Origin of the sequence: Prevotella sp. LMAG:51 (assembly GCF_008680225.1) — a bacterium.
Lineage (GTDB): Bacteria > Bacteroidota > Bacteroidia > Bacteroidales > Bacteroidaceae > Prevotella > Prevotella pectinovora.
Genome location: NZ_NALQ01000010.1, coordinates 1 through 53,359 on the forward strand (window position 1 = coordinate 1; position 53,359 = coordinate 53,359).

38 protein-coding genes, 1 tRNA gene, 2 pseudogenes and 1 riboswitch are annotated in these 53,359 nt (G+C 46.1%); of the genes and pseudogenes, 14 read left to right on the plus strand and 27 right to left on the minus strand.

The genetic code is table 11. The features are described from left to right. From CCC32_RS03610 to CCC32_RS03620, 3 genes and pseudogenes are all read right to left on the minus strand, one after another. Window positions 1–276, minus strand: a pseudogene (locus CCC32_RS03610) (hypothetical protein); the annotation flags it as partial. Further along, complete coding sequence (locus CCC32_RS03615; RefSeq protein WP_287072395.1) at window positions 273–821, minus strand: Panacea domain-containing protein; 549 nt, start codon at window positions 819–821, stop codon at window positions 273–275. The gene CCC32_RS03615 and the pseudogene CCC32_RS03610, both read right to left, overlap by 4 nt. A 118-nt stretch (window positions 822–939) precedes the next feature. After that, entirely contained in the window at window positions 940–1,908 is a 969-nt protein-coding gene (locus tag CCC32_RS03620; protein WP_502705600.1) for a restriction endonuclease subunit S, read from the minus strand. Between the two features lie 223 nt (window positions 1,909–2,131). Here CCC32_RS03620 and CCC32_RS03625 point away from each other — a divergent pair, with 223 nt between their 5' ends. Together CCC32_RS03625 and CCC32_RS03630 are read left to right on the plus strand one after the other, a co-directional pair. Next, on the plus strand, window positions 2,132–3,058 hold the full coding sequence (locus CCC32_RS03625) for a tyrosine-type recombinase/integrase (RefSeq protein ID WP_287072398.1): 927 nt from the start codon (window positions 2,132–2,134) through the stop codon (window positions 3,056–3,058). A 301-nt stretch (window positions 3,059–3,359) separates the two neighbouring features. Further along, complete coding sequence (locus tag CCC32_RS03630) at window positions 3,360–7,370, plus strand: AlbA family DNA-binding domain-containing protein (protein ID WP_287072401.1); 4,011 nt, start codon at window positions 3,360–3,362, stop codon at window positions 7,368–7,370. A 434-nt stretch (window positions 7,371–7,804) separates the two neighbouring features. Here CCC32_RS03630 and buk read toward each other — a convergent pair whose 3' ends face one another. After that, window positions 7,805–8,905, minus strand: a complete 1,101-nt coding sequence (buk, locus tag CCC32_RS03635; RefSeq protein WP_022316217.1) for a butyrate kinase — start codon at window positions 8,903–8,905, stop codon at window positions 7,805–7,807. A gap of 33 nt (window positions 8,906–8,938) precedes the next feature. Continuing rightward, window positions 8,939–9,859, minus strand: a complete 921-nt coding sequence (locus tag CCC32_RS03640; RefSeq protein ID WP_287072403.1) for a phosphate acyltransferase — start codon at window positions 9,857–9,859, stop codon at window positions 8,939–8,941. 414 nt (window positions 9,860–10,273) lie between these two features. Between CCC32_RS03640 and CCC32_RS03645 the strand changes: the two genes are divergently transcribed. The 6 genes from CCC32_RS03645 (at window position 10,274) to CCC32_RS03670 (ending at window position 17,721) form a co-directional block, all read left to right on the plus strand. Further along, window positions 10,274–10,930 carry an HAD family hydrolase gene (locus CCC32_RS03645; protein ID WP_287072404.1) on the plus strand — a complete coding sequence of 219 codons (657 nt, stop codon included), beginning with the start codon at window positions 10,274–10,276 and terminating at the stop codon, window positions 10,928–10,930. Window positions 10,931–10,985: 55 nt separating this feature from the next. Then, complete coding sequence (panB, locus tag CCC32_RS03650) at window positions 10,986–11,807, plus strand: 3-methyl-2-oxobutanoate hydroxymethyltransferase (RefSeq protein WP_287072406.1); 822 nt, start codon at window positions 10,986–10,988, stop codon at window positions 11,805–11,807. 21 nt (window positions 11,808–11,828) lie between these two features. Next, window positions 11,829–13,061: an MFS transporter gene (locus CCC32_RS03655; RefSeq protein WP_022316213.1), complete on the plus strand. Its 1,233-nt coding sequence runs from the start codon at window positions 11,829–11,831 to the stop codon at window positions 13,059–13,061. Between the two features lie 98 nt (window positions 13,062–13,159). Further along, window positions 13,160–13,233: transfer RNA gene (locus tag CCC32_RS03660), tRNA-Arg, on the plus strand. A 243-nt stretch (window positions 13,234–13,476) separates the two neighbouring features. Beyond that, window positions 13,477–14,535: an efflux RND transporter periplasmic adaptor subunit gene (locus CCC32_RS03665; RefSeq protein WP_044066244.1), complete on the plus strand. Its 1,059-nt coding sequence runs from the start codon at window positions 13,477–13,479 to the stop codon at window positions 14,533–14,535. Between the two features lie 18 nt (window positions 14,536–14,553). After that, complete coding sequence (locus CCC32_RS03670) at window positions 14,554–17,721, plus strand: efflux RND transporter permease subunit (protein ID WP_287072409.1); 3,168 nt, start codon at window positions 14,554–14,556, stop codon at window positions 17,719–17,721. 113 nt (window positions 17,722–17,834) lie between these two features. On the opposite strand, the gene CCC32_RS03675 is transcribed toward CCC32_RS03670, so the two are convergent. The 9 genes from CCC32_RS03675 to CCC32_RS03715 form a co-directional block, all read right to left on the minus strand. Then, complete coding sequence (locus CCC32_RS03675) at window positions 17,835–18,377, minus strand: 2-oxoacid:ferredoxin oxidoreductase subunit gamma family protein (protein WP_042517200.1); 543 nt, start codon at window positions 18,375–18,377, stop codon at window positions 17,835–17,837. After that, window positions 18,374–19,141 carry a thiamine pyrophosphate-dependent enzyme gene (locus tag CCC32_RS03680; RefSeq protein WP_022316209.1) on the minus strand — a complete coding sequence of 256 codons (768 nt, stop codon included), beginning with the start codon at window positions 19,139–19,141 and terminating at the stop codon, window positions 18,374–18,376. The genes CCC32_RS03675 and CCC32_RS03680 overlap by 4 nt, the downstream gene beginning before the upstream one ends. Before the next feature lie 19 nt (window positions 19,142–19,160). After that, a complete protein-coding gene (locus tag CCC32_RS03685; protein ID WP_042517202.1) occupies window positions 19,161–20,261 on the minus strand; it encodes a 3-methyl-2-oxobutanoate dehydrogenase subunit VorB in 1,101 nt (366 codons plus the stop codon). A gap of 3 nt (window positions 20,262–20,264) precedes the next feature. Beyond that, on the minus strand, window positions 20,265–20,498 hold the full coding sequence (locus tag CCC32_RS03690) for a 4Fe-4S dicluster domain-containing protein (protein ID WP_022316207.1): 234 nt from the start codon (window positions 20,496–20,498) through the stop codon (window positions 20,265–20,267). Window positions 20,499–20,647: 149 nt separating this feature from the next. Continuing rightward, window positions 20,648–20,827: a tetratricopeptide repeat protein gene (locus tag CCC32_RS03695; RefSeq protein ID WP_022316206.1), complete on the minus strand. Its 180-nt coding sequence runs from the start codon at window positions 20,825–20,827 to the stop codon at window positions 20,648–20,650. Between the two features lie 30 nt (window positions 20,828–20,857). Next, entirely contained in the window at window positions 20,858–21,736 is an 879-nt protein-coding gene (gene folD / locus CCC32_RS03700) for a bifunctional methylenetetrahydrofolate dehydrogenase/methenyltetrahydrofolate cyclohydrolase FolD (protein WP_022316205.1), read from the minus strand. Between the two features lie 48 nt (window positions 21,737–21,784). Continuing rightward, window positions 21,785–23,152 (minus strand): signal recognition particle protein, encoded by a 1,368-nt coding sequence (gene ffh, locus CCC32_RS03705; protein ID WP_287072413.1) that lies wholly within the window; start codon window positions 23,150–23,152, stop codon window positions 21,785–21,787. Between the two features lie 219 nt (window positions 23,153–23,371). Then, a complete protein-coding gene (locus CCC32_RS03710) occupies window positions 23,372–24,148 on the minus strand; it encodes a hypothetical protein (protein ID WP_287072415.1) in 777 nt (258 codons plus the stop codon). 184 nt (window positions 24,149–24,332) lie between these two features. Continuing rightward, a complete protein-coding gene (locus CCC32_RS03715) occupies window positions 24,333–24,971 on the minus strand; it encodes an HAD family hydrolase (RefSeq protein WP_022316202.1) in 639 nt (212 codons plus the stop codon). A 471-nt stretch (window positions 24,972–25,442) separates the two neighbouring features. On the opposite strand from CCC32_RS03715, the gene fabD reads away from it, so the two are divergent. Together fabD and CCC32_RS03725 are read left to right on the plus strand one after the other, a co-directional pair. Further along, complete coding sequence (fabD, locus tag CCC32_RS03720) at window positions 25,443–26,330, plus strand: ACP S-malonyltransferase (RefSeq protein WP_022316201.1); 888 nt, start codon at window positions 25,443–25,445, stop codon at window positions 26,328–26,330. 118 nt (window positions 26,331–26,448) lie between these two features. Then, a pseudogene (locus CCC32_RS03725) lies at window positions 26,449–28,611 on the plus strand (alpha-amylase family glycosyl hydrolase). Between the two features lie 39 nt (window positions 28,612–28,650). Here the strand turns inward: CCC32_RS03725 and CCC32_RS03730 are convergent. Both CCC32_RS03730 and CCC32_RS03735 read right to left on the minus strand, forming a co-directional pair. After that, window positions 28,651–29,214: an anthranilate synthase component II gene (locus tag CCC32_RS03730; RefSeq protein ID WP_287072417.1), complete on the minus strand. Its 564-nt coding sequence runs from the start codon at window positions 29,212–29,214 to the stop codon at window positions 28,651–28,653. A gap of 25 nt (window positions 29,215–29,239) precedes the next feature. Next, entirely contained in the window at window positions 29,240–29,908 is a 669-nt protein-coding gene (locus tag CCC32_RS03735; protein ID WP_287072418.1) for a phosphoribosylanthranilate isomerase, read from the minus strand. A 311-nt stretch (window positions 29,909–30,219) separates the two neighbouring features. Here CCC32_RS03735 and CCC32_RS03740 point away from each other — a divergent pair, with 311 nt between their 5' ends. Further along, a complete protein-coding gene (locus CCC32_RS03740) occupies window positions 30,220–30,978 on the plus strand; it encodes an SDR family NAD(P)-dependent oxidoreductase (protein WP_287072419.1) in 759 nt (252 codons plus the stop codon). Window positions 30,979–31,089: 111 nt separating this feature from the next. Here the strand turns inward: CCC32_RS03740 and CCC32_RS03745 are convergent, their stop codons facing one another. The 6 genes from CCC32_RS03745 to CCC32_RS03770 all read right to left on the minus strand — a co-directional run bounded on the left by CCC32_RS03745 (window position 31,090) and on the right by CCC32_RS03770 (window position 43,054). Then, the gene (locus tag CCC32_RS03745; RefSeq protein ID WP_287072420.1) at window positions 31,090–32,265 is read right to left on the minus strand and encodes a TolC family protein; all 1,176 of its coding nucleotides are present in this window, start codon (window positions 32,263–32,265) and stop codon (window positions 31,090–31,092) included. Further along, window positions 32,240–35,305 (minus strand): efflux RND transporter permease subunit, encoded by a 3,066-nt coding sequence (locus tag CCC32_RS03750; RefSeq protein ID WP_287072422.1) that lies wholly within the window; start codon window positions 35,303–35,305, stop codon window positions 32,240–32,242. The genes CCC32_RS03745 and CCC32_RS03750 overlap by 26 nt, the downstream gene beginning before the upstream one ends. A gap of 33 nt (window positions 35,306–35,338) precedes the next feature. Next, window positions 35,339–36,508, minus strand: coding sequence for an efflux RND transporter periplasmic adaptor subunit (locus CCC32_RS03755; RefSeq protein ID WP_407725787.1), 1,170 nt, complete (start codon window positions 36,506–36,508; stop codon window positions 35,339–35,341). 334 nt (window positions 36,509–36,842) lie between these two features. After that, window positions 36,843–38,195 carry a choice-of-anchor J domain-containing protein gene (locus CCC32_RS03760; protein WP_287072424.1) on the minus strand — a complete coding sequence of 451 codons (1,353 nt, stop codon included), beginning with the start codon at window positions 38,193–38,195 and terminating at the stop codon, window positions 36,843–36,845. Window positions 38,196–38,606: 411 nt separating this feature from the next. After that, the gene (locus CCC32_RS03765; RefSeq protein WP_287072425.1) at window positions 38,607–40,379 is read right to left on the minus strand and encodes a pectate lyase; all 1,773 of its coding nucleotides are present in this window, start codon (window positions 40,377–40,379) and stop codon (window positions 38,607–38,609) included. Between the two features lie 62 nt (window positions 40,380–40,441). Next, window positions 40,442–43,054, minus strand: a complete 2,613-nt coding sequence (locus tag CCC32_RS03770) for a glycoside hydrolase family 88 protein (protein WP_287072426.1) — start codon at window positions 43,052–43,054, stop codon at window positions 40,442–40,444. Window positions 43,055–43,526: 472 nt separating this feature from the next. Here CCC32_RS03770 and CCC32_RS03775 point away from each other — a divergent pair, with 472 nt between their 5' ends. Both CCC32_RS03775 and CCC32_RS03780 read left to right on the plus strand, forming a co-directional pair. Then, the gene (locus CCC32_RS03775) at window positions 43,527–44,066 is read left to right on the plus strand and encodes a DUF6359 domain-containing protein (RefSeq protein WP_044066258.1); all 540 of its coding nucleotides are present in this window, start codon (window positions 43,527–43,529) and stop codon (window positions 44,064–44,066) included. 346 nt (window positions 44,067–44,412) lie between these two features. Next, a riboswitch (cobalamin riboswitch) is annotated at window positions 44,413–44,622 on the minus strand. Window positions 44,623–44,825: 203 nt separating this feature from the next. Next, window positions 44,826–45,425, plus strand: coding sequence for an RNA polymerase sigma factor (locus tag CCC32_RS03780; protein WP_287072428.1), 600 nt, complete (start codon window positions 44,826–44,828; stop codon window positions 45,423–45,425). Window positions 45,426–45,680: 255 nt separating this feature from the next. Here CCC32_RS03780 and rpe read toward each other — a convergent pair whose 3' ends face one another. Beyond that, window positions 45,681–46,331: a ribulose-phosphate 3-epimerase gene (gene rpe / locus CCC32_RS03785; RefSeq protein WP_022316185.1), complete on the minus strand. Its 651-nt coding sequence runs from the start codon at window positions 46,329–46,331 to the stop codon at window positions 45,681–45,683. A gap of 29 nt (window positions 46,332–46,360) precedes the next feature. After that, window positions 46,361–46,486, minus strand: coding sequence for a hypothetical protein (locus CCC32_RS03790; protein ID WP_262503124.1), 126 nt, complete (start codon window positions 46,484–46,486; stop codon window positions 46,361–46,363). A gap of 1,035 nt (window positions 46,487–47,521) precedes the next feature. Between CCC32_RS03790 and CCC32_RS03795 the strand changes: the two genes are divergently transcribed. Beyond that, entirely contained in the window at window positions 47,522–48,448 is a 927-nt protein-coding gene (locus tag CCC32_RS03795) for a hydrogen peroxide-inducible genes activator (protein WP_022316183.1), read from the plus strand. 132 nt (window positions 48,449–48,580) lie between these two features. On the opposite strand, the gene CCC32_RS03800 is transcribed toward CCC32_RS03795, so the two are convergent. The 3 genes from CCC32_RS03800 to CCC32_RS03810 form a co-directional block, all read right to left on the minus strand. Then, entirely contained in the window at window positions 48,581–50,380 is a 1,800-nt protein-coding gene (locus CCC32_RS03800) for a pectate lyase family protein (protein ID WP_287072438.1), read from the minus strand. A 224-nt stretch (window positions 50,381–50,604) separates the two neighbouring features. Continuing rightward, window positions 50,605–51,663, minus strand: a complete 1,059-nt coding sequence (locus CCC32_RS03805; protein WP_287072433.1) for a hypothetical protein — start codon at window positions 51,661–51,663, stop codon at window positions 50,605–50,607. Window positions 51,664–52,000: 337 nt separating this feature from the next. Next, a partial coding sequence (locus CCC32_RS03810; protein WP_287072435.1) for a DUF5123 domain-containing protein occupies window positions 52,001–53,359 on the minus strand: 1,359 nt, incomplete at its 5' end.

Below are 53,359 nucleotides of genomic sequence, written 5' to 3' on the forward strand. Positions count from 1 at the left end.
AAAAGGACATTGTTTAACGGTTATAGGTAATTGGTAGTCGGTAACTGTTGACGGTAAATTATAGTTTATTTTAGAATTAATCACCAACCCACCTATCACATTACCTTCGTTATCAAATCCAAGAACGATGAAAAATTTATTGCGTGTGGCATCATTGTTCTTAGGCGTAATGCCATTAGAAGGGTCAAGATTTAGCAAATAGACATCACCAACATTAATGCTTGATTGTAAAAGTTCATTTGCAGCATTTCCAAGTAAATCGCCTATATTTGTCATGCCAAAGCCGCTTCTACTGCAAGGTTTTCCTTTATATATTCTATCATGTCTTCAGATGCCATACCATCTTTAGCCATGCCGACAATATCCATTACTTTACGTCCCTGCTGATTATAAGCACGACTCCATTCTTCGCCATGCGATTTTGCACGTAATTCTCCATAAGGAAGATTTCTGTTTTCTTCTATTGATTGGTCTAACGCTTCAATATCTGCTTTTGAAAGATAATCCAAGTCAGCATCACGCTTTGCTTCCAACATATAATAAGCGTCATCTGTACCTTTCGCTACTGTCTTATCAAGCATGTTTTTCAACTCTTTATCGCAATGAACGTCGTCTTTTATACAATTATACAATATTGAAGGAACAGGACCATCCGGCAACGCACAGAACTCGTCAGAAACCATAGAAAATCCGTATTTTGCCAAATGTGCAATATTAGCAAAATATATAATCTTGAACACGTGGTAATAGTCCAACCCCCTTGTCTTGTTCAATATGTAAAGAATAACCTCTGTAAGTTTCTGCTTGTCAAACTGTGTCATACTAAATCTCCTTCAGATTACAAAGATAATTCATATTCATTATACAACAATGTGTTAGCTTCCATTTAACTGATTTGACGTCCGAATTTAACATAATATTAACAATTACATTGTGTTATCATACAAACATCTGACGAAGCAAGTATTGCTTTTGAGAACAGTACAAATCAAGTATTAGCCCTTCATTCTTAATTTTATCTTCATAGGAATCTAAAATATAACAAATCTTATACTGTTGTACAATTGACGGAATTCTTACTTTGATATTCTCGATAGTTGATTTGGATAAACTTGGTACTCCAGTACCTTCATTATATAATTGCCAATTGATTTGTTTGAAAAGGTAATAGCAGAATTTAGGCAAAACATCTTTGAAACCATATGTATAGAATAAAGTATCCACTGTCCAAAATTTACCTGTTAAGAACAATGGTGTATCTATTGTTCCTTTTCTACCTATGCAAACGCTATCTCCATCATAAAGAAAATCATTAACAGAAAGCATTTTACCACCCGTACCATAGACTGGAATATCACCGAAGTCAAGATGCTTGTAATCTTTGCCATTACCAATACACAAAAACTCTCGTATTTTTGCCTTCCTCCAGTCCTTATCATTTTCAAATAGTTTATTTCTAATTCCCTTGATTAAGGACTGCAACTTGTCAATGATTTTGTTTTGGGTTGCGATGCGCTCATCTATTAGACGGAGCAAGTCCGCGATTTTTTGTTGTTCTTCCTTTGATGGTATACCAACATAGCACTCTGAGAAGTTTTTACTATTGATTGAATATATCTTGGTTCCTTGTGCAATACGTCTTATTTGATGGTGGAAAGACATTGATGAAAAAGCGTAGCCCTTATAGCCGACAACTGTTTTGTTTTTGTTGTCACGTCCATGAATTGTATGTAAGCCACAAACAACTTTCTTGCCATTCAAATTATAGTACTCAACAGCTTTTGCCACTTCGTTTGTATCTTCTGAAGCGTCGGCAAAAACAACATCACCCTCTTTGCACAACTCATAATTCTTAGGAACATTACCATCAATAATGTTGGGAAGATTATCTTTGTCTATATCTACCATTGTTGGTAACCCAACATGAATTAGTCCATAATGAAGGTTTTGGATATTTGTAGTACCATATTCCAACTTATCCCAACTAAGTGAGTTTGTTGAATAGAAATCCAGTAAGTCAGAAACCTTGCACATCTCCCACTCCCCCTGAAACTCCGGGAATCTGAGATTTGGGACATCAGAGGTCTATTTTCTCTAATTATTATGTACACCTTCAAAATTAAGGATTACAATGACAACAAAAACAATTAGAGAAATTGCGTTGGCTTGGAAAAGTGACAAGCAACGCTACGTAAAGCAGTCTACATACGCTGCTTATGCGTTGGTTTTGGAGAACCACATTCTGCCATCATTTGGCGATTGTGAGGCTCTGAGTGAGAAACTTGTGCAGGAGTTCGTTTTGCAGAAACTCAATGGCGGTCTCAGCATCAAAACGGTGAAGGACATCCTGATTGTCCTGAAAATGGTGATGAAGTTCGGAGTAAAGAACGAATGGATGAACTATTGCGAGTGGGATATCAAATACCCCACGACAGAGACCAACAAGGAAATAGAGGTGCTGACGGTGGCACACCACAAAAAGATCCTCGATTTCATCAAACAGAACTTCACATTCCGCAACCTTGGTATCTATATAAGTCTGACCACAGGCTTGCGTATCGGTGAGATTTGCGGTCTGAAATGGTCGGACATCAATACCGACAACGGCACAATTACCGTGAACCGCACCATTGAACGCATCTACATTGTGGAGGGAGAACGCAAGCACACGGAGTTGGTCATCAACACACCCAAGACCAAGAACTCATGCCGTGAGATACCGATGAACAAGGAACTGCTGGCGATAGTGAAACCTCTGAAAAAGGTGGTAAACACAGACTTCTATGTGCTGACCAATGAGGAGAAACCAACCGAACCTCGCACCTATCGCAACTATTATCATCGGTTGATGGCGCATCTTGACATTCCTCGACTAAAGTATCACGGACTGCGCCACAGCTTTGCCACACGCTGCATTGAAAGCAACTGCGACTACAAGACCGTAAGCGTACTGCTCGGTCATGCCAACATCACAACAACCCTTAATCTCTATGTTCACCCGAACATGGAGCAGAAGAAAAAGTGCATCACCAAGATGTTCAAGTCTTTGGGAAAATAGGGAAGAATAGTAGCATAGGCAATAAAAGGCAAAAGGATGAGGTGACTCCATATCACCCCATCCTCCGCTTACTTGTCTATGTATGATGCAACAAAATAAACAATTGAAATGACCGCTTAAAGGAAACACGTCAAGACCTCATCCGTATTTTTTCTTCCGCAACCGAACCAAGTTAATGATAAAATCCGTAAATTTGCATTGTCCCAAATCCCGAGACAAGGAAAGCGGATTTTAGCTTCATCGAGATTGGAGCACAACCTAAAATTTCAATAATAAGCAATAACCATTAAATCAAACAACAATGACAGTTCAGACATTTCAAAAGGGCAAATTCTACACGCTGCCCATCAAAGCCTTAAGGGAAGAAGGCAACAACACTTTCTTCATCGTAAACGCCAATAACAGGGAGTATGCAATCCGAATGTTCGATTTCCAGAAATCCGACAAAAAAGTATTGCAAATGGAGGAATTGCCATGTATGGTTAAAGACATACACGGCGACAACATCGTATTCGTGCAAAACTTTGCCCGGATGTTCGAAGACATTTATATATCTGGAAAGGTTTACCCATTCATTGTAAACAAGGAAGCCTATAATCCGAATAACGAGTTCAGGTATTATGACATAAGGGATTACAATGGTGTGCCCTTCAGAATAAAATGTGAAAAGAACACATTCTTAGTGCCAAACCAGAAAATCAGATGTATGGTGTCAAGGCCAAGCCTGAACAAGATGATTCTGATACTTGAAAACACGAAAAAGGACGTTATTGTAAACTGCATAAGCCCCAAGGAACTGCTGAGGAAAAGCGGCATCGAAGAAAGGTATCAAAGGTTTATCCTGTACAGTTTTGCGACCAATCCCGGATTTGAAGAGGCAAGGGAATATTATGAACAAGGCAATCCGGAATGGGTGATAAAGGCGATAACAGCCATCGTGGAAGTGGAACAATGGCCGAACCTTTCAAATAAAAACAAAGAAATTCTACTCTCATGCTACCACAGAATTTGCCTGTATCTGCTTGAAGATTCCGATTATCTGCATCAGTTCAACGAGTCGGATAGGGAAAATTTCCAGACATGGATTGCCGACAGGGTGACGATGTCTGAAACTTATCTTGAATGCCTTTCGTTTATCGGCGAAAAGAAATGCAGCGAAGAGACAGACCTGATACTCAGGAAAATCCGCAATTCAGGATATATTTACCACCCACACAAAAGGATGCGGCTGCTGATTGCCATGTTCTCACTCCAACCGGAACTTCTGGAAGAGAAGATCGACGCCATCCTTGACCTGCTCGCAGAAAAGGCAAAAGAATGGAAAACGGCATCATTCAACGATGCCTTCTCCAGCTTCCTTCAGTTCTATGTCATGTCTAATATGGAGAAGACAAACCGCGAGGCAGTAATCGACAACGAGCAGAACAACTTGCTGCTGAGCCGCATGGTGCGTTCTATATGCTATCTGCTCCTGATGACCAACGGCAAGGACATAAACGTGGCATTATACCGTTCGCTGCTGTTCCACTATCTATCATTCACAAGGAGCAGAAATGTGCTTGGCGACAACGACCACACCCACAACCTCGCCGAACAGCTTGCAGACAGGGCATTCACCACCCTTGTGGTGTCTGAAGACAAGATGAAAGACTTCTCATGGGGCAGGGATTTCAGACAGACGGAACTTCTGGCATACCAGATGGCGGCAACCAAGGAAAGCAGCACTACCTTCCTCACACGCTCATACGAGGCTCACAACGTGCGCTTCACCGTAAGTGCCGACAGCATAACAATAGCAAGGTCTTCTTCTGCCTCAAAAGAGAAGAACATACTCCCGCAGGATTTCCCAGGATGGTTCAACCTGCAGATATTCCTTGACCAACCCGGCAAATACTCTATCGGAAAGAAGGCAAAAGTAAGAATGTGGAAAGACTATTGGAAGAAAGTGGAAAACGCCCTTTTTGAGGAGAAGAAGACGCCATCCATACACCCCCAACGCAAGATTGCCCCAGAGGTGGGCACAACTGTCACCATCAGAGTGCTCTGGAAGGACGAGTACCATCAAAACAGGTTTTACTGCAGAATTGAGGATGACCAATATGAGGGCGAGGGCTGGATTGACACATACCAGAAAGGAGGCTCCATCGGTCTGTTCCATTACGACCCACAACTGGACATCGATTCTTTCTACATCGACGGCAAGCCTATCCTGTTCAAGGCAAGGGTAAATTCCGTTGGCAGCCCAAACGACGAGGTGCGCACCTATATGTTTGACGCCGTGTCATTCATTGACGGGCTAATCAAAGATCAGGTTAGTTTCGGCGAAGAGTCTGACTGCACCATATTCTACTACGATCCAAAGAATGATATCTTCTGTGGTGTTACAGAATACGGCTATGGCATCTTCATACATCCCTCTGATGAGTTCGCCCAGTTAAACATCGGCGACACGGTAAGTGTTCGTGTGACTGACGCTTCCCGACCAAACGCAATACAGGGAGAAATAACCGGTATTGGAGAAAAGGCGGTTGTCATCAAAGAGGCAGCAGAAAGCGTGCTTCATGAGTACAAGGATGAGCTATACGAGGAAACAGAGGAAGAACTGGAAGAAGAAGCGATGGCGGCATCTGAAGACATCTTCGAACTGGACTACATGAAAGAAATCATCAACATCTTCGACCATAAGGCGGTGTTGGAAACCGACAATATCCGTGCCTATGCGTTCCTGTCGATAGCCCACATCCTGTCAAAGATGATCGACGACAAGGCGATGATGCTATATCTGGAACAAAGGCAGCACTTCCTCAGCATACTGGAAGACTATGGCGAGAATGGCAAGATAAACGACGAGGAACTTGAAGCACTGGGCAATGACTACGGCGACATCGTTGAAAAATTCCCTATCCTCAAGCAGCGCCTCTCGGAAATGAGAATCGTGAACTGCTTCGGACAGCAAGACAAGAACCCGTATCTGTGGAGCATGGTGAACGACAACGAACCTGACAACATTCTCAGCAAGCTCTCACGTCTGATGCTGTCATACAACATGGCGGAAGGCTTTGGACTGCAGGAGCACCAGAAGGCTATCATAAACAAGATAAGGGGCGTTCTGAACGTGAACGTAGAACTTCCGCAAATCTACTCGTTCGGAGAAGAAAACCAGACCACAGAGTTCAAGACATCAATCGTGTTCCCTCCAAACAACAATATGCGTGCGGATATCAAGCAACAGACGTTCAACATCATGAAGGTGATCTGCGGCATGGTAAACGCATACGGTGGAACCCTCTATCTCGGTGTCTACGACACAGGCACCGCCAAGGGTCTTGCCGACGACCTGGAATTCTTTGAAGATAGCAAAGACAAGTTCGACCTCTATGTCAGAAACCAGATTCGCACTTCTCTCGGCGATTCGGTAAACGCCTCTGTCGTCATTGAGCATCCTGAGGCAGGCAAGCACTGGATATATGCCATCAAGGTGGCTGCAAGCAAGACTCCGATTCCTTTGCGGCTCGACAACAATTTCTATCTGCGGGAAGGGTCTTCAACACATCTCATCGACCAGTCGCAACTGATAGACATCATGAAAGAACGAAACTTCGCCCAATACGACACAAGAGTGTCGGAACCGGAAGAAGAAGACGATGTTCAGGAAACTGCCGAGCAGGAGGAAAAGAAGGAGCAGACGGTCAAAATCAAGACAAAGGCATTGCCTGACGACATAATCGGCACAAGTGAACTGAGAAGCAACATCACAGAAAACTGGGTTGACGGCTATGGCATTGACACTTCCTGCTATCTGCGCATACAATCAATCGGAAACTGGTGCATGCTGGACGAAGTGGAATGGGAGGACGGCATCCTGACGCTCGCCATTCATGACGATGAACTTGAGGGCAGTCTGATTGTCGTATATGAAGACGGCAAGGTGAACAGGATTCCTATGGACCAGCTGACAGACAAGAGCAGAGGCAGTTCATACAAGATGTATGCACAGAGCAAAGCAATCTTCATCTGTCCTGCCCGTAAGGATGACGCTCTGCTTACAGCATACGAGGATGACAAGGGGAAACAGTTCCTCCGTCTTGACGATGTTTCAAACATAGAAGAGGGAAAGATGCTTTCTGCCGGCAACACGCTTACTGACGTTGGGTTCTCCAAAATATTCTTCTGTGAGATCATTGCCAAAGAGTATCACGAAGAACTGCATCGCCTGCACAACCTGAAACGCAGCTCTCTTGGTTTCCAGGCTCTGACCAGCTACGGACAGAAGGAGCAGGAAGTAATGAGAAAGATAGGCATAGAATTATAAGCCTCATCTCAACTGACAATGAATAACGCAACTCAGGCAATAACGTTTGAGTTGCGTTTTTCATCTTGACATGCATCAAACCGATGTTTCACATGGCTCAGACAGGCTCTAAGACAAAGAAAATCCATAATGCTTACAAAAAGTAAGTTAAAACGGCAAGAAACAGCAAAAACCTGCTATGTAACATATAAATTTATTTTGTTACAAGCCAAAAACGCTATAAATTTGCAACAGTTATCCTGAATACAATCTTTTTACCTTAGAAGCTAATACCTATTGAATCAAAAAACAGCTCTCTGTGAAGAAAGCTGTTTTTATTTTTTATCCCAAATCTGTAAAAAACCAACCTTGCATTATCCTCAGGACCAGAATCCCGGCAAGCCTTAATTACCGATTTCGGAATATATGAAAAATCTACGGAAAAGAAACTCCAGTTAAGCCTCAGCCATACCAGGAATCTCCTCTGCGCAAGAAACGCCTGTGTAGGTCAGAACAGGAAGTTCGCCGGTCAATGCTCCGAAAGCATTCTCTGCCAACGACTCCATCTCGTTCTCTCCCGGCAAAACGACTACCTTACAAAGATATTCTATCTGCTCCTTGATGTCGGCAACGCAATAATCGCTGTATGCTATACCACCTGTAAGGATAATGGCGTCGCATTGTCCCTTCAAGGCAACGAACATCGCTCCGATCTCCTTTGCCACGGTATAATCCATAGCTGCAACGAGAGTCTTGTATGGCTCCTTGCCTTCAATAGCCTTCTCTTCGATGGTAATCATATCTGATGTACCAAGATATGCTGCAAGGCCAGCCTTGCCATGGAGCATCTTCTTAACTTCATTGAGGGTATATTTGCCGCTAAAGCATAAAGTAGCCAATGCCTCTGAAGGAACTGTTCCGGCACGCTCCGGAGAGATAGGACCTTCACCGTTGAGGGCGTTGTTGACATCAATCACGAGTCCCTTGCGATGGGCACCTACTGAGATACCACCTCCCAAGTGGACAACGATAAGATTGAGCTCTTCGTATTTCTTGCCAATAGACTTGGCGTAACGGCGGGCTACAGCCTTCTGGTTGAGAGCATGGAAGATTGACTCACGCTTGATGCCAGGAACACCGGAAACGCGGGCCTTCAACTGGAACTCGTCTACTACAACAGGGTCTGCAATGAAAGCAGGACAACCACACTCCTTGGCAATCTCATCGGCGATGATAGCTCCGAGGTTGCACACATGGTCGTGCTTGGTATGAAGCAGGTCGTGCTTCATCTTCTCGTTGACAGCATAAACTCCACCCTTGAGTGGGCAAAGCAGACCGCCACGACCCATAACAGCATCAAAATCCATAGCGATACCCTCGTCTTTCAGACGCTTCACGATGAACTCCTTACGATACTCATACTGATCTATCGTCTGATGGAAATGAGCGATTTCATTGAGGTCGTGATGGGCACCACCGGCCCAAACCTGTTTTCCATCTTCATAAATAGCCAACTTGGTAGAAGTGGAACCTGGGTTGATAGCAAGTATTTTCATTAAGATTAATATTGTATAGTTTTGTAATATTGATTACTTGTTAACCTTGTCTGCCAAACAAGCAAGGGCAAGGCTGTTGAACTTAGACTCTCCGCTGTCGGCTCTTGAAGCCACTACGATAGGAGCGGTTGTTCCGCAAAGCATTCCGGCTGTCTCTGCCTTGGCAAACAAGGTGAGAGTCTTGTAGAATACATTTCCGGACTCGATGTTCGGGAAAATCAGAGCATCGGCGTTTCCTACTACAGGAGAGCTGATGCCCTTGATTGCACCACTGTCTGAATCGCAGGCTGTCTTGACATCCATAGGACCATCAACACAGCAGTCGCCATACTCGCCATTGCGTGCCATCTCCTTCATTGACTCATAGCTCAATGTGTGTGGGAACTTCTCGCTCACCTTCTCTGTGCAATGGATAAGGGCAACCTTCGGGCTTTCGGCACCGAGACTGCGGCAAACTCCAAGAACATAACCAAGGATAGCCTTGAACTGCTCGTCGGTTGGACGTGGGCAAACGGCAGCATCCGAGAAAACGAGAAGCTTGTCGTATGATGGTATCTCTACAACTGTCACGTGTGTCATCACATGGCCCTTCTCCAGAAGACCATATTCCTTGTTGAGCACAGCGCGCAGGAGATTGTCGGTATTGAGGGTACCCTTCATAAGAACATCAGCTCCACCATCGTGAACGAGCTTCACGGCATAGGCTGCGGCATCGTCAGGTGTGGCTGTCTCATGAACGGTAACATGATCAGGATAGTCCGCAAGGAAGCGGTCGATGAACGGTGCTCTCGTACCTCCAAGCACGAGGGTGAAATCAACGAAACCTTCTTCCAAGGCGCGGTTAATCACGTATTCAGTATGTGAGTCATTTGGGCAAACAAGTACTACTTTTTTTCTGTTTTCCAATGACTGCAAACGATTAATTAAGGTGTTAAAATTATTAAGTAACTGCATAAACTTATAATTTTTGTGCAAAAATACATCAAAGGACTTTTGAAACAAAGCCAAACTACACATTTTTTTGTCGTTTGTGCAGATTTCCGACTTTATGTATAATAAATGCGAATTTTGGAACATACTGCAATATTTTGCAATTTACAAATAGTCAACACCTGATGTGCTATTTAGTACACTCATTCACAGTTCGATTGACAAATGAAAGTTAACTGTTTCCGGAATAAAGACAAGGTAGAGACGACTGGCAAAAAATATGACTGCAAGCAATTGAAATTTGATGCAATTAACGGCACAATAACCATTGGAAGTTAAGGAAAAACCGACAAAAACGATTTTATACGTACAAAATTCAAGTGTTAATATATTTTTTAGTACTTTTGCAGACTTATAAGAAAAATGAATCGAAAAATAATGAATAAAAGACAGTTCAGAGGTGCCCTGTTCGACCTTGACGGCGTAGTGTTCGACACCGAACCGCAATACACGATATTCTGGGGCAACCAATTCAAGGAATACTATCCAGGAAGCCACGAGATGGAAAAGCTCATCAAGGGACAGACCCTTGTGGAGATATACGACAAATACTTCCCTGACCAATCGGTGCAGGAAGAGATAACAAGAAGGCTCGACAGGTTTGAAGACGAGATGAAGTTTGAATACGTCAGAGGCTTTGAGGATTTCGTAAAGAACATACGCAAGAACGGCGTAAAGACTGCCGTCGTGACAAGTTCCAACGTGATGAAGATGAAGAACGTGTATGCCAAGCACCCGGAGTTCAAGGGGTATTTCGACGAGATTCTCACTTCAGAAGACTTCGACGAGAGCAAACCGTCGCCAGACTGCTATCTGAAAGCCGCAAAGCGTTTTGGACTGACTTCTGACGAATGCGTGGTTCTGGAGGACAGCTTCAACGGACTGAAATCAGGAAGGGCTGCAAAAATGTTCGTAGTGGGATTTGCAACGACAAACTCCCATGAGGCAATAGAACCATACTCAGACACCGTTGTTGACGACTACGTTGGCTTGAGTTACGAAGGAATAATGAAATCATTGGGACAAGATGCCTGATGAACATAATAATGAGTATAAACCAATTAAAGAAATAAAAAAACAAGAAAAGAAAATGTCAGGTTATTTAGTAAGCGACAACCGAAAGGTTACGACCCATCGTTTCATCGAAATGAAGGAGCGTGGAGAGAAAATCTCAATGTTGACGTCATACGACTTTACCACAGCTGGTATCGTTGACGGTGCCGGTATCGACGGTATTCTGATAGGCGACTCTGCCTCTAACGTGATGGTGGGCAACAGCACTACCCTACCTATTACGATAGACCAGATGATCTATCACGCAAGTTCCGTGGCAAGAGCAGTAAAAAGAGCTCTCGTGGTATGCGACATGCCGTTCGGAAGCTATCAGGTGGACAGAAAAGAGGGCGTGAAAAACGCCATCAAGATAATGAAGGAAAGCGGATGCGACGCTCTGAAACTTGAGGGCGGAGTGGAAATCATTGATACCGTGAAGGGTATATTGGATGCCGGCATCCCTGTTATGGCACATCTCGGACTGACTCCGCAGAGCATCAACAAATTCGGAACTTATGCCGTGCGCGCAAAAGAGGAGGCTGAGGCTGAGAAACTCGTTTCTGACGCTTTGCTGCTCCAGGAAGCAGGATGCTTCTCTGTGGTATTCGAAAAGGTGCCGGCAAGTCTTGCCACAAAGGTGAGCAAGGAACTGACCATCCCTACAATCGGTATCGGAGCCGGAAACGGAACTGACGGACAGATTCTCGTGGTGGACGACATGCTCGGAATGACAAAGGGATTCAGTCCTAAATTCCTGCGCAGATATGCCGACCTCAACACCGTCATTACCGACGCCATAGGCAACTACATAAGAGATGTGAAGAGCAGCGATTTCCCCAACAGCGAGGAATCGTATTGATATTAACTAAAACAACGCCAAATGCATACTGACTTCTGGAAACTGACTACTTCTACATTTTTCATTGCCGCGGCAATGTATATGCTGATTCCGACAATGCCGGAGATTCTGTCTTCTGTCCTGGAACTATCACAGACACAGATAGCATCATGGACGGGAATGCCGGGAGTATCGGTATTCGCCTTTGGCTTATTCTGTTCATATCTCATCCAGAGATACAGACGCAACAAAGTCTGCATATTGTCAACGGCATGTATGGCGCTGACAATTCTGGCAACGACGTATCTGATGGATGAATTCCTGCTCAAAGGAATAATACAGGAAAGTCCCGTCTTCCTCCTCGCGACAAGGGGGTTGATGGGAGCTTTCTTCGGTTTGTCGCTGATGATTCTCAGCAGCACGCTGACAATAGACTGCTGCGACTCTGACCACCGCACAAAAGCAAACACCATCATGGCATGGACGCATCTGGCGGCAATTCCTGCCGGAGGATCAATCGGACTGCTGATGGTGATAGAATCCAACATACAGAATGTACTGTATACCGCCATGGCATCTTGTTTCATCGCGATATATATAATGTCGAGCATCAAGTTCCCGTTCAAGGCCCCGGAAGAAACCCTGAAGAGAATGTCATGCGACCGTTTCTTCGTGGTGTCAAGTCTGCCGATCATTATCCCGAACATCGCCATCGGCATAGTAATAGGAACCGTGATCATCTGCATAAGACAAATGAAAGAGTTTGCCGGCATATTGGCTGGTATTCTGCTGGCAATATTGGCAATATACATCATCTTCTTCCGCAAATCACAGACCACGAAATGCAAATTCACTCTCTGCGGCGGAAATCACACCACTACAATGCTGCCGGCCATTGGCTATGCGCTGCTTGCGGCATCGCTGATTCTGGCAATAAGGGCATTGACAGTAAATCCCTTGCTGCATCTCATCTGTATGGTGGCATCAGGAGCGGCGGCAACGATACTGATGTCTGTACATCATTCATGCTTCATCGAGACAGCAGACCATTGTCAGCGCGGCTCTGCCTTGAGCACATATTTCCTGACTCTGGAATTGGGAATAAGCATCGGATTATTCACAAGCTTGATGACCGCAGCCCCACAAAACCCTGTCTGCGAATTTACAACAGACAATATTTACTACATCCTGTTGACAAGCAGCATTATTGCAGCATTGTCATATTTCTTCATCACAAAAAAGTATATTTCTGACAAGATAGAGAGGAATATGTAAAATAGAAATCAAAAATCAAGTGATTTTCAAAAAAAGTCCACGGATATTTTGCAGATTAAAAATAAATCCATACCTTTGCACTCGCAATTCAGAAATATGGCTCCGTAGCTCAACTGAATAGAGCATCTGACTACGGATCAGAAGGTTACAGGTTTGAATCCTGTCGGAGTCACTAAGAATTAGATTTCATCAAGAGGTGTTTACGAAAGTAAATGCCTCTTTTTGTTTTATAATCTCCACAATAATTATTAAAACCAAATCGGGGACTGCTGCCGGATTTGGTGACGGAAACCACGTCTTTCGTTTCCCTTTTTACATTTTTTATCCCAGCACGGCATTTTGCTTCCGCATAAAAGACATACCTTTGCATTATTGAACATCATATAATTATTTGAGGTATAAATTTGACATTGAGATGAAAAGGAAAAATACAGTTACAGGATGGCTTGTGGCATTTATTGTCGGCGGATTACTACTGACAGGATGCTCAAAACAAGCGAAGAAGAAGGAGCAGAAGACAATCAAAACGGAGACTATCACCGTGGGCAGTACAGCGCTTGGAGAAACTAAAGATTATGTCGGGACTATAGAAGAAAAAATAGGGTCAACACTAAGTTTCGAGATTGCCGGCAACATCACTTCCATAAGAGTGGATGAGGGAGACAGAGTGAGCAAAGGACAAGTGCTCGCCACCATAAACCCGACCACAGTGAGGGAGGCTCACAAAAGTACGATGACTGCTCTGAAGCAGGCGGAAGACGCATATAGGAGATTTCTGCCCCTGCATAAGGCAGGAACGATTTCCGAACTGCAATGGGTGGATATTGAAAGCAAACTGGAACAGGCGAAAGCGGCAGAGAGCATAGCCCGCCAACAACTGTCGCACACCACGCTCACGGCTCCTTTTGCCGGAGTGATAGCCTCAAAGAATGCGGATTTGGGAACGTACGTCCTGCCAGGACAACCCGTACTGAAGTTGGCTGATGTGGAACAGGTAAACGCGAAGGTTTCTGTTCCAGAAAGCGAGATATCACATCTACGCATCGGCGACAAGGTGAAACTGACGGTTGCTGCACTTGACAATGCTGTATTCTATGGAACGGTTTCGGAAAAGGGCATCGACGCCAATCCCATATCACATACTTATGACATAAAAGTGGGTATCGCCAACACTCATGGGCGTCTTCTCCCCGGCATGGTGTGCAACGCCAACGTTACGGGCGGCGCAACAAAAGAACAGGCGCATATCATCGTGCCACCACAAAGCATAGAACTGGATGTGGACAATTCTAGATTCGTTTGGACTGTAGTAGACGGGAAGGCGCATCAGCAGCGTGTGGAGACCGGCGACTTCGAAGGGGACGGGATTATAATCCTGTCTGGACTGAAACCAGGCGACCAAGTTATAGTAAACGGCCAGCAGAAGGTGTCTGAGGGAATGAGAGTGGACACCGGCAAGGGTATGGACAGATAATGACGGAAAGGAAATAACATGGACATGGACAAAAAGGCGAAGAAGAAGGACACTGCCCTTCGGGAACACATCAAAGCGCGCCTCACGAGGAAACCTAACCGGGTGATAAAACGGTCATTCATAGAGGCTGCGATGTGTAACCACAATATCGTGATATTGCTTATGGGAATGCTCGTGCTCCTTGGAATACTGGGACTCGCCACGATGCCTAAGCAGGAGATGCCGCAGTTCACGGTACGCCAAGGTGCATGCGTAGCAGTATATCCGGGTGCCACATCGGCAGAGGTGGAAGAACGGGTAGCGAAACCTCTGGAGAATTTCATCTTCGGATATAAAGAGGTGAACAAAAAGAAGACATACACACAGAGCAAAGACGGCATGCTGATTGCATTCATGGAACTGAACGACTATGTGGAAGACAAAGATGCTTTCTGGAGCAAGTTCAAACATGGACTGCAGGCATTCAAGTCTTCACTGCCTTCTGGAGTAATCGCATTGCAGGCGGTAGACGATATTGCCGAGACATCGGCTTTGCTCATAACGATTGAAAGCAAACAGAAGACTTACCGGGAACTAAACACCTATATAGACAACCTGAAAGACAGGCTCCGACGCATCGACGCCATATCCAACCTCCGGACATACGGTTTGCAGAACGAACAGATAAGCATTTATCTGGACCAGAACAAGCTGTCGAAATATGGCATCGGACCCTTCAAGATACTCAACGAACTGGCGCTTCAGGGATTCACCACTATAAGCGGAAGTCTGGACATGGGCAATCTAACTCTGCCTATCCATATCACCGACTCCTACAACAACGAGCGTGATGTGGCGGAACAGATTGTATATTCCGACCCGAAAGGCAACATCGTGAGGCTCAAAGACATTGCACGCATAACGAGGGAATACCCGAAACAGGAGAAATACATAAAGAGCAATGGCAACAAATGTGTGCTCCTGTCTATCGAAATGCGACCAGGAAACGACATTGTGAAGATGGGAAATGATGTCCACAAGGCATTGGACGAGTTTGAGGAGACCTTGCCAAAAGATGTGCATATCGCCACCATCACCGACCAAAGCAAAGTGGTGAACGAATCGGTTATGAACTTTCTGCAGGAGCTGCTCATCTCGGTCATTTCGGTCATCATTGTGGTCATCCTGCTGATGCCAAGACGCGTGGCTGAGGTTTCTGCCCTCAGCATTCCAATTACCATATTCACGTCAATCGGCATTTTCTATCTCTTCAGCATGGAACTGAACACTGTGACACTGGCAGCACTCATAGTGACATTGGGAATGGTAGTAGACGACTCCGTAGTGATTATTGACAACTACATGGAAAAACTGGGACACGGCATGTCTAGATGGCATGCTGCCATAGCAGCCCCGAGAGAATTCTTCATGTCGGTGCTATCTGCCACACTGAGCATCTCACTGACCTTTTTCCCGTTTCTGTTCACCATGCACGGTGATATGGGCGATTTCGTGCAGTCGTTCCCATGGGCGATGTTTATCATCTTGAGCATTTCGCTGACAGTATCACTGCTGCTTACTCCTTATCTGCAATATATCGTGATACACCAAGGCATATCCAGCACACCGAAACCTAACGCAAAGAAGAAACCTCTTGACTATCTGCAAACGGGATATACGTGGTTGTTGAACCGTTGTTTTGCCTTTCCACGCACCACGCTTGTCATAGGAGCCGCTCTGGTTGCCACTGGAGCCATGATATTCGTGAAACTGCCACAGCGAATGATGCCTATCGCAGAGCGCAACCAGTTTGCCGTTGAATTCTATCTTCCCAACGGTACGACAGCTGAAAAGACATCAATGATTGCCGACTCCATGGCTAATATTCTGAAACGAGACCCCAAGGTGACTGCCGTAACGATGTTTATCGGACAAGGATCACCACGTTTCCACACTACATACGCTCCACAGATTGGCGGGCCAAACTTCGCACAGTTTATTGTAAATACCGTGAGCAATGATGCTACGGAGGAGGTGCTCAACAAGTATGCCGACCATTATTCCAACTATTTCCCGGATTGCTATATCCGCTTCAAGCAGATGGACTATAACTCCGCTTCATATCCAATCGAGATAAGAGTGAGCGGCGACAGTATCAGCGACCTGAAAAAGGCTGCCAAACAGATTGCCGCCTGCATGCATGAGGTGGAGGGAATAAACCTGATACGAACAAATTACGAGGAACCGCAGCCTGGAATAAGGGTTACACCGGATGCTACAGAGGCAAACAGACTGGGTGTGAACAAGACTATCCTCTCTGCTGACCTGGCAATTCATTTCGGCAGCGGTTTACCGATGTCTACTCTCTGGGAAGGCGATTACCCGGTGAAAATGGTACTGAAATCGGAAAACGACAGTGATTTGGCAAATGAATACATCCCCGTAATGGGTGGAACTGCCAGCGTACCGCTACGGCAGTTGGCAAAGATTTCACCTGACTGGCATGACGGCAGCATAATACGCCGTAATGGTGTCCGCACAATATCTATCGTGGGCGAACCATTACGAGGATATAACGCCAACAAGCTGTCTGAAGAGCTAAAGACAAAGGTTGCCGGACTCTCACTCGACCCGGATCTCACATGGGAAGTAGGAGGTATGTCGGAAAAAGATGCTGAAACCATGCCGCAAGTGATATCAGGAGTGATGGTTGCAATACTGGTGATATTCTTCATTCTCCTCTTCCATTTCAAACGCATCAGTCTGGCATTGGTAAATCTCTCTTCAATGTCGCTCTGCATCTTCGGAGCAGCCATAGGACTCTTCATCACGGGATATGACGTCAGCCTGACATGTGTATTGGGTGTTGTCAGTCTGATGGGAATACTTGTGCGCAACGGTATCATCATGCTCGACTATGCCGAGGAACTCCGGCGCGACAAAGGACTGTCAATACGCGATGCCGCCTTCCAAGCCGGCGAGCGACGCATGCGCCCTATCTTCCTCACATCAGCAGCAGCCTCAGTGGGCGTATTGCCGATGATGTTGGAAAACAACACGTTATGGTCGCCAATGGGTGCTGTGATATTCTTCGGCACACTAATCTCGATGGTTCTCATAGCCACAATCCTGCCTGTGCTATACTGGCTCGTGTTTGACAAGCACGGAAAGTATAGCTTAAGGAAGAAGAAAACAAATATTCTATAGCAACCAAACAAGCAGTATTACTTGACGAAAAGCCAAGCAAACTCAAAATACTACAAAATGAGGGTATGCCAAATACGACATACCCCCATTTTGTTATATAAGAAGTTGAAATATTACTGCTTCTGCATGATGTCTCCACCAATCTTGATAGCCTCCATGTTCAGAGGAATCAACTTGTGGTGACGCTCAGGAAGAGTCTTGAATAGAGCCTTCTCAACACCATTCTCACTAACCACAGGAGAAACCTTGAGCATACCACCAAGTACGATCATATTAAACACCTTGGTATTCTTAAGCTCTGCAGCCTTGTCCATAGCATCGATGCGATAGATGTCAATGTCGGTGCGGGTTGGGGGGGTGATGATACCATTTCCCTCGTAGATGAGGATACCACCTGGCTTAACGCGAGACTCGAACTTGTCGAGTGATGGCTGGTTGAGTACAATAGCAATGTCAAACTTGCTGAGCACTGGTGATGAAATACGCTCATCGCTTACGATTACAGTAACGTTGGCAGTACCACCACGCTGCTCTGGTCCGTAAGCTGGCATCCATGTTACTTCCTTGTCTTCCATAAGACCAGAGTAAGCTAAGATCTTACCCATGGAAAGAACGCCCTGACCACCAAATCCTGATATGATTATTTCTTTTTTCATTCGTCTATAGTATTTTTAAGGTCTCCTTTCGGATAGAATTCGAACATTTTCTCACGCAACCACTCGTTTGCCTTTACAGGAGAGAGTTTCCAACCACTGTTACATGTACTTGTAATCTCTACGAGGCTTGAGCCCTTGCCCTGCATAGAAGCCTCGAAAGCCTTGCGGATAGCCTTCTTTGCTGAACGGATAGCTGCTACTGTGTCAACGCTCTGGCGTGTAACATAGCATGTACCCTGAAGTGTGGCAGCGATTTCTGTCATCTTCAATGGGTATCCGTGAAGCTCCGGTGTACGGCCATAAGGACAAGTTACAGTCTTCTGTCCGAGCAATGTAGTAGGAGCCATCTGACCACCAGTCATACCATAAATGGCATTGTTGATGAAGATGATAGTGATGTTCTCACCACGGTTCAGTGCGTGGATTGTCTCAGCTGTACCAATACAAGCCAAGTCACCATCACCCTGATATGTGAACACGAGACGGTCTGGCCAGCAACGCTTGATACCAGTAGCAACTGCAGGAGCACGTCCGTGAGCAGCCTCAGACCAGTCGATGTCAATATAACGATATGCGAATACAGAGCAACCTACCGGGCTTACACCTACAGCCTTGTCCTGCATGCCCATCTCTTCGATAACCTCTGCAACGAGCTTATGAACAACTCCATGAGAGCAACCTGGGCAGTAGTGCATAGGAGTGTCGTTCATCAACGACGGTTTTTCATATACCAGATTCTCTGGTGCAATTATATCTTCTTTCATGCTGTTTCAAAATTAAAGATTAGCCATTAAATCTTCCGCTCTTGATATTCTCTTTCAGAGAGTTTACAATCTCCTCTGGATCTGGAACGATACCACCAAGACGGCCGAAATGCTCTACTGGCACAGTGCCGTGGGTAGCGAGACGTACATCCTCTACCATCTGGCCGGCGTTGATCTCAACAGAGAGAACACCCTTCTTGCCCTTAGCAAGAGCCTCAAGCTGCTTCTCCGGGAAAGGCCACAATGTGATAGGACGGAAGAGTCCGACCTTCAAGCCAGCCTCGCGAGCGAGCTCCATTGCCTTCTCTGAGATACGGGCTGCACTACCGAATGCAACAAACAGATAGTCAGCATCCTCACACTGTGAAGTCTCATATCTAACCTCATTCTCCTTTACCAGCTCATACTTCTTGAGAAGCTTCTGGTTACGGATTTCCATGACCTCTGGCTGCAACTCAAGAGAAGTGATGATGTTTGGCTTACGGTCTGGTGTGCGACCGAATGTAGCCCAAGGACATTCTTTCTTGATTTCCTCCTCGGTACGACGTGGCTTAACTGGTGGCAATACCACCTTCTCCATCATCTGACCGATAACACCGTCGCTAAGAATCATCGCTGGCATGCGATACTTGAATGCAAGTGTGAAAGCGAGATCCATGAAGTCTGCCATCTCCTGAACTGAAGATGGAGCGAGAACGATAACATAATAGTCACCATTACCACCACCACGAGTAGACTGGAAATAGTCACTCTGTGAAGGCTGGATAGTTCCCAGACCAGGACCACCACGCTGCACGTTGATGAATACACCTGGAAGCTCAGCACCTGCCATATAAGAGATTCCCTCCTGCATAAGGGCTACACCAGGGCTTGATGAAGAAGTGAATACCTTCTTACCTGCACCTGCCGCTCCATAAACCATGTTGATGGATGCCACCTCACTCTCAGCCTGGAGAACTACCATACCAGTTGTCTCCCATGGCTTGAGCTCTGCAAGAGTCTCGATCACCTCACTCTGAGGTGTGATAGGATAACCGAAATAAGCATCACATCCGCAACGGATTGCTGCGTGAGCGATAGCCTCATTTCCTTTCATTAAAAGAATTTCTTTTTCTGCCATTGCTTAATCCTCCATACGTTTTTTGTAAACACTGATACATCCATCAGGACATACGATACCACACGACGCACAACCGATACAATCATCGGGGCGTACAGCCACGGCATAAGGATAACCGTTCACATTGACATGTTTGTCAGACAATGCGATGACATCCTTAGGACAAGCTACAACACACAGAGAGCAGCCTTTGCAGCGGTCTGTGTTAACTACAATTGATCCTTTGATTTTGCCCATGTCTTTTCTAAATTAAATTAAAGGGTAACAGTTAAGGACTACAGGAGATAACCCGTCTCCTCATGTCCATCGCCTTAAGCTTATAAAATCTTTTTAGTCTAAATTTTTCTTTCGTCAGTCACAAGAAAATGCACAAACCCACATCATGTTTATGGGTTGTACATATCCTTGTTGTAGAAGTTGAGGATGTCCATAACCATCCTCTTGGCCTCAACGGCAGCGCATTCTGCATCTAGAGCTATCGCTTCATTATAGCAGCGGATAGCCTCCTGCCAGTTTCCAGCACGCTGAAACTCCCTTCCTTCCATGTAAAATTCTTCTGCCGTCATGATATAGAATTATTTTGTTCTGTCTTATTATCATTTGTAATACTCCTTCTTACCTGCCGCCAAAGTGTTTTTCATGAGCGAGCAGATAGTCATCGGTCCTACTCCGCCAGGAACAGGAGTGATGAAAGAGCATTTTGGAGAGACCTCATCGAACTTCACGTCTCCATTAAGACGGAATCCGCTCTTGCGTGTAGCGTCCGGCACACGTGTGGTACCGACATCGATTACTACGGCACCCTCCTTCACCATATCAGCAGTAACGAAGTCCGGTCTGCCGATGGCTGCAATTATGATGTCAGCCTCGCGACATTCCTCCTTGAGAGTCTTGGAATGGCTGTGGCATACAGTCACCGTGGAGTCACCATACTGCTTCTGCATCATCAACTGTGCCATAGGCTTGCCTACGATGTTGCTTCTGCCGAGAACAACACATTTCTTGCCAGACGTCTCGATATTATAACGCTGAAGCAATGTCAGTATGCCGAGCGGTGTGGCTGAGATGAAGCAAGGCAGACCTATCGCCATTCTACCCACATTGACTGGATGGAATCCGTCAACATCTTTTCTATAGTCGATAGCCTCGATTACCTTCTGCTCATCAATATGCTTGGGGAGCGGGAGCTGAACGATAAAACCGTCAACATCAGCATCGTCATTCAGTTTCTTCACTGTATCAAGGAGTTCCTCCTCGCTCACATTCTCTTCGAAACGTATCAGTGAACTTTTGAATCCGCAAGCTTCACAAGCGAGAACCTTGTTCTTTACATACGTCTCGCTACCGCCATCGTGACCCACGAGAATAGCGGCAAGATGAGGCTGTTTACCTCCCTTTGCCATTATATCTTTCACTTCAGCGGCAATCTCTTCCTTGATTTTCGCCGCTGTAGCCTTTCCGTCAATCAACTGCATATCTTATATATGTAAGTTTTGTAATTTCTTAATTAAAACCCCTGCCTATCACATCTTAGGCATACCACCCGGCATTCCTGGCATTCCGCCCTTCATGTGCTTCATGGCGTTCATCATCTGTGTCATCTTCGAGCCAGTCACCATCTTCATCATCTTGCGAGTCTGGTCGAACTGCTTTATCAGACGGTTCACGTCCTGGATATTCGTACCGGATCCCTTGGCGATGCGCTGGCGGCGACTCGTATTCAGGAGTTCCGGATTAGTGCGCTCCTTTGGAGTCATACTGAGGATTATCGCCTCGATACCCTTGAAAGCATTGTCATCGATGTCCACATCCTTGATTGCTTTTCCCACACCCGGAATCATCGAAGCCAAGTCTTTCAGATTACCCATCTTCTTGATCTGCTGAATCTGTCCGAGGAAATCGTTGAAGTCGAACTTGTTTTTCTGAATCTTCTTCTGCAGACGTTTTGCCTCCTCTTCATCAAACTGCTCTTGAGCACGCTCAACCAAGCTGACGATATCTCCCATTCCGAGGATACGGTCAGCCATACGTGACGGATGGAAAACATCGATTGCTTCCATCTTCTCACCAGTTCCGACAAACTTGATAGGCTTTGTCACAACCGTTCTGATACTCAATGCCGCACCACCGCGTGTATCACCATCGAGCTTTGTCAGAACGACACCGTCAAAATCAAGACGGTCATTGAATGTCTTTGCCGTATTCACGGCATCCTGACCGGTCATGGAGTCAACAACGAAGAGTGTCTCGTCGGGATTGACGGCATTCTTCAGTCTTTCTATCTCGTCCATCATCTCTTCATCAACGGCGAGACGACCGGCGGTATCTATAATAACGACATCGTAGCTCTTTGCCTTAGCCTCCTTTATGGCATTGTTGGCAATCTCTACGACATCCTTGTTTCCATCTTCTGAATACACAGGAACACCGATCTGCTCTGCAACGACCTTGAGCTGCTGAATAGCGGCAGGACGATAAACGTCGCACGCCACGAGCAACGGATTCTTGTGTTGTTTCTTCTTGAGCATATTGGCAAGCTTTCCACTGAAAGTTGTCTTACCGGAACCTTGAAGACCAGACATCAGGATGATAGACGGTCTGCCCTGAAGCTTCAGCTCGGCAGCATCACCACCCATAAGTTCAGCGAGCTCGTCGTGAACGAGCTTCACCATGAGTTGTCCTGGTTTTACGGCAGTGAGCACATTCATACCCATCGCCTTCTTCTTTACGGTGTCAACAAAAGTCTTGGCAACCTTATAATTGACATCCGCTTCCGTCAATGCCCTACGTACATCTTTGAGCGTTTCTGCAACGTTAATCTCTGTAATCTTTCCCTCTCCTTTCAGTATCTTGAAGGAACGCTCAAGTCTGTCACTTAGATTCTCAAACATAAATTTCTATATAATATTTCGTTCTTCTTTTAATTTTCTTTTGCAAATATAAGAAATATGGTTTAGAAACAAAAGGAACAGAGGATGTATTTAAAATATTTTAAACACTTTGACTATAAAAAATGCTTTAGCAAAGGAAATCAGGCCTTGCCACATTTACAAAATTGCGATTAAACACGTGAAATCCACTAAAATGTAAACTACACACTACAAGTCAAATCACCTCATGTCTCCAAATCCCATATCCGGTTCTGAACCGAACATTCCACCATATGGATTTCTGTAGTCCCGTTGTCCCATAGAAACAGACACCTGAACGCTGAAACTCGGACTGAAATTATACTTCACGGCAGCGCCTATACGGTCACCGAGGTCGTCCATCGTACAAAAGCGATATGGGATTGGTTTGTTTACAAGGCTTTTTCTGCCATAGACATATGCCTCCCAGTGCTCATCAAATTTATATCCGAGAACTGCGCTGACACCGGCATCTGTAAACCTGTCGTGTGCCCAATATGCATTGCTCACCCATCCGCCAATGGCAAGAGTGAGCCGTTTGGTCAACGGCAGAGCATACATCATAGACAAATCCTGTGCGAAGCCTGCTCCCTTGGGGGCTCCTTTGCCAAAGGCTGCGAATACGGAAGCACCGAGATTCACGTTGAGACCTTTATGGAGAGTCCAGTTGTTGAACCCCCACCACCCATCATAAGGATAAGTCATGAGCGGCACTTGTCCTTTCATATTGAGAGTCGGCAAATTCAACGTATCCGCATCCTGTCTGCCTCTATCGAGATATTCTGTGCGAGCGTATGGCTGCGGCCCTACCGATTGAGGGAGAATACAGTCTTTGTTCATCTCAAGACTTGCCAATGAATCTGCCTGCAAAACATCCTTAGGTTTCACCTGCTTCATATCATCAAGATTCTCCTGAGCCATTACTATCGAAGGCAAGGCAAGGATAGCGGAAAATACCAGAAACAATATTTTTTTCATACAGACAAAAGTAATCTATTATCGTCTTTTCACCAAATGACTAAAACTTTTTTCACCTTTATTATATATAAGTAGATGAACTGGAAGAAATTTGAAGTCAAGCCGGACGGCCACTCAAATCGCACAAGAGGAATCGCCCAAAAAGAGAATGCCTGCCTGTTGACAAATACAAGTCAATGAGAAACTACAATATTTCCTGCGGAGTTTCCACAAATGTCGTAGCCCCATTCTCTATCAAGAATTCTTTGTCGCGGAATCCCCACAGAACACTGATGCATGGAATGCCGACATTTTTTGCTGTGTTCACATCAACATCACTGTCACCTATATATACAGCTTCCTCTTTGTCTACACCAAGCAGACGGAAGGCTTCGAGCACGGTGTCCGGAGCTGGCTTCTTTCTTATATTCTCCCTCTCACCGATTGCCACCTTAACATATTCTCCAAAGAAATGCCGCACGAGTTCACCTGTGGCATCATAGAATTTATTGCTCACCACTGCAATATTCTTTCCTCTCTTTTTCAGTTCGCGAAGAAGATCCACGATACCCGGATATGGCTTTGTTGTGTCGAGTCCATGCTCCAAGTAATGTTTTTTGAATGTGGCATAAGCATCCTCGAACAATGGGTTGTCGAGTCCATCGGGAACAGCCCGCTCCATAAGTTTCTTCACTCCATTACCTACGAAGTTTCTCACTTCATCAACCGTATGCTGCGACATTCCATATTCTTTCAATGCGAAGTTAACACTTGCCGCCAAATCATTGATGGTATTTAGCAGCGTACCGTCCAAATCAAAAACGTAGGTCTTGTATTCTCTCATTTTAATAATGAATTAATGATTGCTATAATATATCTTTCCAGCTTTTAAAATATACCTGAACACGTACCGGCAAAGGTATGATTGCAGGATGCAAAAGTATTACAAATATATGAAACGACAAAGACAAGCATGATTATTATACGCTCCATAACAAGAATGAAACAAAAGTACGACATGATGGTTGGAATTACAAAATGAACTTATTGGGCATTTGTCTGACAGCAATTCTGCCCATCCGGGACAAGCAGCGTACCACAGTTGGGAAAGCAGCGTGCCCATTTAATAACAAACCGACATTAGGATTAATGTGTGCACTAAATTAATTCCACCAACGAGTTAAACCAGCAATAATCTACCAAGAAAAAGGTATTTTAGACTAATTATGCACGTTTTTGTTTACTAAATGCCTGTTATCCGACAAAAAACTTGTAACTTTGCAGCGCTTAATTATAAACAAACATATAGATAAAAATGAAAGCATTTGTATTTCCCGGACAGGGAGCACAGTTCGTAGGTATGGGCAAGGACCTCTACGAAAACAATCCATTGGCAAAAGAACTTTTCGATAAGGCTAACGAGATTCTCGGTTATAGCATCACCGACATCATGTTCAACGGAACAGACGAGGAACTGAAGCAGACCAAGGTTACTCAGCCTGCAGTATTCCTCCACAGCGTAATCAGCGCACTCTGCATGGGCGACGCTTTCCAGCCATCAATGGTTGCAGGTCACTCTCTCGGAGAGTTTTCTGCTCTCGTAGCAGCTGGAGCACTGAGCTTCGAAGATGGTCTGAAACTTGTTTACGCCCGTGCCATGGCTATGCAGAAGGCATGTGAGGCAGCTCCATCGACAATGGCAGCAATCGTAGGTCTGGCCGATGACAAGATCGAAGAAATCTGTGCTGAAGTAAGCAAGCCTGGTTGCGTGGTAGTGCCTGCAAACTACAACTGCCCAGGCCAGCTCGTTATCTCAGGAAACATCGAGGCTATCAACGAGGCATGCGAGAAACTGAAGGCAGCCGGAGCAAAGCGTGCCCTGCCGCTGAAGGTGGGTGGTGCTTTCCACTCTCCACTCATGCAGCCAGCCAAGGATGAGCTTGAAGCAGCTATCGAGAAGACCGAAATCCACGCTCCTAAGTGTCCGGTATACCAGAACGTTGACGGCAAGCCTCATACTGACCCTACCGACATCAAGAAGAACCTCATCGCACAGCTCACAAGCTCTGTACGCTGGACAGAGTGTGTAAAGAACATGATCGCTGACGGAGCAGACGACTTCACAGAATGTGGTCCTGGCAAAGCTCTTCAGGGTATGATCGGCCGTATCGACAAGACTGTAGCCGCTCACGGAATACAGTAAGAACAACCTCTTAAACAGCATAAGGAGTCATAGGTTTTTCACCTATGGCTCTTTTTTTGTACCTACTTCTGGCGATAATTTGAAAATAATATGTAAATTTGCATAAAACGGAAAACTTATGGAAAAAGCTATAATCTACCAAATCTTCACACGACTGTTCGGAAACACGAATACAACAAGGAAACACAACGGTACGCTGACGGACAACGGATGCGGTAAACTCAACGCATTCACTCCAGCTGTGTTGCGCAGAATAAAGGAGCTTGGCGCCACACACGTATGGTATACAGGAGTGATACGACACGCCACAACAACAGACTATACCCGATACGGAATACCACGGCAACATCCGGCTGTGGTGAAAGGAAATGCGGGAAGCCCGTATGCCATAACCGACTATTACGACATAGACCCAGACCTGGCGACTAACGTAGACAAGCGAATGAACGAATTCGAATCTCTCGTAAAGCGCACACACAAAGCCGGCTTGAAGATGATAATAGACTTTGTGCCCAACCACGTGGCACGACAATACAAATCGACAGCAAAACCAAAAGGCATTGCCGACTTCGGTGAGAACGACAATACAGGAATGCAATTCTCTCCGCAAAACAATTTCTACTACTGCCCGGAACAGAGTTTTGCAGCCGACATCGATCTCTATCATGGTGAAGAACTACCATACGAGGAATTCCCAGCCAAAGCCACAGGCAACGACTGCTTCGGAAACAGACCGGGCAGGAACGACTGGTATGAGACGGTGAAGCTGAACTACGGCGTGGACTACTGCGATGCCGGCGGAGTGTCCACACACTTCTCCCCCACTCCAGACACTTGGAAGAAGATGCTCGACATACTGCTATTCTGGGCAGGAAAAGGAGTAGACGCATTCAGATGCGACATGGCTGAAATGGTGCCGTCTGCTTTCTGGCAATGGGTCACGACGGAAGTGAGGAAAAAACATCACAACGTGAAATTCATTGGCGAGGTATACAATCCCGGCAGATACAGAGAATATATAAATGCCGGTTTTGACTATCTCTACGACAAGGTGGGAATGTATGACAGCTTGCGTGACGTGGTATGCGGCCACAGGAGCGCCACTGATATCACGAGACAGTGGCAAACGAATGACGACATCGCCGACCACATGCTTTATTTCCTGGAAAACCATGACGAGCAGCGAATTGCAAGCGACTTCTTTGCCGGGAACGCCAGGAAAGGCATACCGGCTCTCATGACAAGCGCACTTATGAGAACCAACCCGTTCATGCTTTATGCCGGACAGGAATATGGAGAGAGAGGAATGGACGAAGAGGGATTCAGCGGAAGAGACGGAAGAACGACAATATTCGACTACTGGTCTGTCGACTCGCTGATACACGGGTATTCAAGCAGAAGACAACTGACAAAAGAGGAAAAATCAATCGAAGCCACATACAAGAAGGTGCTAAACATTGCGACCAGCGAGAATGCCGTAACAGGAGGCAAGTTCTTCGACCTCATGTATGTAAACCCAACATCTGCAGACTTCAATGCAGACAGGCAATACGTTTTCTTAAGAAGCAACGAAGACGATTTGATGATAGTACTTGCCAACTTCAGCGACGAGAGCAGCGACTGCAAGGTAAACATTCCGCAACACGCATTCAACTATCTCAACCTGAAGAAAGGAATAATGGAAGGAACCGACCTGCTGAACGGAGAGAAAATCACCATCACCCTTTCTGACACCGACCCACTGAATCTTTCAGTGGAGGCATGGAGCGGCAGAGTGATAAAGATATAAAAATGAATCAAACAATAATAATCTATGGACTACGAACTGAATACACACAACAAAGAGGAGTTTCCGCCGGCTCATACCGCCGAACATCTTCTCAACCAGACGATGATGAGGATGTTCGGATGTGAACGATCACGAAACGCTCATATAGAGCGAAAGAAAAGCAAAATCAGTTATATCCTTGACCACAAGCCCGACCGCAACGAGGAAAAGGAAATAGAACGCAGGATGAACGAGCTGATAGCCGAAGACCTGCCAGTGACTTTCGAATATGTGGACAGAGACCATGTTCCCGACGATGTGCAGCTTGACAGACTGCCCGACGACGCATCGGAAACCCTGCGTATCGTGCGCATCGGCGACTACGACGCATGTCCTTGTATCGGAAAGCATGTGCGTTCTACTGCACAAATAGGAAAGTTCGTGCTGCTCGGCACCAACTGGGACGAGATGAAGCATTCGTTCAGAGTAAGATTCAAGATTGTGGCGGAATAAGGATTGTCGGGAAACTGCAAAGGATGCAACCAAACAGCATCATTCTCCCAACCAGTTCCCGATGATTCTCTTTCCATCCGGTGTCAACACACTCTCTGGATGGAATTGTATTCCATGCACTGCATAATGACGGTGGCGGAAGGACATTATCTTTCCGTCATCACTCACAGATGTAATCTCAAGACACTCAGGAAAGCCTTCTCTGCTGACCACCCAACTATGATAACGTCCCACCTCAATACGTCTTGGCAGGCCATCAAACAGGCTATCGTCTGCTATAATATCACATGGCGTAGCCACACCATGATAGACATGCGACAGATTCTCAATCTTTGCTCCAAAGACTTCGGCTATAGCCTGGTGGCCCAGACAAATTCCCAGGATCGGCAACCTGCCGGCATATTCTCTTATCACATCAAGAAGAAGCCCTGCCTCTGACGGTATGCCGGGACCGGGACTGAACAAAAGCTTGTCGTATTCCGCCAGACTGTGGAGTTCGAAACAGTCATTGCGCAACACGTCAACATCAACACCGATGGCCTTCACGAGATGTGCAAGGTTATAAGTAAAACTGTCGTAATTGTCAATTATAGCGATTCTCATATTCTCCCTGATTTTTGTCTTCAAATCATTTTCTCAATAAGGAGATGAAATCTTTAAGTTTTGAGGTATCTTTGATGCCAGGCTTCGTCTCAAATCCTTCGTTCAGGTCTACACCTGCAAAACAAGGATTGGAAACAGCCTTTATGCCGTCCAAATCCTCCGTCACTATTCCTCCTACAAGGAATGGCAAACCACCATCGTATTCATCAAGCAACTCAAAGTCGGAATGCGACCTTGCCCCCTCCGTATCATCGTTTTTCATATTGAAGACCAACATGTCGGCATGAGCTGAATATTGTCTGCTTGATTTCAAATCATCTATATTCGCCACATTCAGTGTCTTGAAAATTCTGACACCTTTGCAAATATCAGGATCAAGAGTCCGGCGAAGGTTGTCTATCATTACTGGCGACTCGCTGCCTTGAAGTTGAACACAATCGAGCTTGTAATTATATACAGCAGTGACGATGTTCTGCGGCATGTCGTCGGCAAAGACTCCCACACGCCGTGGTGAATTGTTTTCGGCGATGAGTCTCCTGTCTGCATAATCGGGAATAATGGCAGCCAAAGACGCTATCATGCCGACATGACGCGGATCATCTTTACAGAAATTAAATCCCATCATGTCGATGCCCAGTTTCCCCACATCGCGAATATTCTCCGGATCGCGCATTCCGCATACTTTTATCATCATAAGCTGGTGATTAAAAAAAACGAATTATCCTATAGAAGCTGTCTGAATGCGAGTTGACGACAAACAGCCCACATGTCATTTTTCCATTCCTTTCATGGAAACGGCAGACAAAGGTAATGTTTTATTTTCAATCTCCATTCTTTTCCATCAAATTACTGTGAGGTAAACAGGAAAAAAAATTCACTCAAAAAACACGAAAAGCCCGCTTATAGAAAGCTTATTTACGAGAAATACATTAAATTTGCAAAAATTGGGATTATCACTGCGGATACGACAACAATGACTTACAAAATAAATAAAAAAATATCAAGATGAAAAAGATTGCACTTATCACAGGAGCCACAAGCGGCATTGGAGAAGCCTGTGCAAGAAAGTTTGCCGAAGGCGGTTATGACTTGATTCTCACGGCACGCCGCGAGGAGAAACTGGCTGAAATCAAAGCCGAACTGGAAGCCAGGGGCACGGAGGTGAAGACCTTGGCATTCGATGTACGCGATACGGCTGCTGCAAAAAAGGCGATAGACTCGCTCGATGAGGAATGGAAGAAAATCAACGTGCTGATAAACAATGCCGGACTCGCCCTTGGCCTCGACAAGGAATATGAAGCCAAGCCAGAAGAATGGGACGCGATGATCGACACCAACGTGAAGGGACTGCTCACGATGACGCGCCTTGTGGTGCCGGGTATGGTGGAACGCAACGAGGGCAACGTGATAAACATCGGTAGCGTGGCAGGCGATGCCGCCTACGCCGGAGGAAACGTATACTGTGCCACAAAGGCAGCCGTGAAGGCTCTGTCTGACGGACTGCGTATCGACGTAGCCGACACTGCTGTGCGAGTGACGAACCTCAAGCCGGGACTCGTGGAAACGAACTTCAGCAAGGTGCGCTTCCATGGCGACAACGAGCGTGCCGACAATGTATACAAGGGCATCAAGCCGCTCACTGGTGCCGACATCGCCGATGTAGCCTTCTATGCAGCATCGGCTCCGAAGCACGTGCAGATTGCCGAAGTGCTCATACTTGCCACACACCAGGCAAGCGGAAGCGTAGTGCACAGGGAAAAATAACAAATCCCTATCCTATCATCAGGGAAAAGTCTGGACAAATAAGAACCAATGGTCAAGGGGCAAGAATCACATGACAGATTCTTGCCCCTATTATTTTCAATTTCAAATCTCTTACAATTCGTTCTTATGCAGCACTGCATGCAGTTTTGCGCTCTGACAATGAATGTCGATATGGCGCTGGAGCTTCTCGTAGATGCTGTTTACCTCTGTGTAATAATCCAAAGCATTGATTTCTCCATGCTGGAGAGCTTTGGAGAATAGTACTATAGACTCCTGCATCATCTTGACATCACTATGGTCAAGCACCTGCTGCAAGCCGACAAGCTGTTGATAGCCAGACTGCAACTGCGATTCAGCATCCTTGCGTGCCTGCTCCACTTGCAGCTCTGCACTCTGCCGTCGCTCCCGGGCTGCCTTGATTCTCTTGCTGTTGCTATAGAGCGGAAAGCTGACTCCTACCATAAGGCCGTTCACACCTTCTTTCTGCTCCGTGTTGCGACGATAGCCAAAAGAGATGTTAGGCAACCACTCTCTTTTCTGCATTTTCACATTCATATCAGCAGATTTCAGCATCGTCTCAGCCATTTGTATATCGGCATCGCTGGCAAGATAAAGAGCCTTGTAGAACTCAAAGTCCTTTATCGGCTGGAATTCAGGAAACTTCTCACTGTCAATTGTCACGGGCTTTCCGCCATTCAGCTGTTGCAGCTGCTGCAGCAGGAGCATCCGTTCGTTCTGCGCCTCGCTTACCATGGTCTGCACCTCCATGCAGTCGAGCTTCACCTTGTTTACCTCAAGGATATTTGCATCTCCTGCCGCCATACGTTTGTCGTACATCTGATGCAGGGTTTCGCTGTTCTTCAGACGCTGGTCAAGCATTGCCAGGGTCTTGTTCAAACGTATCACGTCGATACACAGCTGTTCCGCTTCGAGCAGTATGTCGCGACGGTTCTTTTCATACATTTTTCCGCCCACCGTCTTCTGAATCTTCGCCTGCTTGTTGCGGTCGGCATACTTGGTAGGAAACTGTATCTCCTGGCTCACCACGAGTTCACTCTCCGCCACGCCCGAATATCCGCTTCTGAAGAACGGGCTGTATTCCACCGACAGTCCGTCGAGGGAATTTTCAGCCTTTATGTCGAGTACGTCAGCCTCGTTATCGTGTTGCAGAGCTCTCAGAGTGAGATTATTCTGGGCTATCTGCTTCAGCACATCGTCAACGCTGTTGTCTGCCGAGGCTGTGAAAGCCATAAGTACGAAACTAACGACGATTAGAAATCTTTTCATATATTACGGGGATTATAAATGCGTTAAGTAATGTTGAACTAATCAATCCTCCGAGAATTACCTTTGCCATAGGCGACTGTATCTCATTTCCCGGCAGGTCTCCACCAAGGGCGAGTGGCAAGAGGGCAAGAGCCGAAGTGAGAGCCGTCATCAATATAGGATTCAATCGAGACAGCGAACCGTTCACTATAGCCTCCCTTACTGTAGCGCCTTCTTCTTTGCGCAGACGCTTGTATTCTGTCACGAGGAGCATTCCGTTTCGTGTGGCGATACCAAAGAGGGAGATGAATCCGATGATTGCCGGTATGCTCACTTCTCCTGTAGTAATCACCAGAGCAAATATACCTCCGATGAGTGCAAGAGGCAGATTCAGAAGAATAACGCCTGCTTCCTTGGCATTGCGGAACTGCATGAAGAGCAGCAGGAAAATTATTGCAATGGCGATGGTACAAGTGAGATAAAGCACTCTGCTTGCACTCTCCTGGCTCTCAAACTGTCCACCGTATTCTACGCGATAGCCTTCTGGCAATTTCACCTCTTCGCCCACTGCTTTCTTGATATCAGCTACGACGTCGCTCAATGCCCTGCCGCTGGTGTTGGCAGATATTACTATCTTGCGCTGCACGTTCTCACGGTTGATGGTGTTCGGTCCGGCACTCGACACGATGTCTGCCACGTCAGACAACGGCACCTTGCGTCCGTCTGGCGCGTCTATGATGAGGTCGCTTATCTCATCGTAGTCGCCGCCTTTCACCACGAGGTTGAAGGCCCTGCCAGCCTCATACACCTGAGAAACAGTTTCACCGGCAAGGTTAACAGAGATGAACTCGTTGAATTCGGGCAACGTGATACCGTTGCGCAAGAGGAGTTCGCGGCGCGGAATGATTTTCAGTTCCGGACGCTCTATCTGCTGTTCCACATTCAGGTCGGCGATTCCGTCGATGTCCTTGCAAGCCTTCTTTATCTGATTGCCGATGGTGAACATCTTGTTGAGGTCTGTTCCAAAGAGTTTTATGGCGATGCTTGCCTGCGTACCTGAGAGCATGGCGTCGATACGATGGGATATCGGCTGGCCTATCTCTATGTTTGCGCCCGCCAATACGGAGAGGCGATGGCGCACATCATCGAGTACCTCCTCATGACTACGGCCGTCGAGCTTGAATGGTGCTTCTATCTCACTTACGTTCACACCGAGAGCATGCTCGTCGAGTTCTGCACGTCCTGTTTTCCTCGCCACGGTCTGAATCTCCGGTACCTGCAGCAGCAGCCTTTCCGCCCGTGCTCCTATGGAATCGCTCTCCTCCAGGGAAATGCCGGGAAGCGAGGATATGTTTATGGTGAATGATCCCTCATTGAATTTTGGCAGGAAACTGCTGCCAAGCGAGAGGAATATCACTAAAGCCAAAACAAGCAATGACGCAGAGGAAATGATGACGGTGCGGGTATGGTCGAGCACCCAGAGCAAAGCCTCACGGTAGTATTTCTTCAGCCACACCGCCACGAAAGCCTCCTTCGGCATCTCACCATTGCTTTTGTTCAGCATATAGCTGCAGAGCACTGGTGTGAGCGTAAGAGCCACAAGTGTGGAAGCGAGCAAAGCCGTGACGAAAGCTATGCCAAGAGGAATGAGCATCCTGCCCTCCATACCGCTGAGGAAGAACAGCGGGGCAAAGCTGACGATAATGATAAATGTGGAATTGAGAATCGGCATACGCACCTCACGTGAGGCGTTGTATACGAGTTCTATTATCGGTATGCGCTCTGCCTCCGGCAGTTCGCGGTTCTGCCGTATATGTTTATACACGTTCTCCACATCCACTATGGCATCATCCACAAGCGAACCGATGGCAATTGCCAAACCGCCAAGTGTCATGGTGTTTATGCTTATGCCAAGAACGTTAAGCACTATCATTGCCACGAGGAATGAAATTGGGATTGTGACAAGTGAAATCACCGTAGTACGGACATTGGCAAGAAATATCATCAGCACGATGACCACGAATATGGCTCCCTCGATGAGCGACTTCTGCACGTTGTCGATACTGCTGTCGATGAAATCTGCCTGACGGAAGATATCGGTTGAGATATGTACATCTGCCGGAAGGTTGGTCTTCAGTTCATCGAGCGCATTGTTCAGTTGTTCGGTGAGTTTCAGCGTACTGGTATCCGGCTGTTTTGTCACAGTGAGCAATACAGCAGGACGTGCCTTCTCGCTTGCCACGCCGAGCTTGGGCGACTGGTTGCCGACCTTGATGTCTGCGACATCGGCAAGCGTTATCACGCTCTCGCCGTTTTTCTTCACGATGCAGGCACCGATCTTGTCGATATCGTTGGTAGAGGTGATGCCGCGGATGATATATTCGTTGCCGTATTTATAGCGGACACCACCATTGGTGTTAGTGTTCATGCCGCGTGTGCTGGCCATAACTTCGGAGAGCGACACACCGAAATGCTTCATCTTGCCGGGACTGATGAGTATCTGGTATTCTTTGATGTCACCTCCGTGCACGCTTACCTGTGCCACGCCACCCGTTGAGAGCAGCTGCGGACGGATTACCCAGTCGGCATAGGTGCGCAGATCCTGAAGCGACGCCTTGTCGCTGGTAAGACTCACGATGAGCACCTCGCCAAGAATAGACGACTGCGGTCCGAGCACCGGCGCACTGACACCTTCGGGCATCTGTTCGCCAACGGCTGCGAGTTTCTCGCTGACTATCTGGCGTGCAAGATATATATCTGTGCCCCAGTCGAACTCTACCCAGACTACAGAGAAGCCATGGGTTGACTGCGACCTCACCCGGCGCACTCCGGTGCTGCCGTTCACTGCCGTTTCTATAGGAAAGGTGACGAGCTGTTCCACCTCCTCTGCTGCCATACCTCCCGCTTCTGTCATTATGACAACGGTTGGGGCATTGAGGTCGGGGAAGACGTCAACTTCGGTCTTGCTTGTAGAATATAGCCCTGCGATGACAAGCAGAACTGCCGCCACAAGAACGAGTATTCTGTTCTCAAGCGAGAACCTGATAATCTTGTTCAGCATAATTTATAATCTGTCTGTTACGTAGGATTTTCTTTAATGATTATGGTTGTGGGCAGGGATAGCGTTAGAGGCCGAAGCGAGCTTCACCTGTATGGCTCCCTTGGTCACCACCCTGTCGCCTTTCTTCAGTCCGCTGAGGATTTCCACCCTGTCGCCATCGTTCTCGCCGAGTGTCACCTCCTGCTTGCGGTATCCCTCCTTGTCCACCTGGATATAGATGTAATGCACGCCCTGCTCTTCCGTTATGGCAGTGAGCGGCAGGGTCATCACGTTAGGTCGGTCTTGGGTGATGAGGAATATTTCAGCGTAGGAACCCTGAACAACATCGCCTGTATTGTTGAATTCGAATATGACTGGAATGTAGGAGTTGTTTACCTCTGCCGAACGTCCATACGACTGTATGTGTCCGCCCATATCAGTGATGTCATAAAGGCGGTCACTGTAGCTGGTACGGAATTTCGCACACTTTATCTTGTTCAGTTCCTTGAACTCGCGCTCTGGAATTTCTGCGCGGAGATAGAGATGTTGGTTCTGGGTTATGATGGCAAGCGGCTGGCCAGCCTCAACATAGTCGCCGCCGTTAACCAGACACTGTTTGATGAAGCCTCCGCGAGGTGCGGTGACTACTACGCCGCCAGCACTGCGTGTTTTCTGCATGCTTGTATATGTCAGTTTTGCAGCCTCATATTCTGCCTTCGCCACAGCGAGGTCTTTATCGCTTATTATCTTATCTTTTATAAGGATTCGCGCACGGGTGTAGTCACGCTCTGCACGCTCGTAGTCGATACGTGCACGCTGTACGGGATCGCCGTCGGCAACCTGCATTCCTGCTGACGTGATTGAGAACAAGGCCGCACCATTGGCTACCTTCAATCCTTCACTCACATGATTCTTGTTTGCCACACGGCCGCTGATTGTGGCAACGACAGTGGTCTCGTCGCATGATGCAGACAACACTTTACCGCTGGTATGGATAACGCCATGAAAGGTTCCAGGCATAATTGTTTCAACCTCCACTCCGGCAGCTTTTGCCTTTTCTGGAGTCAGCAAAATCTCGTCACCATCGTGGTCATGGTCATGGGCGTCTTCGCCGGCATGCTGCTCCGTCTCTTCTTCATGGTCATGATCGTGGTTTTTGCTGCCACAGGCAGCCATACCAAGAGCGAGAATGAACAGCGATAAACAGTAAAAGCTTTTCTTCAGCATAATTCTTGATTCTTTATTTTTTTCGCTTTTTCATTTATTTGGATGCAAAGATACCACAACAGTATTGCAACCCGATTGCAAAAGCGGATTTCCAAAGATGAATGATAATCTGAAGTATAGCTCCCCATCTGACAATAAACCTCAAACGGACATAATGACAGATAGGGGAATTTTCAGTTAAAAATCCACGCTTCTGAAAAATCAGAATTCAAGCAAGCGCCAACGACCGATTTGGGATCAATGAAAACAAAAAAAGTGCGTCTGAACCATTCGGTTGACACACTTTAATATGATTAGGGATATTGTTTACCCTGGAAATACCTTCAGAACATTACTTGATGAACTTCTTGCCATTCTGAATGAGAATTCCCTTGGCATTGGCATTTACGCGCTGACCTGCGAGGTTGTATACAGGAGCATTGACGTCGAGCTTGTCAGCCTTGATCTCGTTGATGCCAGAAACATCAGTGGAAACCTTGAAGTTTCTGATTTCCCATGTACCGGCAGCTTCGTCGGTGCTTACATACTTGAAGCCGACCTTTATCTTCTTGCCCTCATAACCGGCAAGGCTTACTGCCTGAGTCTCAAAAGGAGAGAAGCTCTTGTCCTGTGGCACTTCTGGATATGCGATAGAAGTAATCTGAGTCCAGTCGCCGCCCTCGACCTTGATCCACAATGTAGCCTCCTCTGAAACATTGCCAAAATACTTAGACACGGCATGGTCGAAATACAGGCTACGTATTACTTCTGCTGCAGAAAGTTCAATCCAAGGAGAAACGAGCCAGCTTTCAGAAGGAAGGTTCTTCTTGTTGACAAAAGCAGAAGCCTTGGCACACTTATATTTTTTGTCGATAGACCAAACGTATGAGAGACCCTCAGAAAGGTTCACGTTGTCGAGAACGAAGGAACCGAACTCTGTCTCAAACGACTCTGAGTAAGGCTCTTTAACTACATCGAGAGCTGGAGTTGTGACAGTGAGTGTATATGATGCAGAACCACCATTATATTCATCGTTTTCTGCAGCATTAGCAGTGATTTTTGTCTCACCGGCAGCGAGAAGTGTCACTTCGCCTGTCTCAGCATTAACGGTAGCCACAGCCTCGTCTGACGAAGTATAAACCACGGCAGCAGTGGTAGCCTTTGTGAGAGTAGGAGCAACGAAAGCCTCGCCTACAACACCACTTGCTGTAGTCTCACTGAACGACAGTGCCGGGTCTTTCTTCATTGGAGCGGAAGATGACTGGTATGTCACTACAGCAGAGCTGATCGGAGTGTTCTTCTCTGTAATGTTGGTTGAGATAACCACACTATTGGCTGAACCAGTCCATGTGCCATTGGCGTATGTACCTACAGCAGACTCGAATTTTGCAGGAACTTTGGCTGTAAGCTCAACCTTTGTGATGACATTACCCTCTGGCACTTTGAAAGTCATATCTGCGCCTTTATAGAAACGCAACTCGTTGCCGTTGGTTGCTTTCCACCAACGGGTCTGACCATTGAGAGTAAGAGTGACATCACCCTCTGTACATACCGTAGGGTCAGCGTTGTATTCTTTTGTAGAGCCACTCAAAAGTGTCATGCCATAAGCAGACTCGCCTGTGAAATCGAATGTCGCGGTCTTAGACTGTGCGAACATTCCCATTGTCATAAGCAATGAAACGAATAAGAGTAAAGTTTTCTTCATAATGTAATAATTAATTAAACAATATATTTACACAATTTTATTTGCTTGAGCAATTTTATAATCCGAAGCTTATCTTATGCAAAGATAATGCAAGGCGAATGCAGAACATCAAGCTTGCTTGAGTGTTATGCTGAGGTGAAGCTTATCTTATGCAAAGATAATGCAAGGCGAGAGGAGAATGAAATGAAGACATTCATTTCTTATCCCGAGCCGAAGCTTATTTTATGCAAAGATAGAACTTTTATAGATATGAAGTATCTCTTTGCGTGTTAAAATAAGGTTAAGAAACAAAAGTCATTAAAAAAGGGAAGCACCGAACAGCACTTCCCTTCTTTATCGCTAATAAGAAAACGGTCATTTTGCGGAATTATAATTTTTCGAACCTCAACGACCGTTTCAAGATAATTGAAATTATTTCTTCAAGACTTTGTCTACTACAGTCTGGCCATCTGTCAAGACCATCTTGCGAATTGATATTCCCTGCTGTGGCTCAGAGAGTCTGACGCCATTCAGTGAATAATACTCGATTGACTTAACCTCAGACTTCGTTGACGAAGCAGAAATGCCTGATGTAAACGCTGGATAATACTCATCCACTGGCGACACGGCATCAGCATTCTGTGATTTCACGATATGCTCAACGATAGAATTGAGATATACTTCAAGATTTGAATACCAACCCTTCGCGGTATCGAGAGTCTTCAACTGTGCATCGCTTGGGTCATCAGGATTAAGACCGTTGGCAATCTCCCATTCGTCTGGTATGCCGTCGCCATCAGTATCATAGTTGGCAGCACGTGATTCTGATGGCAGTTCGGGGAAACTTGCCGTAGCGGAATTCTGGCTGTCTGAAGACGGATCGTTGATAACATCGATAATACCAGGAACATTGGCATGAGAGGCGTTGTAGGTAACGGTACCATTTGTTGCCTCTTCCACATAGCGCACATCACAAGCATCTCTATAGAGACTCGCTCCACTGTATGCGAGTACCTTCTCGTATGCCGTCTCAGCGGTCTGGGTAGTGATGGTGCCCGGGTCAAACTGACTGTCAAGTTTTATCTTGATGCAGTCTACACCGCTGGCATCCTTCACATAGGTTTGATCCTCACCATAATAATGCTTGGCATCCTGCATATAATAATCATTGCCTATCTTGATTTTCTGGTCGTAAATCACACCGCTCCAATCATAGTTGGCAGCCTTGGAACCGGCTGCAGACACGTAGTTTCCGCTGATAAAATAACGGCTGGAATAGTTGGGGAACGGATTGTCGCCGCCGTTTGATGCATCAGAGAATGAAATCTGCGTAACGCGAGTCTTGTTCTTCGTGCCAGGACCAGCCTTGAAATAGTTGTTCACCATATTCACATAGCCACCACCAGGACCGCCATAACAACCGTTTCCGTTACCCCAGTTATAAACCACGCAGTTGCGGAAGTCTACCCTCTCTGCCTGTATGGAGTTGGCATATTGGGTTTTGTCATAACCGTTCCAGTTATAGCGGGCGCCATTGAAGCGAGGTGCTCTGTTCTGGACGTGGGCAAGGAAGTTATGATGGAATGATGCCGGTTTTCCACCCCAAATACCACCATAGCTGTGGTCGCCTTTAGCATGTCCTGCGTTGAGGCCTTCGGCGAGCATACACCACTGCAGGGTGAAATCCCTGTTGTCATAGAAAGACGCCAGCTCATCAATGCTCCACGACATAGAGCAGTGGTCGATGAGGATATTCTTACGGTATCTTCCCCATGTTGCATCGGCACCGTCGTCAACATGCTTCACCTGTGAACGGCGGAAGCGCAAGAAGCGGACGATGACATTATCACAGTTTGTGAACTCCACGGTGTAATAACGGAGTGTAATTCCGTTGCCTGGTGCAGTTTGGCCTGCAATAGTGGTATTTGATGATATTTTGAGATTTGACTTCAAGTCGATGTAACCGCTCACGTCAAACACGATGGTGCGAGGACCAGACTGCGACAAAGCCCATCTGAGTGAACCAGTGCCGCTGTCGTTGAGATTTGTGACATGATAAACCTTTGTCGTACCATCGGCAGCGCGTCCTCCGGTGGCTGCGTAACGGGCAAATCCCTCAGCACCAGGAAAGGCAGGAGCCCCAGTCTGTGCTGATGCTGAAGCGGAAAGTGCCAAAGCTACCAATGGCAAACATAAATTCTTCATAATTTGATATTTGTTTTAGTTTGATTTTATGCGTCCTTTTGGATAAGGCAGCAACGGAGTCGTTACTTGTTGAGCGACTCCACGTCGTAGCCAAGATGTTCCATCTCCAATGAAGCCCAGATGAACGGACCAACGCCCTTTCCGTCGTTGTCACGGATTGGCTCACTGATATAATACTCGAAAGAACCATCGCGGCGCTTGTTCTCCTTCACCTTTGGAGCTGCCTTCAGCACCTTAGCGCTGAGACCCGGACCGAGTCCTGACACCTCGCAGCAACGTGTGAGAGAAAGGGTCTTGTCGGAATTCACTTTCACGAAATTGTTGAGGATTCCCTTATATGCCTTGATGCCGGCTTCCTTCAGTTCGTCACCGAAATAACCGAGGCGTGAGCCCTTCAGCAGTACGTAAGAGAACATTGAAGATGCTGTTGCCTCAAAATAGTTACGATTGTCTTTCACGTCCATTACGTCATACCAAAGGCCAGTCTTCTTGTCCTGATATTTCACGGTCTTTGTCATCACGTCGTTGAGCATCGCTACGAGAGCCGGACGGTTCTTGTAGTCTGCCGGCATTGCATCGAGAACTTCAAGGATTGCCATTGCGAACCATCCCTGTGCACGAGCCCATGTGTGCTGTGAGAGTCCTGTCTGCTTGTCAGCCCAGAACATCTCGCCTGTCTCATCCCAAGCATGCTTCCAAAGACCGGACTTGTCATCGAAGGTTCTGTTGTATGTCTTGGTAATCTGTGTGAAAGTGTCATCGTAATATTTCTCTGCCTTTTTCTCGCCTTTCAGCTTTGGGGCTGCCATTGTATAGAACGGATGACCCATGTATACTCCGTCGAGCCACACCTGATATGCATAAATAGCCTTGTGCCACCATACGCCGTCGTTTGTGCGTGGCTGTTTCTCAAGCTGCTTGAAGATGGTCTTCAAGGCAAGTTCATTCTTCTTCTCAGGGAACAGTTCATTCATACGCAGGATGAAACGCGCCGGACGGGTATTGTCGAGGTTGAAAGCTGAATACTCATAACCTGTGATATTACCCTTTTCGTCTATCATCTTGGCTGGATACTGCTTGAGATAATTGATGATGCTCTCATCTTTGCTTGAAAGATAGGCATCGAGGAGTGCCTCCTGCTCTATACCAACCACATAGCCCCACTTTGGAGTCTTTGCGAAATCGAGATAGCATGGATCCGGATTGCGCTGCATTTCTGAGTGTGCCATCCACTGGCTGTATGTCTTGTAAGGTAGCTGCGAGAGCACTTGTGAACCATTGATTACGAGGTTCTCATAGTTTGGTTTGTCTGTCTGGCCTGTGATATACACAGGCTGGCCATATACTCCTGTGAAGTTACAGTTTTTCAGATTGATGTTGTGGATAGTGTTGATGTTGTCGAAGCCAACGATCATAACGCCATACTTGCTCTTCTGGCAGGTCACATTCTCCATGTATACGTTGCGCACGGTTGGATAGAAGCCACGACGACCCTTCTCCTTTGGTTCATAGTTTGTGTTTATCTTCAACACCGCCTCACGGCACTGTCCAACCTTCACGTTGCGGAAATATACATTCTCAATCACACCGCCACGGCATGAGTTTGTCTTGATGCGGAGCACACGCTCCAGGTCCGGACTGTCCATCGTACAGTTTTCAACGAACACGTTGCTGCATCCTCCTGAAATCTCTGAACCAAGAACCACACCACCATGACCGTCTTTCATATTGCAGTTGCGGATGATGATATTCTTGCTTGGACGCCCCACGTATTTACCTTTACCGCCCTCACGGCCGTCTTCATTACGTCCGCTCTTGATTGCGATACAGTCGTCGCCGGTATCAAAGATACAGTTCTCAATAAGCACGTTCTCACAAGACTCAGGGTCGCAGCCATCGCCGTTAGGACCGTGATTCTCAACATGTACGCCACGCACCGTGATATTCTTGCTCAGCAGCGGATGCATAACCCAGAATGGTGATCGTATCATCTTTACGCCCTCAATGAGAATTCCGTCACATTGGTTGAGGTTCACCGTCTGAGGACGAAGACCTTTCCACGGACCAAAGACGCGCTTTTCAACAGGCACACCGTCTTCTGCCATCTGCAGCAAATCGGCACGGCCGCCAGGATTCTGCTGTTTCTCCTTCACCTCTATGTTGCGGCTCTTCGGAGTCTTGCCGCTCATGAGCCACCAAGTCTCGTCAGATCCGTTGCCATCAATAACTCCCTCACCGGTAATGGCGATGTCGGTCTCCTTGAAAGCATAGATAAGAGGTGAGTAGTTGATACAGTCGAGACCTTCCCAACGTGTTTCAACAAGGGGATAGAGACTGCGGTCGAACTCGAAGAAGAGTGTAGCGTTCTTCTCTATCACGAGGTTTACATGACTACGCAGTCTGATGGCTCCTGTCTTCCATGTTCCGGCAGGAACAACCACCTTGCCGCCGCCAGCCTTTGAACAAGCCTCGATGGCCTTGTTAATGGCTTTCTGGTTCTTGGCTGCCGTATTCTTCAGCGAAGCGCCATACTTGGTGATGCTGAAGGAGCGGTTAGGGAACTTCGGTTCTCTGATGCTCTGCTCCACTTGCTTGTAGTCTGTATCCCACACCGAAGCCAAAAGGCTCATAGGGAAAAGCAAGCAAAGCAGTAAAAATGCTTGTAGCTTTTTCATACTGTCTTGTTTGAAATGTATTCAGTTAAGTTTTTTAGAAATACAATAGTAGTTTTATTTTTTGATGCTGCAAAGATACGCATAATAAAATACATCAGAAAAATATAACAACAAAAATAAGGATTATTTGCATTTATCATATAGCGAACCACGACATTGAATGACACGCACACTAAAAGCAATGACACAAAAGCTGCCTTATAACATAAAAAAACGGGACAATTTGTTAAATTCAACATTTTATAGTCGGAATTCTTGCAAGTTTCATAATAAAGGCTTACATTTGCCACATCTTATTTATGATTTCGCCATTTACGAAATCTCATGAGGTTGGTAGCATCCTGCGCCAACCTCTTTTTTTTTGCCCAAGCTATCCCTTGAATACAAAAGACGGCAAATCTTTGGAGTTCTGCATTTGATTGCTTACATTTGCATGTCAAATAAACAAAAAGCAATTATACACACCATTCCAATGAAACACATTTACAGTATACTTCTTCTCTTTCTCATCTTGGCGTTCACATGCTGCGAAAAGCCTGTAATCGACGACACTGAAAACAAGAAGGAAAACAACGATAAAGTCAACGGATCAACCTCCACCGGCAACAATGGCGACAACGGCGGATGGGCAAACGGTGACGGAAAGAACGATACTGAATGGGTGAGCACCGACACGGTGGACGTATACACATTCAAGAACCACGTCTTCGAAGGACCCATCTGCGTGAAAGGCTATATCGTAGGATGTGCTACATCAACGGGAGGCTACAAGTATTTCTTCGACAGTCCCTATGAATCAAGCACATCCATCCTCATCGCCGACGATAAGAACGAGAAATCAAAATCCAACGTCATAGCCATACAATTGAAGAACGGTTCGAAGATTCGCCGCGACCTGAACCTCGTGGACAACCCTGGAAACATACAACGGCTCGTTGCCATATATGGCTACCAGACAAAATACATGAAGATGACAGGAATGAAAGAGATATTGAGTTATGAACTGAAATGAAAAGCAACGCCCCTCGATGAACGCCCCTTACATCGGCTATTCAATTTCCGCAATCAAGTCTTATTCGGGACTTGCGCGTCAGTCAGACAATGCTCATGCCGAGCATACCGACAAAAAGGCATTGCCTCACGACAACGCCTTTTCTCAGCATAAAAAATAACTTATATAATAATACACGTATGATTGCCATACCAAACGTCCCGCAAAAGCTGCCGAAATCAAAGTATGGTCAAGCACAATTATGACGTAAGCGAATGTCGCCAAGCAAATTATACTGCCGACTACATATCAACCGCTTCATATATTTACACAATTACGCTTCCACTCCTTACATCGAGAAGATTCCGCAAAGACTAACATAAAGGCAGGTATTCTGACTTCGCTCCACTCTCATGACACCTTCCCACCCGAAACAGAAAAACCGAAGAAACATTCTTCTGGGCAGTGGCCTGTCGTCACTGAGCATAAAGGAGCTTACAGCTGCGGGACAGTCGGAGATTCTCACTCCGTTCCCTTTCAATCACGTATTAGGCGAACCTTTACGGTGCAAATTTATAAACATTTTTCGAAACTTCAAAAAAAAACGGCATTATAAAGAAAAAAATTTGTTCAAACAAACATTTATACTTACTTTTGCAAGTGTGTTGAACATCTATGAAAAAGATATAAACGCAAAAGAGAGAACATTATTATATAATAACAAATAAAATTCTAAAGCCTATTGAAACATCATTTACTTCACTAAAAAATTGAATTAAAATGATAGGACTAAATGAAATGACCGATGAAGAGTTGGCATTGTCATACGTTAGAGGAAACAATCAGGCCTTCGATTTGTTATTATCTCGAAATCAATCCAAATTGTTTTCATATATTCTGTTCGTAGTGCACGAGCAGGACTTGGCTAATGATATCTTCCAGGAAACCTTTGTGAAGGTGATAACAAAACTGCAGGAGGGCAGATATATTGACTCCGGCAAGTTTTCGGCGTGGATAATGCGCATCGCCCACAATGTGATAATGGACTGGTATCGAGACAACCGCGCCAAAAACATCGTGGAAACTTCTGACGACAACGACCTCTCGAATGTCACAGGAAACGACATAACAGACTTCAACATCGAGGACAGATATGTCAACGAGCAGGTGCTGCGCGATGTGAAGAAGATGATGAACCTGCTGCCTCCGACACAGAGGGAAATTGTCTTCATGCGCTTCTATCAGGAGATGTCGTTCAAGGAAATCGCCGAGACTACCGGTGTGAGCATCAACACTGCCCTGGGACGAATGAGATACGCCATACTCAACATGAGAAGAATGGCGAGAAAGAATAAGCTGTCACTTGAAACCGTTTATTGACACAAAGCCATAAACGCAGCACTCATGACGTTTCAACTACAGAAACTTATATTTTAGCCTCAATCGGTCATCAGGCCGCTTGGGTTTAAAAGGTCTATATAACATCTACAAAACATACGGGTAAATCCATATTTCTCAAAAGGACTATGGATTTACCCGCATTATTTTATTCTTGAATCAATATCACATACATACTTCCCCAATGGTCTTCACCATGCAACCTACATTATTGTTATATTGAGGAAAACTTCCATATCAGAGCGATCTCAAATCATGGATCGTCTGGATAGGATCGGCAGCCTTGAACACATAGCTTCCGCTAACAAGAACATCCGCACCTGCCTCAACGAGACGCGGAGCGGTCTCAGCCTGCACACCACCGTCAATCTGTATCAGAGCACGAGAATTCTTCCTGTCCACCATCTCACGCAGCGCTCTCAGCTTGTCGATAGTGCCCTCGATGAATTTCTGTCCGCCGAATCCGGGGTTGACGCTCATCAGCAACACCATGTCCACATCATTCAGGATATCCTCAAGCAGACAGACTGGAGTTGAAGGATTGAGAGTCACACCAGCCTTCATGCCGGCATCGTGAATCTCCTGCACAGTACGATGCAGATGCACGCAAGCCTCATAATGCACGTTCATCATCATGGCGCCAGTCTTTGCCGTGCGCTGCACATAACGCTCAGGGTGTTCAATCATGAAATGCACATCGAGAGGCTTCTTGCAAATCTTTGCCACCGCATCGATAACGGGAAATCCGAATGAGATATTAGGAACGAATGTTCCGTCCATAATATCAAGATGCAACCAGTCAGCATCACTTTTGTTAATCATTTCCACCTCATGGCGCAAGTCTGTGAAATCAGCAGCCAGCAGGGATGGAGAAATAATTGTTGCCATAAATTCTTTTAAATATGTTTTTCAGTTTATCAGTTTAGACAATAGGATTTCATACTGCCATTGATGTTCATCACCCTATAGGTGTAGGCAATGGCCTTGATAATGTCGATAGTACGCTTCGACGGCATTGGATTTTCTGAAGTAAAATGTTCCATAGGCATTGTTTTTTGAAATAAATTCATCCCTCTATTGTATTAACGCATCTCCTCGGGATTTATTACATTATGATATATTTTTTTCTGATTACGACCTGCATACCCCAATGGGAATACTTCCCGTTGGCGGAATTATGTTATGTTGATAGATATGAGTAAAAGTTGCCAATATCGCTGATTTTCAGTAAAAACAAGAATTTCCGAAAAACTGTCAGACCATCTGGTTTTTTGCCGTAATATTCTGACAGACAGGCACTTGACCATCTATCAACTGTCAGCCAATTGTCTGGATGGTTTGCTGATGAAAGGAATTGTCAGGTGTAAGGAATTCAGACGACATGAATTGCATGCGTTGGCAGAATCCTGGAAACTGGAATATGGGTGTTATAACATTAATTTATTGGGCATACGCCTGACAGCAATTCTGCCCATCCGGGGCAAGCACATTGCCCATGATGGGCAAGCACCGTGCCCCAGATGGGCAAGCAGCGTGCCCAATTTCAACCCAAATCGGTCATTAGTAATAAGTGTGCACTAAATTAATTCCACCAACGGGTAAAAATAGTGTTTCCGTATGCAAAGATACAAATTTCACACAACTATCAAAAAAAACCCACAATAATAGTTATTCAAGATTTTTACAAGTAATCCAGTCACAACCACAACGTTTTGCAAGCAGAATTATCACCTAATTCTGTTACTGTTTATAAAGGCAAGTGTTCTGAAAAAAGCATAGGCTGAAATGGCTGCCAAAAGATAGAAAGCTTCTATTTACTGAAGCTGAATTCATATTTCTTAATGCGTTGGCTGAAATCTGAAAACATGAATATGGTATGCATGAATGTATCGGACAGACATAGGACGGCAATTCTGCCCATCAGGGGTAAGCACCGTGCCCTTGTTGGGTAAGCACCGTGCCCTTTAAGTCCCAAGCTGCCATCTGGGTTAATATGCTTTAAATATATTCCGCCAACGTTTTTTTTTAGTATATTTGCAACGCTAATCAAATTAATCATTAGAGGAGGAAAGCATCCCATGACTCTACAACAAATGGAATACATCGTGGCTGTATACAGATACAGACACTTCGCCAATGCCGCAGAACAGTGCGGCGTGACACAACCCACACTGAGCGCCATGATTCAGAAACTGGAGAAGGAACTCGGAGTGAAAATCTTCGAACGTTCATCACAACAGGTCACTCCTACTGCCATCGGCAAACTTGTGGTGGAACAGGCATGGAAGGTGCTTTCGAGAGCAAACAAGATAAAGGACATCGTAGCTGAAGAACAACACTCGCTGAATGGTTCGTTCCGCATCGGCATACTGCCCACGATAGCGCCATATCTGCTGCCACGCTTCTTCACCAAACTGGAGAAGGAGAATCCTGGCATCGACTTCCACATCATCGAGATGAAGACTGCCGACATCAAGAAGGCATTGAACCGCGGCGAACTGGACGCTGCCATCGCCGTGAGACTCGACGAGCTGGAGGCTTTCAACCAGACATCGCTATATTATGAGCAGTTCATAGCCTATGTGGCAGAAACCGACCCGCTGTTCAACAACAAGAACATAAAGACTTCGGACCTTGGCAACGAGTTTCTGTGGCTTCTCGACGAGGGCCATTGCTTCCGCGACCAACTTGTGAAATTCTGCGATCTGAAATCGGCAACAGAGAGCAAATCAAAATATTCTCTCGGCAGCATAGAGACTTTCATGAGAATGGTGGAAAACGGACAGGGCGTGACGTTCATTCCGGAACTCGCCCTTAGCCAACTTTCCGACAAACAGATGCGACTGGTGCGCCCCTTCGCACTGCCTATACCGGTGAGAGACGTGGTATTGCTTACCACAAAGACTTTCGTGCGCCACTCAATGGCTGAACTGATAATCAAAAGCGTGAAAGACAACGTGCCGCAAAGTATGCTGACCTACAACAATACAGAGCAGAGAATCTAGCCCAAATCAGTCATTGGCCGTTATATTAAGAATTTTATAACCGCTTGCTATAAGCGATAAAAGAACAAAAGGTTGAGCAGGGATTGCACACTCCCCTACTCAACCTTTTATTTCATTGTCAAGCAAATTCGTCTACTTAACAAATTTCTTCCCGTCTTTGATGTAGATACGACCATCCACAGTGTGTTCTACACGCATACCTTGAAGGTTATAGATGTTGCCATCTTCCACATTGTTGTTATCCAGCGTAACATCGGCAATACCTGCTGCATCTTCATACGTCATACTGCCACTGAGGAGTCTACCTCCCTCGTTCTCTTTAGTCATGATACTCTCCACGATACTGTTCAGATAATGCTCCAGATTGGTATATCCATCGGCAGCGAGCGTATTACCGTCTGCAGCATCATTCTTGTCGAGTCCATTGGCATCTTCCCAACCATCCGGCATTCCGTCGCCATCAGTATCTGTAACGTCGATAGAAGTATCTGTGGCAAGTGTTGGCCAAGGACTCCAGTCTGCAGAAGCGTCGGCTGGCTTCGTGTCATCCTGACTGTTGATTATGCCTGACGTGCATCCGCTGCCTGTATAGGTATCAGAACCGCTACGGGTATCGCTTACGATGACTTTGTCAAGAGCATCGCGGCGCAATGACGCACCGGCATAGTCGAGCACACGGTTGAAGGCATCTGCCGCAGTATGGGTAGTAACGGTCTCAAATACCATCGGTGTCTTCAACTGTATTGCTTCATCACCAGGATAAGTGCCATCGTTGCCGGTCTTGTCAATCTGGTCGGAAACGCCATACTTGAAGTTATCCTTATTCACCACATCCCAATCTGGATTATGATTGCCTTCCACGTAAAATTTTCCCCACACATGTAGCATCTTTGCCCAATCATTCCACGGTACATTAATCTGAGTGCCATTCACGGTGATTGTGGCAAGTTTTCCGCTCATATCCATCTCGTACTTCGTTCCCTTGATGGTAACATAATTTCTGCCATCTTCTGCCGACCCTTTCACGTCGTTTTTATTGCAGGTTATACCGGTTGTCTGCTGGAATCGTGCTGCAAGGAGTGTCTTGTCCAGACAGTAGTCCACAGTGCGTATACCCGGACAAGCGATGCGGCGCTGGATGGTCTTGCTTCTTTTCCGCGTTGTAGCTCCTGGCTTATAATAGTTGTTCACGATGTTCACGTTCATTCCTTCACCGCCATAGCAGCCGTTGCCGCCCCAGTTGTATATCACGTTGTTACGCATATCCATCCTTTCGTCAGTCTGGGTTCCGGGACGCGGCCCAAGTCGTGGAGTTCTAGAATCGTGGTCGGCAAGCAGGTTATGATGATACGATGCACCGCTTCCACCCCAGTTGCCACCATAGCCATGGGCACCTTTGGAATGTCCGGAGTTCTTCAGACTCTGTGAGGCTATACACCATTGCACGGTGAGATTCTTACTGCCATAGACGGACAGGCATTCATCGATACTCCAGCTCACAGAGCAATGGTCCACTATGATATTCTTACGATCCATCGCTCCAAGTCCGTCGCCCTCGTGCTTGTCCACATGACGATTGCCACAACGGAAACGCAAAAAGCGAAGAATAACATTGTCAGAATCTATCGTGAAGGGGTAATCAGCAATACAAATGCCATCACCGGGGGCTGTCTGTCCGGCAATTGTGACATTACCTTTCTTCAACTGCAGAGCACTTTTCAGGAATATCGTACCGCTGACATCAAACACGATGGTTCTGACTCCACTCTTGTTGCAAGCCCATCGGAAGGTGCCTTCCGTTCCGTCATCATCTAATTTCGTCACATGATACACTGCTCCGCCTCTACCGCCTGTAGTGTAGCGACCAAACCCTTCGGCTCCAGGGAATGCGGGTTGATTGTCGGCAAAAGCCGACATCACAGATGCTGACATCAACACAACAGCAGCACCAGTCAATAATTTTCTGTCTAATTTCATCTTATTTTGATTTGTATAGTAGTCATAACGTCGAGAATCGAATTTGCCATTCAAACCACGACAATAAAGGAATCTCAATATATTTCAAATAGCGAAGATATAAAAAAACGGCGATATAACAATCGAGCATTAAGAAAATCACATTTTCCTTAATACTCGGTTTAAAACGATTTAGCATTCTAATTCAAGATCGCTGCCACCTCATCTTTGTTAATTCCGGTTATCTCTACAATTTGCAGAATGTTCATACCTTTTGAATAGAGAGATTTTACTATGTTTTTAAGCTGCTCGCTCTTCTGCTGGAGTTGCTCGCTCTTCTGCTGGAGTTGCTCGCTCTTCTGCTGGAGTTGCTCGCTCTTCTGCTGGAGTTGCTCGCTCTTCTGCTGGAGTTGCTCGCTCTTCTGCTGGAGTTGCTCGCTCTTCTGCTGGAGCTGCTCATCCTTATGCTTCAGTTCCTTGTCACGGTTCATTATTGCCGTGTCACGGTCCTCTATCGCCTTGTAATATTCATCCTCCACGTTCATGTCCTGACGCATCTCGGAGTCGGCGGCAGCGGCTGTAAGACGATGGAGCATATACATCATGTCGGCATCATCCTCATATTTGTTCTCGTCAATATTGAGAACCTGCTTGTCTTCCGCATCTTTCCTCGACTGGTCGAAAACGCTGAGCACCTTCTCAAGGCGGTTGTTCACACGGCCTTTCAATCTCGGTATCTGCACAATTATGCTGTTGTGGGTAAGACTCTCAACGAACGGGTCTTCCTTGCCCTCCTCTACCACCTCGCCGTTGTAGTCGAACACGTCGTGGTTGACATAAACCACCGGCTCCTCAATGTCGCCGACTCGATGTCCGAGAAGGTAAACGGCAACCATTGGATATGCGAAGCCTTTCGGCGAGTCTTTGCGGATGTTTATCTTGTTGCTGTACTGCGCACCCAGATACTGGCGGAAGCGCAGGGTCTCCGTGTCGAGCCATGTCTTCTGCAGTTCTATAAGGATGACGCGGTCCTTGAATCCCTCGCCCTCAGCATCCTTCTCCCTCACGGTGGCTGCAAAGTCAATGCGGAACATTGAAAGCGTGTCTCGTGTGGTGTTCACATACTCGTGCGGGCGCATCTCCACCTTCACCACCTCTTTCTTCAGCAGTGCAGAGAGGATGGTCTTTGATATGCGTTCGTCAGACATTATGTATTTGAACACGGAGTCGTAAATCGGATTGGCTACATGTAATATCATATACTATGGCGTTTACAGGTTATTATATTTGCAAACTTACACATTTTATGTGAATTACGGACACTTACATTACTTTTTTTTAGGGACGTCCAACAGAAAAGTGTCATTCGACTTTTTATCATATAGAATTCTCCCCCTAACGTGGGGAATGAAACCCCACATTAGGGGGTGATGTTCCCCACGCTGTGGGGGAAAAATCAAGGCCAGGAAACATAGTTGGAAACTTGCCAAATGTAAGGAGCAAGAGACATGTCACCTCGTATACAAAATAAAAGATGGAAAGCTACACATTGAACTTTCCATCTTTTATTATTTATTAAAATTAAAATCTATATCATTACTCTGCCGGAATCCAACGTGGGTCACCGAGATTCTTGTAAGAAGAGTTCTGCACTGTAAAGTCAGCACCAGTCTTGGCAAGATTAGCCCAGAGCTGGGCAGATGTCTCAGAAATCTGAGAACCGATCTCATAACCAGAGTTCCAGTTGAAGTCACTTGTATATACAGTGCCAGTAGCATCGATATCCTTCAGACTGCTACCCTTCACTGTCTGCGCTGCATCCTTGAAGTCGTAGTATGCTCCGATGAGAGAGTTTGTACATGCTACTGTAACTCCTGTCTGCTTCTGCAAGTCGAAGTATGGCTTGGTAGCAGGAACACAGTTCCAGATTGTGCAGTGGTCGAGAGTGATAGAGAAGTTAGCCTGGCTTGTATTCGTCAACACAGAGTTGATTGTGTTGAGAGTACTGTTGGTAATGCTGACTGTTCCCAAAGTCAATGATTTCTGGTCCTTGGTATTCACGATACCATAAGTACCAATGTTTGTCAATACACAGTCATTTATCTTGATAGCATTGACAGTTGAATTCACGATACTCTGGAAACGGAAGATACCACGGATATCCTTAACGTCACACTTCTCCATCTCGAGAGAGTTGAGAGTGAAAGTACCAGACTGGTTCAATACGTAACCGTCTGAGTTGGCACCATACTGGAGATTGAGGTTATAGAAACGGACAACATCCATGCTTGATGAGTCGAAGGAAACGCCCTTGAACTTGACAGTTGCCTTAGACTCGCCGGCTGCTCCCCAGAAATAGACAGACTTGATATTCTCCGGAACCTTGATTGTAGAAGTCTGTGCCTCCTCATTCAGAGCGGTATATTCCATTCCCTGTGGGAATACAACAACAACCTTGTCTGAAGTGGCATTAGCAAGAAGGTCTTTCACGTCATCGCCAGCAGCTACGTTGATAACCTCGTATCCGTCAGGGAAAGGTTCAGTGGTAGTGAACTTCATCTTACCACGAACGTTCTCGCCGTTGAGCAGCTGCACAGTGTAAGAAGTCTTTGCATTGAGACCACTGATTGTGAGTTCACCGGCAGCAACCTCGTCTGCAGTAACAGGCTGTGAAACGAGCACCTCATCGTCTTTTACAATCTGTGCTTCAGTAATCTGTTTGCCAGCCTTGAAGCTGACCTTCACGGTCTTTGAACCAGGCACAACATCGAGGATAATCTGCTCAGACTTGGTTGTGAAGCTATAGTTTGATTCTGTATCATCAAGATACTTCCATGTAGAGCCCTTGCCGTTTGTAGCGCAGCTCTTGATACGGAAGTAATACTTTGTAGAACCCTCAAGTCCTGTCATAGTGTAAGGAGAAGTAGTGATTCTCGCATCCTCCTTATCACCGAA

Coding starts and splice junctions, on each gene's coding strand:
- CCC32_RS03615 (WP_287072395.1), bottom strand. CDS start 821: ATGACACAGTTTGACAAGCAGAAACTTACAGAGGTTATTCTTTACATA.
- CCC32_RS03620 (WP_502705600.1), bottom strand. CDS start 1,908: ATGGTAGATATAGACAAAGATAATCTTCCCAACATTATTGATGGTAAT.
- CCC32_RS03625 (WP_287072398.1), top strand. CDS start 2,132: ATGACAACAAAAACAATTAGAGAAATTGCGTTGGCTTGGAAAAGTGAC.
- CCC32_RS03630 (WP_287072401.1), top strand. CDS start 3,360: ATGACAGTTCAGACATTTCAAAAGGGCAAATTCTACACGCTGCCCATC.
- buk (WP_022316217.1), bottom strand. CDS start 8,905: ATGAAAATACTTGCTATCAACCCAGGTTCCACTTCTACCAAGTTGGCT.
- CCC32_RS03640 (WP_287072403.1), bottom strand. CDS start 9,859: ATGCAGTTACTTAATAATTTTAACACCTTAATTAATCGTTTGCAGTCA.
- CCC32_RS03645 (WP_287072404.1), top strand. CDS start 10,274: ATGAATAAAAGACAGTTCAGAGGTGCCCTGTTCGACCTTGACGGCGTA.
- panB (WP_287072406.1), top strand. CDS start 10,986: ATGTCAGGTTATTTAGTAAGCGACAACCGAAAGGTTACGACCCATCGT.
- CCC32_RS03655 (WP_022316213.1), top strand. CDS start 11,829: ATGCATACTGACTTCTGGAAACTGACTACTTCTACATTTTTCATTGCC.
- CCC32_RS03665 (WP_044066244.1), top strand. CDS start 13,477: ATGAAAAGGAAAAATACAGTTACAGGATGGCTTGTGGCATTTATTGTC.
- CCC32_RS03670 (WP_287072409.1), top strand. CDS start 14,554: ATGGACATGGACAAAAAGGCGAAGAAGAAGGACACTGCCCTTCGGGAA.
- CCC32_RS03675 (WP_042517200.1), bottom strand. CDS start 18,377: ATGAAAAAAGAAATAATCATATCAGGATTTGGTGGTCAGGGCGTTCTT.
- CCC32_RS03680 (WP_022316209.1), bottom strand. CDS start 19,141: ATGAAAGAAGATATAATTGCACCAGAGAATCTGGTATATGAAAAACCG.
- CCC32_RS03685 (WP_042517202.1), bottom strand. CDS start 20,261: ATGGCAGAAAAAGAAATTCTTTTAATGAAAGGAAATGAGGCTATCGCT.
- CCC32_RS03690 (WP_022316207.1), bottom strand. CDS start 20,498: ATGGGCAAAATCAAAGGATCAATTGTAGTTAACACAGACCGCTGCAAA.
- CCC32_RS03695 (WP_022316206.1), bottom strand. CDS start 20,827: ATGACGGCAGAAGAATTTTACATGGAAGGAAGGGAGTTTCAGCGTGCT.
- folD (WP_022316205.1), bottom strand. CDS start 21,736: ATGCAGTTGATTGACGGAAAGGCTACAGCGGCGAAAATCAAGGAAGAG.
- ffh (WP_287072413.1), bottom strand. CDS start 23,152: ATGTTTGAGAATCTAAGTGACAGACTTGAGCGTTCCTTCAAGATACTG.
- CCC32_RS03710 (WP_287072415.1), bottom strand. CDS start 24,148: ATGAAAAAAATATTGTTTCTGGTATTTTCCGCTATCCTTGCCTTGCCT.
- CCC32_RS03715 (WP_022316202.1), bottom strand. CDS start 24,971: ATGAGAGAATACAAGACCTACGTTTTTGATTTGGACGGTACGCTGCTA.
- fabD (WP_022316201.1), top strand. CDS start 25,443: ATGAAAGCATTTGTATTTCCCGGACAGGGAGCACAGTTCGTAGGTATG.
- CCC32_RS03730 (WP_287072417.1), bottom strand. CDS start 29,214: ATGAGAATCGCTATAATTGACAATTACGACAGTTTTACTTATAACCTT.
- CCC32_RS03735 (WP_287072418.1), bottom strand. CDS start 29,908: ATGATGATAAAAGTATGCGGAATGCGCGATCCGGAGAATATTCGCGAT.
- CCC32_RS03740 (WP_287072419.1), top strand. CDS start 30,220: ATGAAAAAGATTGCACTTATCACAGGAGCCACAAGCGGCATTGGAGAA.
- CCC32_RS03745 (WP_287072420.1), bottom strand. CDS start 32,265: ATGAAAAGATTTCTAATCGTCGTTAGTTTCGTACTTATGGCTTTCACA.
- CCC32_RS03750 (WP_287072422.1), bottom strand. CDS start 35,305: ATGCTGAACAAGATTATCAGGTTCTCGCTTGAGAACAGAATACTCGTT.
- CCC32_RS03760 (WP_287072424.1), bottom strand. CDS start 38,195: ATGAAGAAAACTTTACTCTTATTCGTTTCATTGCTTATGACAATGGGA.
- CCC32_RS03765 (WP_287072425.1), bottom strand. CDS start 40,379: ATGAAGAATTTATGTTTGCCATTGGTAGCTTTGGCACTTTCCGCTTCA.
- CCC32_RS03770 (WP_287072426.1), bottom strand. CDS start 43,054: ATGAAAAAGCTACAAGCATTTTTACTGCTTTGCTTGCTTTTCCCTATG.
- CCC32_RS03775 (WP_044066258.1), top strand. CDS start 43,527: ATGAAACACATTTACAGTATACTTCTTCTCTTTCTCATCTTGGCGTTC.
- CCC32_RS03780 (WP_287072428.1), top strand. CDS start 44,826: ATGATAGGACTAAATGAAATGACCGATGAAGAGTTGGCATTGTCATAC.
- rpe (WP_022316185.1), bottom strand. CDS start 46,331: ATGGCAACAATTATTTCTCCATCCCTGCTGGCTGCTGATTTCACAGAC.
- CCC32_RS03790 (WP_262503124.1), bottom strand. CDS start 46,486: ATGGAACATTTTACTTCAGAAAATCCAATGCCGTCGAAGCGTACTATC.
- CCC32_RS03795 (WP_022316183.1), top strand. CDS start 47,522: ATGACTCTACAACAAATGGAATACATCGTGGCTGTATACAGATACAGA.
- CCC32_RS03800 (WP_287072438.1), bottom strand. CDS start 50,380: ATGTCAGCATCTGTGATGTCGGCTTTTGCCGACAATCAACCCGCATTC.
- CCC32_RS03805 (WP_287072433.1), bottom strand. CDS start 51,663: ATGATATTACATGTAGCCAATCCGATTTACGACTCCGTGTTCAAATAC.